Source organism: Marmoricola sp. URHB0036 (assembly GCF_000426045.1).
Taxonomy (GTDB): domain Bacteria; phylum Actinomycetota; class Actinomycetes; order Propionibacteriales; family Nocardioidaceae; genus Marmoricola.
Window position 1 is genome coordinate 114,057 of sequence record NZ_AUEP01000007.1, and the last position, 53,811, is coordinate 167,867.

At 70.2% G+C, this 53,811-nt stretch carries 63 protein-coding genes and 1 riboswitch (1 of these 64 cut by a window edge); of the genes, 17 read left to right on the plus strand and 46 right to left on the minus strand.

Annotated elements, in window-relative coordinates; genetic code table 11:
* Positions 1-447, minus strand: partial view of a MarR family winged helix-turn-helix transcriptional regulator gene (locus tag H976_RS28655; RefSeq protein ID WP_051276528.1) — the 5' portion only. Its footprint begins 42 nt before the window's first position; only the first 447 of its 489 coding nucleotides appear in the window; its start codon is at positions 445-447; the stop codon falls past the left edge of the window.
* 215 nt (positions 448-662) lie between these two features.
* Entirely contained in the window at positions 663-1,358 is a 696-nt protein-coding gene (locus H976_RS0108785; RefSeq protein ID WP_027861229.1) for a ferritin-like fold-containing protein, read from the minus strand.
* A 258-nt stretch (positions 1,359-1,616) separates the two neighbouring features.
* Between H976_RS0108785 and H976_RS0108790 the strand changes: the two genes are divergently transcribed.
* Complete coding sequence (locus H976_RS0108790) at positions 1,617-2,972, plus strand: DEAD/DEAH box helicase (protein WP_369759013.1); 1,356 nt, start codon at positions 1,617-1,619, stop codon at positions 2,970-2,972.
* Between the two features lie 18 nt (positions 2,973-2,990).
* Here the strand turns inward: H976_RS0108790 and H976_RS28660 are convergent, their stop codons facing one another.
* The 5 genes from H976_RS28660 to H976_RS0108815 form a co-directional block, all read right to left on the minus strand.
* A complete protein-coding gene (locus H976_RS28660) occupies positions 2,991-3,629 on the minus strand; it encodes a L,D-transpeptidase (protein WP_155918105.1) in 639 nt (212 codons plus the stop codon).
* A 2-nt stretch (positions 3,630-3,631) separates the two neighbouring features.
* Positions 3,632-4,393 (minus strand): ParA family protein, encoded by a 762-nt coding sequence (locus tag H976_RS0108800; RefSeq protein WP_027861231.1) that lies wholly within the window; start codon positions 4,391-4,393, stop codon positions 3,632-3,634.
* A 103-nt stretch (positions 4,394-4,496) separates the two neighbouring features.
* The gene (locus H976_RS0108805; protein WP_027861232.1) at positions 4,497-5,168 is read right to left on the minus strand and encodes a DUF6758 family protein; all 672 of its coding nucleotides are present in this window, start codon (positions 5,166-5,168) and stop codon (positions 4,497-4,499) included.
* Positions 5,169-5,185: 17 nt separating this feature from the next.
* Complete coding sequence (locus H976_RS0108810) at positions 5,186-5,746, minus strand: histidine phosphatase family protein (protein ID WP_027861233.1); 561 nt, start codon at positions 5,744-5,746, stop codon at positions 5,186-5,188.
* A gap of 4 nt (positions 5,747-5,750) precedes the next feature.
* Positions 5,751-6,290, minus strand: coding sequence for a MaoC family dehydratase (locus tag H976_RS0108815; protein WP_027861234.1), 540 nt, complete (start codon positions 6,288-6,290; stop codon positions 5,751-5,753).
* A 141-nt stretch (positions 6,291-6,431) separates the two neighbouring features.
* Here H976_RS0108815 and H976_RS0108820 point away from each other — a divergent pair, with 141 nt between their 5' ends.
* Positions 6,432-8,387: an LTA synthase family protein gene (locus tag H976_RS0108820; RefSeq protein WP_196804021.1), complete on the plus strand. Its 1,956-nt coding sequence runs from the start codon at positions 6,432-6,434 to the stop codon at positions 8,385-8,387.
* Positions 8,388-8,396: 9 nt separating this feature from the next.
* Here the strand turns inward: H976_RS0108820 and H976_RS0108825 are convergent, their stop codons facing one another.
* The 4 genes from H976_RS0108825 to H976_RS25370 all read right to left on the minus strand — a co-directional run bounded on the left by H976_RS0108825 (position 8,397) and on the right by H976_RS25370 (position 11,743).
* Positions 8,397-9,365 carry a glycosyltransferase family 2 protein gene (locus tag H976_RS0108825; RefSeq protein ID WP_027861236.1) on the minus strand — a complete coding sequence of 323 codons (969 nt, stop codon included), beginning with the start codon at positions 9,363-9,365 and terminating at the stop codon, positions 8,397-8,399.
* Entirely contained in the window at positions 9,362-10,423 is a 1,062-nt protein-coding gene (locus tag H976_RS0108830; RefSeq protein ID WP_155918107.1) for a hypothetical protein, read from the minus strand. The genes H976_RS0108825 and H976_RS0108830 overlap by 4 nt, the downstream gene beginning before the upstream one ends.
* 33 nt (positions 10,424-10,456) lie before the next feature.
* Positions 10,457-10,651 carry a DUF5302 domain-containing protein gene (locus H976_RS0108835; RefSeq protein ID WP_027861238.1) on the minus strand — a complete coding sequence of 65 codons (195 nt, stop codon included), beginning with the start codon at positions 10,649-10,651 and terminating at the stop codon, positions 10,457-10,459.
* A 126-nt stretch (positions 10,652-10,777) separates the two neighbouring features.
* Positions 10,778-11,743 (minus strand): DUF2332 domain-containing protein, encoded by a 966-nt coding sequence (locus tag H976_RS25370; protein WP_196804022.1) that lies wholly within the window; start codon positions 11,741-11,743, stop codon positions 10,778-10,780.
* Positions 11,744-12,078: 335 nt separating this feature from the next.
* Here H976_RS25370 and H976_RS0108845 point away from each other — a divergent pair, with 335 nt between their 5' ends.
* Complete coding sequence (locus H976_RS0108845) at positions 12,079-13,371, plus strand: HNH endonuclease signature motif containing protein (RefSeq protein ID WP_027861239.1); 1,293 nt, start codon at positions 12,079-12,081, stop codon at positions 13,369-13,371.
* Between the two features lie 648 nt (positions 13,372-14,019).
* Positions 14,020-14,484, plus strand: a complete 465-nt coding sequence (locus H976_RS0108850) for a group II truncated hemoglobin (RefSeq protein ID WP_027861240.1) — start codon at positions 14,020-14,022, stop codon at positions 14,482-14,484.
* Between the two features lie 4 nt (positions 14,485-14,488).
* Here the strand turns inward: H976_RS0108850 and H976_RS0108855 are convergent, their stop codons facing one another.
* The 5 genes from H976_RS0108855 to H976_RS0108875 all read right to left on the minus strand — a co-directional run bounded on the left by H976_RS0108855 (position 14,489) and on the right by H976_RS0108875 (position 19,452).
* On the minus strand, positions 14,489-15,694 hold the full coding sequence (locus H976_RS0108855; protein ID WP_027861241.1) for an acyl-CoA dehydrogenase family protein: 1,206 nt from the start codon (positions 15,692-15,694) through the stop codon (positions 14,489-14,491).
* Positions 15,695-15,777: 83 nt separating this feature from the next.
* Entirely contained in the window at positions 15,778-16,911 is a 1,134-nt protein-coding gene (locus tag H976_RS28665; RefSeq protein WP_051276533.1) for a hypothetical protein, read from the minus strand.
* 5 nt (positions 16,912-16,916) lie between these two features.
* The gene (locus H976_RS0108865; protein WP_231388838.1) at positions 16,917-17,180 is read right to left on the minus strand and encodes a DUF6752 domain-containing protein; all 264 of its coding nucleotides are present in this window, start codon (positions 17,178-17,180) and stop codon (positions 16,917-16,919) included.
* The gene (locus tag H976_RS25380) at positions 17,168-18,748 is read right to left on the minus strand and encodes a LicD family protein (RefSeq protein ID WP_036225458.1); all 1,581 of its coding nucleotides are present in this window, start codon (positions 18,746-18,748) and stop codon (positions 17,168-17,170) included. The genes H976_RS0108865 and H976_RS25380 overlap by 13 nt, the downstream gene beginning before the upstream one ends.
* A gap of 5 nt (positions 18,749-18,753) precedes the next feature.
* The gene (locus H976_RS0108875; protein ID WP_027861243.1) at positions 18,754-19,452 is read right to left on the minus strand and encodes an NTP transferase domain-containing protein; all 699 of its coding nucleotides are present in this window, start codon (positions 19,450-19,452) and stop codon (positions 18,754-18,756) included.
* 254 nt (positions 19,453-19,706) lie between these two features.
* Between H976_RS0108875 and H976_RS0108880 the strand changes: the two genes are divergently transcribed.
* The 5 genes from H976_RS0108880 (at position 19,707) to H976_RS0108900 (ending at position 24,275) form a co-directional block, all read left to right on the plus strand.
* Positions 19,707-20,954, plus strand: a complete 1,248-nt coding sequence (locus tag H976_RS0108880) for a magnesium transporter MgtE N-terminal domain-containing protein (protein ID WP_027861244.1) — start codon at positions 19,707-19,709, stop codon at positions 20,952-20,954.
* Positions 20,955-20,960: 6 nt separating this feature from the next.
* Positions 20,961-21,572 (plus strand): DUF1003 domain-containing protein, encoded by a 612-nt coding sequence (locus tag H976_RS25385; protein ID WP_081682780.1) that lies wholly within the window; start codon positions 20,961-20,963, stop codon positions 21,570-21,572.
* 23 nt (positions 21,573-21,595) lie between these two features.
* Positions 21,596-22,759 carry an Mrp/NBP35 family ATP-binding protein gene (locus H976_RS0108890; protein ID WP_027861245.1) on the plus strand — a complete coding sequence of 388 codons (1,164 nt, stop codon included), beginning with the start codon at positions 21,596-21,598 and terminating at the stop codon, positions 22,757-22,759.
* Between the two features lie 4 nt (positions 22,760-22,763).
* A complete protein-coding gene (locus H976_RS0108895; RefSeq protein WP_027861246.1) occupies positions 22,764-23,093 on the plus strand; it encodes a sec-independent translocase in 330 nt (109 codons plus the stop codon).
* A gap of 87 nt (positions 23,094-23,180) precedes the next feature.
* Positions 23,181-24,275, plus strand: a complete 1,095-nt coding sequence (locus tag H976_RS0108900; protein ID WP_027861247.1) for a TrkA family potassium uptake protein — start codon at positions 23,181-23,183, stop codon at positions 24,273-24,275.
* A gap of 5 nt (positions 24,276-24,280) precedes the next feature.
* Here H976_RS0108900 and H976_RS25390 read toward each other — a convergent pair whose 3' ends face one another.
* From H976_RS25390 to sigE, 3 genes are read right to left on the minus strand one after another with little or no spacing between them, the layout of a single operon-like run.
* Complete coding sequence (locus tag H976_RS25390) at positions 24,281-25,498, minus strand: S1C family serine protease (RefSeq protein ID WP_155918109.1); 1,218 nt, start codon at positions 25,496-25,498, stop codon at positions 24,281-24,283.
* A gap of 5 nt (positions 25,499-25,503) precedes the next feature.
* Positions 25,504-25,983: an anti-sigma factor gene (locus tag H976_RS0108910; protein WP_027861248.1), complete on the minus strand. Its 480-nt coding sequence runs from the start codon at positions 25,981-25,983 to the stop codon at positions 25,504-25,506.
* The gene (sigE, locus tag H976_RS0108915; protein ID WP_051276535.1) at positions 25,983-26,570 is read right to left on the minus strand and encodes an RNA polymerase sigma factor SigE; all 588 of its coding nucleotides are present in this window, start codon (positions 26,568-26,570) and stop codon (positions 25,983-25,985) included. The genes H976_RS0108910 and sigE overlap by 1 nt, the downstream gene beginning before the upstream one ends.
* Before the next feature lie 186 nt (positions 26,571-26,756).
* On the opposite strand from sigE, the gene H976_RS0108920 reads away from it, so the two are divergent.
* A complete protein-coding gene (locus tag H976_RS0108920; protein WP_036225467.1) occupies positions 26,757-27,395 on the plus strand; it encodes an O-methyltransferase in 639 nt (212 codons plus the stop codon).
* 4 nt (positions 27,396-27,399) lie between these two features.
* On the opposite strand, the gene H976_RS0108925 is transcribed toward H976_RS0108920, so the two are convergent.
* Together H976_RS0108925 and H976_RS29465 are read right to left on the minus strand one after the other, a co-directional pair.
* The gene (locus tag H976_RS0108925; RefSeq protein WP_231388839.1) at positions 27,400-28,941 is read right to left on the minus strand and encodes a leucyl aminopeptidase; all 1,542 of its coding nucleotides are present in this window, start codon (positions 28,939-28,941) and stop codon (positions 27,400-27,402) included.
* Between the two features lie 96 nt (positions 28,942-29,037).
* Positions 29,038-29,205: a DUF3117 domain-containing protein gene (locus H976_RS29465; protein ID WP_090967556.1), complete on the minus strand. Its 168-nt coding sequence runs from the start codon at positions 29,203-29,205 to the stop codon at positions 29,038-29,040.
* A 134-nt stretch (positions 29,206-29,339) separates the two neighbouring features.
* Here H976_RS29465 and H976_RS0108935 point away from each other — a divergent pair, with 134 nt between their 5' ends.
* Positions 29,340-30,143 (plus strand): enoyl-CoA hydratase/isomerase family protein, encoded by an 804-nt coding sequence (locus H976_RS0108935; RefSeq protein ID WP_027861252.1) that lies wholly within the window; start codon positions 29,340-29,342, stop codon positions 30,141-30,143.
* 12 nt (positions 30,144-30,155) lie between these two features.
* Here the strand turns inward: H976_RS0108935 and H976_RS28670 are convergent, their stop codons facing one another.
* The 6 genes from H976_RS28670 to H976_RS0108965 are packed head-to-tail and all read right to left on the minus strand — an operon-like array spanning position 30,156 to position 34,728.
* On the minus strand, positions 30,156-30,902 hold the full coding sequence (locus tag H976_RS28670; protein WP_051276537.1) for a DUF2817 domain-containing protein: 747 nt from the start codon (positions 30,900-30,902) through the stop codon (positions 30,156-30,158).
* Positions 30,899-31,315 carry a hypothetical protein gene (locus H976_RS0108945; RefSeq protein WP_027861253.1) on the minus strand — a complete coding sequence of 139 codons (417 nt, stop codon included), beginning with the start codon at positions 31,313-31,315 and terminating at the stop codon, positions 30,899-30,901. Before H976_RS0108945 ends, H976_RS28670 begins: the two co-directional genes overlap by 4 nt.
* 4 nt (positions 31,316-31,319) lie before the next feature.
* The gene (locus tag H976_RS0108950; RefSeq protein ID WP_027861254.1) at positions 31,320-31,613 is read right to left on the minus strand and encodes a DivIVA domain-containing protein; all 294 of its coding nucleotides are present in this window, start codon (positions 31,611-31,613) and stop codon (positions 31,320-31,322) included.
* Positions 31,614-31,620: 7 nt separating this feature from the next.
* Complete coding sequence (locus H976_RS0108955; protein ID WP_036225471.1) at positions 31,621-32,379, minus strand: TIGR00730 family Rossman fold protein; 759 nt, start codon at positions 32,377-32,379, stop codon at positions 31,621-31,623.
* Positions 32,376-33,440, minus strand: coding sequence for a succinyl-diaminopimelate desuccinylase (dapE, locus tag H976_RS0108960; protein ID WP_155918111.1), 1,065 nt, complete (start codon positions 33,438-33,440; stop codon positions 32,376-32,378). Before dapE ends, H976_RS0108955 begins: the two co-directional genes overlap by 4 nt.
* 43 nt (positions 33,441-33,483) lie before the next feature.
* Positions 33,484-34,728 carry a histidine kinase gene (locus H976_RS0108965; protein ID WP_027861257.1) on the minus strand — a complete coding sequence of 415 codons (1,245 nt, stop codon included), beginning with the start codon at positions 34,726-34,728 and terminating at the stop codon, positions 33,484-33,486.
* A gap of 104 nt (positions 34,729-34,832) precedes the next feature.
* Between H976_RS0108965 and H976_RS0108970 the strand changes: the two genes are divergently transcribed.
* Positions 34,833-35,171, plus strand: a complete 339-nt coding sequence (locus H976_RS0108970) for a helix-turn-helix transcriptional regulator (protein ID WP_051276539.1) — start codon at positions 34,833-34,835, stop codon at positions 35,169-35,171.
* A 24-nt stretch (positions 35,172-35,195) separates the two neighbouring features.
* Entirely contained in the window at positions 35,196-36,116 is a 921-nt protein-coding gene (locus tag H976_RS28675; protein WP_051276541.1) for an SRPBCC family protein, read from the plus strand.
* A gap of 4 nt (positions 36,117-36,120) precedes the next feature.
* Here the strand turns inward: H976_RS28675 and H976_RS0108980 are convergent, their stop codons facing one another.
* Both H976_RS0108980 and H976_RS0108985 read right to left on the minus strand, forming a co-directional pair.
* On the minus strand, positions 36,121-36,459 hold the full coding sequence (locus H976_RS0108980) for a hypothetical protein (RefSeq protein ID WP_027861259.1): 339 nt from the start codon (positions 36,457-36,459) through the stop codon (positions 36,121-36,123).
* A gap of 5 nt (positions 36,460-36,464) precedes the next feature.
* Positions 36,465-36,848, minus strand: coding sequence for a pyridoxamine 5'-phosphate oxidase family protein (locus tag H976_RS0108985; protein WP_027861260.1), 384 nt, complete (start codon positions 36,846-36,848; stop codon positions 36,465-36,467).
* Positions 36,849-36,936: 88 nt separating this feature from the next.
* On the opposite strand from H976_RS0108985, the gene H976_RS0108990 reads away from it, so the two are divergent.
* Positions 36,937-37,389: a helix-turn-helix domain-containing protein gene (locus H976_RS0108990; RefSeq protein WP_027861261.1), complete on the plus strand. Its 453-nt coding sequence runs from the start codon at positions 36,937-36,939 to the stop codon at positions 37,387-37,389.
* 9 nt (positions 37,390-37,398) lie between these two features.
* Here the strand turns inward: H976_RS0108990 and H976_RS0108995 are convergent, their stop codons facing one another.
* From H976_RS0108995 to H976_RS0109010, 4 genes are read right to left on the minus strand one after another with little or no spacing between them, the layout of a single operon-like run.
* The gene (locus tag H976_RS0108995; RefSeq protein ID WP_036225473.1) at positions 37,399-38,538 is read right to left on the minus strand and encodes an XdhC/CoxI family protein; all 1,140 of its coding nucleotides are present in this window, start codon (positions 38,536-38,538) and stop codon (positions 37,399-37,401) included.
* On the minus strand, positions 38,531-39,649 hold the full coding sequence (locus H976_RS0109000) for a VWA domain-containing protein (protein WP_027861263.1): 1,119 nt from the start codon (positions 39,647-39,649) through the stop codon (positions 38,531-38,533). The genes H976_RS0108995 and H976_RS0109000 overlap by 8 nt, the downstream gene beginning before the upstream one ends.
* Positions 39,649-40,527, minus strand: coding sequence for a MoxR family ATPase (locus tag H976_RS0109005; RefSeq protein ID WP_027861264.1), 879 nt, complete (start codon positions 40,525-40,527; stop codon positions 39,649-39,651). Before H976_RS0109005 ends, H976_RS0109000 begins: the two co-directional genes overlap by 1 nt.
* Positions 40,528-40,577: 50 nt before the next feature.
* Entirely contained in the window at positions 40,578-41,111 is a 534-nt protein-coding gene (locus H976_RS0109010) for an NTP transferase domain-containing protein (RefSeq protein WP_027861265.1), read from the minus strand.
* A 73-nt stretch (positions 41,112-41,184) separates the two neighbouring features.
* On the opposite strand from H976_RS0109010, the gene H976_RS0109015 reads away from it, so the two are divergent.
* Positions 41,185-41,811 carry an alpha-ketoglutarate-dependent dioxygenase AlkB gene (locus H976_RS0109015; RefSeq protein ID WP_027861266.1) on the plus strand — a complete coding sequence of 209 codons (627 nt, stop codon included), beginning with the start codon at positions 41,185-41,187 and terminating at the stop codon, positions 41,809-41,811.
* Positions 41,812-41,818: 7 nt separating this feature from the next.
* Here H976_RS0109015 and H976_RS0109020 read toward each other — a convergent pair whose 3' ends face one another.
* Both H976_RS0109020 and H976_RS0109025 read right to left on the minus strand, forming a co-directional pair.
* Positions 41,819-42,679: a DMT family transporter gene (locus H976_RS0109020; protein WP_027861267.1), complete on the minus strand. Its 861-nt coding sequence runs from the start codon at positions 42,677-42,679 to the stop codon at positions 41,819-41,821.
* Between the two features lie 35 nt (positions 42,680-42,714).
* Entirely contained in the window at positions 42,715-43,059 is a 345-nt protein-coding gene (locus H976_RS0109025; RefSeq protein WP_036225476.1) for a helix-turn-helix domain-containing protein, read from the minus strand.
* Between the two features lie 95 nt (positions 43,060-43,154).
* Here H976_RS0109025 and H976_RS0109030 point away from each other — a divergent pair, with 95 nt between their 5' ends.
* Entirely contained in the window at positions 43,155-43,811 is a 657-nt protein-coding gene (locus H976_RS0109030) for an FMN-dependent NADH-azoreductase (protein ID WP_027861269.1), read from the plus strand.
* Here H976_RS0109030 and H976_RS0109035 read toward each other — a convergent pair.
* The 8 genes from H976_RS0109035 to thrC all read right to left on the minus strand — a co-directional run bounded on the left by H976_RS0109035 (position 43,799) and on the right by thrC (position 51,333).
* Positions 43,799-44,053 carry a DUF3253 domain-containing protein gene (locus H976_RS0109035; protein WP_027861270.1) on the minus strand — a complete coding sequence of 85 codons (255 nt, stop codon included), beginning with the start codon at positions 44,051-44,053 and terminating at the stop codon, positions 43,799-43,801. The two genes, H976_RS0109030 and H976_RS0109035, sit on opposite strands and share 13 nt — an antisense overlap.
* Before the next feature lie 103 nt (positions 44,054-44,156).
* Positions 44,157-45,785 carry a chaperonin GroEL gene (groL, locus tag H976_RS0109040; protein WP_027861271.1) on the minus strand — a complete coding sequence of 543 codons (1,629 nt, stop codon included), beginning with the start codon at positions 45,783-45,785 and terminating at the stop codon, positions 44,157-44,159.
* Between the two features lie 215 nt (positions 45,786-46,000).
* The gene (locus tag H976_RS25405) at positions 46,001-47,533 is read right to left on the minus strand and encodes an APC family permease (RefSeq protein WP_051276596.1); all 1,533 of its coding nucleotides are present in this window, start codon (positions 47,531-47,533) and stop codon (positions 46,001-46,003) included.
* A 60-nt stretch (positions 47,534-47,593) separates the two neighbouring features.
* Positions 47,594-48,376 carry an SGNH/GDSL hydrolase family protein gene (locus H976_RS0109050; RefSeq protein WP_027861272.1) on the minus strand — a complete coding sequence of 261 codons (783 nt, stop codon included), beginning with the start codon at positions 48,374-48,376 and terminating at the stop codon, positions 47,594-47,596.
* A gap of 65 nt (positions 48,377-48,441) precedes the next feature.
* On the minus strand, positions 48,442-49,287 hold the full coding sequence (locus H976_RS25410) for a RimK family alpha-L-glutamate ligase (RefSeq protein ID WP_051276543.1): 846 nt from the start codon (positions 49,285-49,287) through the stop codon (positions 48,442-48,444).
* On the minus strand, positions 49,284-49,754 hold the full coding sequence (locus H976_RS0109060; RefSeq protein WP_027861273.1) for a PPOX class F420-dependent oxidoreductase: 471 nt from the start codon (positions 49,752-49,754) through the stop codon (positions 49,284-49,286). Before H976_RS0109060 ends, H976_RS25410 begins: the two co-directional genes overlap by 4 nt.
* 31 nt (positions 49,755-49,785) lie before the next feature.
* Complete coding sequence (locus H976_RS0109065) at positions 49,786-50,061, minus strand: MoaD/ThiS family protein (RefSeq protein ID WP_027861274.1); 276 nt, start codon at positions 50,059-50,061, stop codon at positions 49,786-49,788.
* Between the two features lie 36 nt (positions 50,062-50,097).
* Positions 50,098-51,333, minus strand: coding sequence for a threonine synthase (thrC, locus tag H976_RS0109070; RefSeq protein ID WP_051276598.1), 1,236 nt, complete (start codon positions 51,331-51,333; stop codon positions 50,098-50,100).
* Between the two features lie 64 nt (positions 51,334-51,397).
* Positions 51,398-51,535: riboswitch (SAM riboswitch) on the minus strand.
* A gap of 109 nt (positions 51,536-51,644) precedes the next feature.
* Between thrC and H976_RS0109075 the strand changes: the two genes are divergently transcribed.
* Complete coding sequence (locus H976_RS0109075; RefSeq protein ID WP_027861276.1) at positions 51,645-51,950, plus strand: YciI family protein; 306 nt, start codon at positions 51,645-51,647, stop codon at positions 51,948-51,950.
* Here H976_RS0109075 and otsB read toward each other — a convergent pair.
* The 3 genes from otsB to H976_RS0109090 all read right to left on the minus strand — a co-directional run bounded on the left by otsB (position 51,947) and on the right by H976_RS0109090 (position 53,689).
* Positions 51,947-52,792, minus strand: a complete 846-nt coding sequence (gene otsB / locus H976_RS0109080) for a trehalose-phosphatase (protein ID WP_027861277.1) — start codon at positions 52,790-52,792, stop codon at positions 51,947-51,949. The two genes, H976_RS0109075 and otsB, sit on opposite strands and share 4 nt — an antisense overlap.
* 82 nt (positions 52,793-52,874) lie before the next feature.
* Entirely contained in the window at positions 52,875-53,390 is a 516-nt protein-coding gene (locus tag H976_RS0109085; RefSeq protein WP_027861278.1) for a LytR C-terminal domain-containing protein, read from the minus strand.
* Positions 53,387-53,689, minus strand: a complete 303-nt coding sequence (locus H976_RS0109090) for a DUF3263 domain-containing protein (protein WP_027861279.1) — start codon at positions 53,687-53,689, stop codon at positions 53,387-53,389. Before H976_RS0109090 ends, H976_RS0109085 begins: the two co-directional genes overlap by 4 nt.
* Positions 53,690-53,811: the final 122 nt, after the last annotated feature.

The window sequence follows — 53,811 nt, forward strand, 5'->3', positions numbered from 1 at the left end:
CAGGTGGATGGAGAGGTCCTCGACCACGGCCGTGGCACGGCCGATCTCGTCGAGGTCCCAGTGGCCGAGCCGCTCGGCCAGGGCGAGGCAGATGGCCTCGCGGGCCTGGACGAGCCGCTCACGGCCTTGCGGGGTGATCGTGATGAGCTCGGCGCGACCGTCCTCGGGGTCGGTGCCCCGGGTGACGAGGTCGAGCCGGGCCAGGGTGACCAGCTGACGGCTGATCACGGACGGGTCGACGTTGAGGGCGGCGGCCATCTGGCCGGGCCGGGTGCTCCCGCGCGCCTCGAGCACACCGAGGGCGACGATGTCGCCCCGGGTCAGGTCGCGCGCGGCGTGTCCCCAGTCCCCGGAGCGCGCCTTCAGGGCGCGGCTGAAGCGCACCAGACCATCGAAGAGAGCCTCGACGGCCTCGATCCGGTCGCGCTCGACGGGGCTGCTGGTCATGGACCAAGTGTAGGACAATTTGGTTGACTCAAACAACTATATAGCGTGTGAGGTGCGGCACCATCGCGGGCTGCAGTTTGGCCGGGCGGCAGTCCAAACTGTGAGTGGTTGGCTGAAACTTCACGCCTCCACTGGAGGTTTGGCCGGGCGCCCGGCCAAACCGCGGCACGCCAAGCTGCGGCACGCCAAGCTCTGCCCAGCAGCCCGCGACACCCTCAGGAGGCCAGGCCGAGCTCCGCCATCCGCTTGGCGTGGTTCTCGGTCAGCCGGCTGAACATCCGGCTCAGGGCGGCGAGGTCCATGCCGGGACGGTCCACGCCGCCGGCGAGCAGGGCCGCCAGGGAGTCACGCTCGGCGGCCACCCGCTGGGCCTGCGAGAGCGCCTCCCCCATCAGCCGGCGACCCCACAGGGCGAGCCGGCCCGCGACCCGGTGGTCGGCCTCGATGGCTCGCCGGACGCGGTCGACGACGAACTCGGAGTGGCCGGCGTCGGCGAGGCTGTCGACGATCAGCTGACGGGTGCCTCCGTCGAGGTAGGAGGCGATCTCCACGTAGAAGTCCGCAGCCAGGCCGTCCCCGACGTACGCCTTGATCAGGCCCTCGAGCCAGTCACTGGGCGCGGTGGCGGTGTGGAAGACGTCGAAGGGCATCACGAACGGCGCCATCGCCTCCATCGGGTCGGCGCCGAGGGCGGAGATGCGCTCCATCAGCGGCTCGATGTGGCCGAACTGGACGACCGCCATCTTGCCCAGCGCCAGCTTGTCCGGCAGCTCGGTGGCGAGCTTGGCGTCGTCGGTCAGGCGCTGGAAGGCCGAGATCTCTCCGTAGGTGATCGCGCCGAGCAGGTCGACCACTGCGGCGCGGTACGCGGGGTCCTCGAAGGCGACGGAATCCTGCTCGGGTTCGGCCATGGCGGCAGCCTACCGATAGACTGACGAGTGGCCGCGGGCTGGATGCCCCCGGGACGACCCCCAGGTTGTACCACTGCGGGCGGCTCGCCTACGGCGTACGAACAGTCTTCACACCACGGAATCCACCGACCAGGACACGCCTGGTCACACACGAGAACAGGCAGCATCCTGACAACCTTCAGAGAGCTCGGGGTCCTTCCCGAGATTGCGGACGCCCTCGAGCGCGTCAACATCATCAACCCGTTCCCGATCCAGGAGATGACCCTCTCGGTCGCCCTGATGGGCACCGACCTCATCGGTCAGGCCCGCACCGGGACCGGCAAGACCCTCGCGTTCGGCATCCCGGTGATCCAGCGCAGCGTCGCCCCCCACGACCCCGACTACGACGAGCTGGTCGCACCCGGCAAGCCGCAGGCGTTGATCGTGGCCCCGACCCGCGAGCTGGCGCTCCAGGTCAGCAGGGACCTGTCCGTGGCCAGTGAGGACCGCGGCCTGCGCGTGCTCACCGTCTACGGCGGCGTGCCATACGAGCCGCAGCTGGAGGCCCTGGCGACGGGCGTCGAGGTGGTGGTCGGTACGCCGGGCCGCCTCATCGACCTGATGAACCGCCGCGCACTCGACATCTCGCACGTGAAGTCTCTCGTCCTCGACGAGGCCGACGAGATGCTGGACCTCGGCTTCCTCCCGGACGTCGAGCGGCTGCTCAAGCAGACCCCCGAGACCCGCCAGACGATGCTGTTCTCGGCCACGATGCCGGCCGCGATCGTCTCGCTCGCGCGCACCCACATGCGCCACCCGATGAACATCCGCGCGGAGTCCTCGGCCGACACCCAGATGGTGCCGGCGACGGCGCAGTTCATCTACCAGGCCCACGACCTCGACAAGCCGGAGATGCTCGGTCGGCTGCTGCAGGCCGAGGGCGCCGACCTGATGATCGTGTTCACGCGCACCAAGCGCCAGGCCCAGCGGATCGCCGACGACCTCGAGGAGCGCGGGTTCAGCTCCGCGCCGCTCCACGGCGACATGGCGCAGACCGCACGCGAGCGGGCCCTGAAGCGGTTCCGCGACGGCAAGCTCCAGGTGCTCGTCGCCACTGACGTCGCTGCCCGCGGCATCGACGTCACCGGCGTCACCCACGTCGTGAACTACAGCTGTCCGGAGGACGAGAAGACCTACGTGCACCGGATCGGCCGCACCGGCCGGGCCGGGGCTACCGGTATCGCGATCACCTTCGTCGACTGGGCCGACCTGCACCGCTGGAAGATGATCAACAAGGCGCTGGACCTGCCCTTCGACGACCCGCAGGAGACCTACTCCAGCTCGGAGAACTTCCTGCACGACCAGGGCATCGCTCCCGGCACCAAGGGACGTCTGGTGCCCGAGGGCACCATCGAGCGCAAGCCCCGTCCGGAGCGCACGGACCGCGGCGGCAAGGGCGCTGGCGGCCGGGGTCGTGACACCCGGAGCCGTGGCGACAGCGGCGGGCAGAGGGCCGCCCAGGGCGGCGAGCCGAAGGCGTCCGACGAGAAGTCCGGCGACCGTCCGCCGCGCAAGCGCAACCGGAGCCGTCGCCGTACCCGGGGTGGCAAGCCGGCTGCTGCCGGCGAGAGCTGAGCAACCGCGCAGGAGCGATCAGGCGGTGACGACGACCTTCGTGCCCACCGGTGCGAAGTTCCACAGCCTGATCGCGTCCGGCAGCGCCTGACGGATGCAGCCGTGCGACTGCGGGGTCCCGAGCTGCGCCGCGGTCTGCAGCAGGTGGCCGTTCTTGGTCGGGATGCTGTGGAACCCGATCGCGGCGTGGTCGCCACGCGTGAAACGGACGAAGTACTGCATCACCCCGGAGTCGTCGACGCCCACCGCCCAGCGCGAGCGCGAGTAGACGGCGTAGGTGCCGGGATCGAGGTTGTCGGTGAGGCTGCCCGAGACCAGGTAGGTACGACGGACCTCGTCGTCGGCGTCCACCAGCCAGACCCGCTGGGCGCTCATGTCGAAGACGATGCGCTTGCCCCAGCCGGTGTCGGCCGGGACGTCGGTGTCGTCCTGGGTGTTGCTCCGTGGAGCCGGCGATCCCGTGGCCAGCGAGCGGGCCGCGTCGGGCAGGGTCTGGGTGACCAGGCTGGCCTGCTCACCCGACGTCGACCGGTCGGTCGCTGCAGCGGCGGTGGTCCCGCTGGTCGGGATGATGCCGACACCGCCCAGCACCGCGACGAGGGTCACGAGCACGGCGGCCGCGAGGGCGACCACCCGGCCCCGGCGTACTCCGCTCACGCTCAGCCTCGCTTCAGCAGTGCGGTCGCGACCTCGCGGTAGGCCTGGGCCCCCTTGTTGCTCCGCGACGTCTTGAGGATCGAGCGGCCGGCGGCGGGTGCCTCGGCGAAGCGGATCGACTTCGGGATCGGCGGCTCGATCACCTCGAGGTCGTAGGTCTCGGAGATGGTCTCGAGCACCGTGCGGGCGTGGTTGGTGCGTCCGTCGTAGAGCGTCGGCAGCACGCCCCACACCTCGAGGTCACGGTTGGTGAACCGGCGTACGTCGTGGACGGTGTCGAGCAGCTGGCCGACACCGCGGTGGGACAGCGTCTCGCACTGCAGCGGGATGAGTACGCCGGTGGCGGCCGTCAGCGCGGCGACCGTGAGCACTCCCAACGAGGGCGGGCAGTCGAGCAGCACCCAGTCGTAGCCGTCGGCGTCCTCGACCGCGGTCCGGATGACGTACTCGCGACCGGTGCGGGTCAGCAGGTCGGCCTCCGCGCGCGCCAGCTCGATCGTGGCCGGCAGCAGGTCGACACCGTCGTCGGTCTCGATGATCGCCTCGGACGGGTCCATGCCCTTGGTCAGCACGTGGTGGATGGAGGCGTCGAGGTCCTCGGGGTCGATACCGAGGCTGAAGGTGAGGCAGGCCTGGGGGTCGAGGTCGACGAGGAGGACCCGCTGGCCCTGCTCGGCGAGCGCGGCGCCCAGCGAGGCGACGGTGGTCGTCTTGGCGACGCCGCCCTTCTGGTTGGCGACCGCGACGACGTGGGTGGCTGACATCAGGCCACATTGTGCCGCACGGGTGGGGGTTGTCCCGTCAGGTGGCACGGGTCGAAACGCGCCTGTCTCAATCGATGGTCTCAACCGATGGGCTCACCCGTGGCTACCAGGCGGGTCGAGGACCGCCGAACGGCATCTCGAGTGCCTCCGGCCCGAAGCCGGTGACGTCGGCCAGCAGCCAGTCGTCGTGGAGCAGCAGGGCAGCCGAGGCGGGACGCATCACCAGCCACAGCCAGCGACCGTCGGCCTCTCCGACGAACACGGCACGGGCGAGCACCTCGCCGTCGGTCAGCTGCGCGACGGTCAGCTCGCGCTCAGGCCCGTCGCCGTGGTCGTCGACCAGCCACATCGGGACGGTCCGGCCGCCGGCGCGCACGTGGATCGAGGGCGGTCCGTTGCTGATCTGCGGGCCCGGGTCGTCGTACGACGTGCCGGCGCAGCGCGAGCCGAGCCCGATGCCGGGGTCCTCCGAGACGATGGTGACCTCGACCTCCCCGTCGAGGTCACTGGTGCCGACCGTCGTGGTGACCGTGGCCCGGACCCTGCCGACGGCACCGACGCAGCCGAAGTCGGCGATCGACCACCCGGGGCTCATCGGCCAGGGCAGGTAGGTCGGGATGTCGTCGATGCGCCCGACCAGCTCGGCGAAGGTGTCGTAGTCGGCCACGTCGGGACGCCACAACGGGTCGATCGGACCGTGCAGCGTGCACGCGAAGGAGGCACCCTCACCCGTGACCGGTGAGGTGCATCGGGGGCACGATGCTGCGAGCGACACGTCCCGAAGATTAGTGGTCAGGAGTTCCAGCGCGCCACGACCGGCGACTCGCGTTCGTAGCCCAGCACCGAGATGGTCGCGGTGCCGAGCAGGAAGTGCCGGCCGTCCCGGATCGGCAGCTCCAGCCAGCGGGCGGCCAGTGCCCGCGAGGCGTGCCCGTGGCTGAACACCAGCACCCGGCCGCCATGGGCACGGACCTTCGCCACCACTCGGTCCATCCGGCGCGAGACCTGCTCGGCGGTCTCACCGCCGGGGCACGGATGCGTCCAGACCGTCCAGCCCGGCACCCGCTCACGGATCTGGGCACTGGTGATGCCCTCGTAGTCGCCGTAGTCCCACTCGGCGAGGTCGTCCTCGACGTGGGCGTCCGTGAACCCCGCCAGCTCGGCCGTACGACGGGTCCGGAGCCGTGGGCTGGTCAGGACGAGGTCGAACTCCACCCCGTCCAGCCGGTCGGCGAGCCCGCGCGCAACGTCCTCGCCCTCGGGGGTCAGCTCGACCTCGGTGCGCGAGGTGTGCCTGCCGTCACGGCTCCACTCGGTCTCGCCGTGGCGGATCACCCAGAGCTCGGACGGCACGTCGTCAGCCCTGCGATCCCTCGGGACCCGGCCAGTTCTTGTCCGGCTGCGGGACCGGGCGGCCGGGCTGCTCGCCGCCGCGCTCGCTGAGGTAGCTGTCCTTCGGCACCATCACCTTGCGACGGAAGATGCACACGACCTTGCCGTCCTGGTTGTAGCCGATGGTCTCGACGTGCACGACGCCCCGGTCGTCCTTGCTCTTGCTCTCCCACTTGTCGAGCACCCGGGTCTCGCCGTACAGGGTGTCGCCGTGGAAGGTCGGCGCGACGTGGCGCAGCGACTCGATCTCGAGGTTGGCGATGGCCTTGCCGGAGATGTCGGGGACGCTCATGCCGAGCAGGATCGAGTAGACGTAGTTGCCGACCACGACGTTCTTGCCGAACTGGGTGGTCTCCTCGGCGTAGTGGCTGTCGAGGTGCAGCGGGTGGTGGTTCATGGTCAGCAGGCAGAACATGTGATCGTCGAACTCGGTGACCGTCTTGCCGGGCCAGTGCTTGTAGGTCGCACCGACCTCGAACTCCTCGTAGCTGCGGCCGAACTGCATCTCCACTGGCTCCTTCGATGACGAGGGGCGGACGACTCGATGTCGCGCCGAGTCTGCCACCCTGAGAAGTACCCGAGAACTGCGCCCCAGCATGTGGTTCGCGGCCCGGGGAGGGCCTCGCGCGGACGTATGCTGCCGCCCATGCCCGGCGTGACCACGACGGAGGTCGACGAGACCTCCGCACCCCATCCGGACGCCCCCTTCGGAGCCCGCCCCGCAGCTCGGCGACCCGCCCGCACGGTGCTGACGATCGTCCTGGGGCTGCTGTTGACCCTGGTGTTCTCGTGGTCGGTGATCGCGGTGCTCGACGCGTCCAGCTTCCCCTCGCCGCTGCACCACCTGCGCAACCGGCTGTTCGACTCCCCCGTGCTGGTGCCGAGCCTGATGGCCGTCTGGGTCTTCGTGCTCCTGTTCGTCGCGCTGATCGGTCGCCTCTGGCTCGCCTTCGGCGTACTCACCGCCATCACCGCACTGTTCGGCGCGGTCAACGCGACCAAGCTGGAGCTGCGCAACGACCCCCTCTACCCGAGCGACTACACGTTCCTGAGCCAGCCCTCGTTCCTGTTCTCGATGGTCTCGCCCTCGAAACTGGTCCTGGGTGCCATCGGGCTGGCCGCGCTCGTCGCCCTCGGCTGGGCCGCCGGCTGGCTGGTGGGCAAGGTGCTGCCCAACATCGCCAAGGGCGCCGGCCGTCGTGAGCTGATCGTCATCCGGGCCTCGCGGGCCGTCATCGTCGTCATCTGCCTGGTGCTGCTCTGGATGGCCGGCAACTTCAACGAGCCCGGCAATCCCTGGCGTGCGGCGTTCGACTCCACCGGCCTGCGCTGGCGTGACTGGGACCAGCGCGTGAACTACCAGCGCAACGGCTTCGTCGCCGGGCTGCTGTTCAACATGCACGTCCAGGCGATGAGCGAGCCCCAGGGCTACTCCAAGGCCGCAGTGATGAAGATCGCGGACAAGTACGCCGCCGAGGCCGCTGCGATGAACAAGGGGCGCACCGGCAGCCTGGAGAACACCAACGTCGTCACCGTCCTCTCCGAGAGCTTCTCCAACCCCGAGTGGCTGAAGTCCCTGAAGCTCAACTCGGACCCGATCCCGCGCACGACTGCCCTGATGGGCAACACGCTCTCCGGCAAGATGCTGGCGCCGGGCTACGGCAGCGGCACCGCCAACGTCGAGTTCGAGGTCCTGACCGGGATGTCCCTGAGCCAGCTCAAGCCGCAGATCTCGGTCGCCTACGAGCAGGTCGTGTCCAAGGACAAGACCTTCCCCTCCGCCGTCGACTGGTTCCTGGCGCATGGCCACACCCCGGTCGCGATCCACCCCTTCTCGCCGCGGATGTACGCCCGCACCGCGGTCTACAAGGCCTTCGGCTTCGACCGGTTCATCAGCAAGGACCAGCTCCAGGACAAGTCCCACGGCGGCGGACGCTTCATCGACGACAAGTCGGCCTTCGACGAGGTCCTGCACCAGATCCAGACCCACCAGAAGCCTGTGCTCACCCACCTGGTGACGATGCAGAACCACATGCCGTTCGGTGGCCAGTACGACGACCCGATGAACCCGCAGGGCCTCCCGCCGCAGTTCGCCAAGCTCGCCGGGCAGTACAACCGCGGCATCGCCCGCACCGACGTGGAGCTCGCCAACTTCCTGGCCGCGCTCAAGAAGCAGAAGGAGCCCACCACGGTCGTCTTCTGGGGCGACCACCTGCCGCCTCAGATCTACCCGCAGAGCCTGTTCAAGAAGGAGGGCGAGCGTGCCATGCACGAGACGCCCTTCCTGATCTGGTCCAGCGGCAAGCCGCTGAAGCACACCACCCTGCCGACCACGAGCCCGATCCAGTTCCTGCCGCACCTGTTCGACGCGATGAACGCGCCGATCCCGCCCTGGTACGCCCTGCTCGACAGCCTGGACAAGCAGATCCCGGCGATGGACGCCGGGATGTACGTCAACAGCCAGGACCAGCTGGTGAAGAAGGCCCAGCTCACGCCGGAGGCCAGGAAGGCGCTGTCGGACTACCGGATGATCATGTACGACCTGAGCATCGGCAAGCGCTACAGCGAGAAGACGATGTACGGCGACGCACCGGCGTCCTGACCCGAGCGGTCAGACGATCCCGTGGAACCGCTGGGGGATCCGGACCAACGGGCGGTTCTCCATCTGCTTCATCTGGCTGCCCTTGGGAGCCCGGAAGTTGCCGGGCGGGTCCTCGGTCACCAGCGCCGCGAGCCGCTCGCCGGACGGGGGCGTGAACTCGGGCACATCGGCCGCGACCACTCCTGAGGTGACCTGCTCGAGCAGCTGGACGAGGGTGTCTCCGCCCTGCCGCCACTGGGTGTCCGCCGATCGTCCGTCGGCCTCGACCATCCGCTGACGGTGGTCGGCCGCCTCCTGCAGGTGGTCGCGATCACCGAACTTCATGTGGAACATCCACAGGTCGGGGTCGACGGCGTACGGCGTGCGCACGCCGTGGGTGCCGGCACTCCAGTGGTCGGGCACCCACTTGATCGCCGGCTTGCACATCAGCGGCAGGAACTTGGCCAGCCGGCGTTGGCCGAGGAGGGGCTGCGAGAGGTCGAGCGGCGGCTCGACGCCGACGTGGTGGACGACGTTGAAGCCGAGCGAGCCGACGGCGTTGATCCCGTCCTCGGTGCGCGCCTCGATGTACTCCTTCAGGCCAGCCCAGCGGTCCGGGTCGGGGACGATGAACTCGTCGGTGTCGCAGAACAGCACGACGTCGTAGAGCTCGAGCAGCGAGCGACCAAGGTTGCCGACCATCGCCATCCGGGTGGTGTTGAACTTGCCGCCTCGGATCGGCGGGATGTGCAGCACGTCGCACGGCAGGTCGTCGGTGGACCCGTCCTCGGAGTTGTCGTCGACGACGTAGAGGTTCTCGACCCCGAACTGGCCGCCGTAGTAGCGGATCCAGAGCGGCAGCATCCGGCCCTCGTCGCGACAGAACGTGATGGCGGCGATGCGCAGCGGCTCACCGGGCTCGCGCGGTGGTGGCGTGTGTGCCGGCTGCGTCCGGCCCTCGCCGCCCTTGCGGCGCAGCAGGTCTCGTACGCCGCTCATGGCTGGTCCTTCTCCTTCGACTCCTGAGCGGCGCGACGCCTGGCCCAGTTCTGCATGTTGCGCTCGGCCATGAAGGTCAGTCCGTCGAGGGCCGCCTCCAGCTGCTGCTCGGCGCTGACCTTCTTCGTGTGCACGCCGGGCACCGGGACCGCCTCGAGCTCGTCGATGTCACCGACCACGCGGAGGTCGAGCTCGCGCAACCGCTCGAGCTCACGCTTCGAGCGCCGTCGTACCCAGCGCTCGTCGAGACCAAGCGGGACGGACTCGCGGCCGCGTCGTACGAAACCCTGCTTGGCCAGCACTCCCTTGACCACCCGCTCGTAGTCCTGGCGGTTGAAGCCGTCTGCGTGGAGGCGTTCGTTGAGGGCGCGCAGCACCATCGCCGAGGCCGCGTCGATCCCCGGGTTGCTGCGGACGTCGATGTCGCACAGGCCCTGGGGAATGCCGGCGACGGAGGCGAACCGGTCCCAGAGCAGCGAGGGCGGCGCACCCTTGGGCGGCACGGTGACCAGGGTGAAGTGGTCGCGGCCGACGGCTTCGGACCAGCGCTCGGCGATCGCGGAGATGTGCTGGTTGCGCCAGAACCAGTGACCGACCTTCTCGCCCTCCTCGGGGTGGTGGACCGCCTCGAGGAACTCCTCCCAGGTCCTCACGCCGCGGTTCTGCATCGTCTCGGTCCACATCGCCGGCAGCGAGCGGGCGAGGTCACGGGCGGTGAGGACGACCTGGATGTCGGCGTCGGCGAAGGCGTCCTTGATGAGGTCGATCTTGGGCCGCTGCCGGGGGGCAAGGAACTCCATCGAGACGACGGAGGTGCCGGGCCATCTCTCGATGTCCTCGACCAGCCGGCACCAGTAGCCGTCGGGCTCGAAGGGCGGCTGCTCGGGACCCCCGTGGTCCATCAGGTCGTGCACTGCGAGCACCTGGTGGCGCCAGCGATCGCACGCGAACCGGACGTCGTGCTCCTGGAGTCGCTCGCGGTTCCGGTTGAGCACGTTCTGGATGAAGCTGGTGCCGGATTTCATCGCTCCGATGTGGAGCACCACCCGCTTCGCCACACCGGGGAGCATAGGCCAGCGGCGGACCTCGCCTCAGGAGCCCCCGCCGCCGGCCTTCCGGCGGTGCATCTTGGGACCTGAGCCCCCGGAGACCTCGGAGCCGTGGGCCTTCTCCTTGACGGGTCCGTCCTTGGGCACGCCACGGTCGTTGGCCTGCTTGCGCTCGAGGGCCTCCCGCATCTTCGCCTTGAGGTCCTCGTTGCCCGACTCGCTCTCTGACTGCGCCATGCACCCACCCTCGCACGGCGTGGATGAGCGGTCGAGCGCTTTAGCCCTCGGGCTCCCAGGTCACCGGCACGCCGTGGGGTGCCGCCCGACCCAGGATGCGTCGCTCGCCTCCCGGCCAGGTGGTCATCACGCGAGGAACTCGTGGTGGCGCGTGCGCTTGCGGCGGGTCGGCTCCAGGACGAGGTGGACGAGTGGGGCAGTGTCGGTCGCGCGCTCACCGAGGGCCTCGATCACGCCGGCGGCCCGCTCCTGCTCCTCGGTGGGCAGGTACTGCCACATCACGCTGTGCCACAGCACGGTCGTTGCCCCGTCCTGCAGGTCGAGCTGCTCGAGGAAGTCCGCAGCCCCCTGTCGTCGTACGGCTGGGGGCGACGCACGGGACAGCTCCAGGGCACCCCGCAGTCGTTCGAGCCGGTTGCGCTGGTCGGGCCAGACGTACGCCGTCAGGGCGAGCCGTCCCTCCGTCGTAATCACCTCGATGGGGTTGAGGTCGCACCCGACCGCCTCCGCGAACGCCAGGCCGGGCCACGGCGTCAGGTGGTCGCCGCGCCAGGCCGGACGGAGGTGGACCGGCGAGTGGTCGGCGCCGAACCGGTTGCCGGTGGTGTCGACGTAGCTGAACCGGTCGGCCAGCAGGTTCAGCCCCGCCGAGCAGCCGATCTCGAAGAGCCGGACTGGCCCACGCAGCCTGGGCGGCAGGTGCAGCAACCCGCCCATCAGGGCGGTCGCCCGTCCGACCTCGTTGGTCTGCGGCGGCCGGTCGAGCCATTGCCTGACCGTCTCGCGGTCCCGGTCGAGGAGAGCGACGAACGCCGGCACTCCGTGCGGAGCGTTCCAGTGGCCGCCGACGCTCGGGTAGTACGCCGCCAGCCCACCCGCCCGGCGCTCCAGCACCAGCCGGTGCACGCTGCCGAGCAGCCGCAGTGCCAGGCCCGACGGTCCCGGGTCGTCCTCGTGCCCGCTCAACACCCTTCGCGTCGGTCCGTGGCGGTCGATGTCGTGGGCGAGCCCGTAGAGCAGTTCGGCGTACATCCGCGACCCCAACGCCGCGCATGCCTCCCCCTGCTGCCTGAACGCCTCGGCGGCCCTCACACCCCGAGTCTGGCACCGCCCGACGCAACCAACCGGGCGACCCGCGTTGGGTGGTCGAGCAGCGAGCGAAGCGAGCGGATAGTCGAGACCACTCGGGGCCGGTCGGTCGGTCAGAGTCAGCGAGAGTCGTGGTTTCCGTGGGCGTGGGGTTGCGGTGGCGTCCCGGCGCCTCTGTTCGGCTTCCGGCCGCGGGGTCCAGATCCTGTGGTTGCGGTCGCTGGGTTCTGGCAGTGGGTCCGTCACGGTTTGCTTGGCATTCGGTGGGGGTCAGAAGAGTTCTCCACAACTTCGAATCTCTGATCGAAACTGTTGGTGCCGACGTCTAGAGTTTCTTCATGGACACCGCCACCCTCACCGCCACTGCGGTGATCGACGGTGTCCGAGCCGCCCAGCGCAAAGAGCACGAGGGTGCAGTCGAGCAGCTGCAGTTCGCGGTCCGGTGGGCGCTGATCCACCCGTGCCGCGATGAGTTCCCGGCCGGCTGGGAGGACGACCACGGCATCTTCACCACCGCATCTCGCGCCCCGCTGGCAGGGCCGGGTGCGCCGTTGATCGATGAGTTCGCGCCCGCCTCGTTCGCCGCCGCCCTCGGCATCTCGCTGGAGACGGCCAAGCAGCGCATCGCCGATGCCCTCGAACTCGTCTACCGCCTTCCCCGGCTCTGGGAGCTGGTCGAGGCCGGAGTGGTCCCGGTGTGGCGAGCACGCGCGATCTCCCGGGAGACCCACGACCTCTCACCAGAAGCGGTCGCGTTCGCCGACCGGCTGATCAGCGCCACGCCCTCGAAGATCGGGCTGGTCGACGCCGCCCGACTGGTCCAGGAGGCACGGCTGTACTTCGACCCCGACCGCGCCGTGGCCGACGAGGAGGAAGAGCTCGCCCGACGCGGCGTGTGGCTACGCCACCGTGGCAACCCGGCCACCACCGACGTGGTGATGACCCTCGACACCCCCGACGCATTGTTGCTCGACCAGACCGTTACCCGGATCGCCGGCGAACTCAGGAATCTCGGTGACACCGACCAGCTAGACGTTCGCCGAGCCCGCGCGGTCGGGATCCTGGCCGACCCCCAGTACGCCCTCGACCTGCTGTCCGGACGCGACGCAGTACCCAGCGTTGGCAGCGGTCTCGGTGCGGTGAACCTGTACGTGCACCTCGACCCCGGCCAGCCCGGCGCAGTGTCGATCGAGAAGCTCGGGGCGGCCACCGACCAGCTCCTCACCGACTGGCTCGCCCGGTATGCCGCCGCCGGCGGGAAAGTGATTGTCCGACCCGTCCTCGACCTCTCCTCGACCCAAGCGGTCGACCAGCACGACCCACCCACTGCGATGCGGGAGCTCTGCACCCTGCGTGACGCCTACTGCGTCTTCCCCGGCTGCCTTCGCGACTCCAGGTCCTGCGACCTCGACCACATCACCGCCTACATCCCTATCGCCGACGGCGGACCACCCGGCCAGACCAACCCACTCAATCTCGCGCCGTTGTGCAGGACCCATCACCGGATGAAGACCTTCACCGCCTGGGACTACAAACGTCGAGACGACGGCACCTACATCTGGACCGCACCAACTGGCCACCAGTACGAAGTGCCGCGCATCAGCCGCCGCCCACCGCGAAGAACCAACTGATCCGTCACCCCGGCCAGCCCCAGCCGGGGACATCGGCACGCCCAGGCATCGATCCAGTGGTTTCGAGACGCTCGCTGGCGCTCGCTCCTCAACCACCGACCAACACTGACGGACTCATCTCTCCCGCACCGACCTCCGCAACCACAGGACCTGTTGCCAGGCGACCGCACGCCGACCGAATGCGCAGGGACGCCACCGCAACCCGAGCGGACGTCCACCGCGTACCCCGTCAACCCGGAGCCCCGACAAGACCGGAGCAGGCCCGGAAGCAACACCAACGAAAACCGCGCCCAGGCGACCGCACGCCGACCGAATGCGCAGGGACGCCACCGCAACCCGAGCGGACGTCAACCACGTACCCCGTCAACCCGGAGCCCGGACCAGACCGAGCAGGGCACGGAAGCACCACCAACGAAGACCGCGCCTAGGCGACCGCACGCCGACCGAATGCGCAGGGACGCCACGGCAACCCCAATGGACGTCGACCACGTACCCCGTCAACCCGCATCCCCGACCAGCCCGAGCAGACCCGGAAGCAACACCAACGAAGACCACGCCCAGGCGACCGCCCACCCCGCCACGACCGCAGCCGCACAGCAGAGTGGTTTCGAGGCCAGAGCCCGAACAAGCCGTGGCTAGCCTCGGGTCATGAGTGAGACGCCGAGCATCCATGACTGGATCGGGGGGACCGAGGCGATCGGGAGGTGGCTGAACTCGTTCTACGACGCGGTGGAGCGAGATGAGCTGTTGGCGCCGGTGTTCGGCGGGGTGGTGACGCGGGAGCATCGGGAGCACGTGACGGCGTGGTGGGCCGAGGTGATGGGCGGGCCGGCGACGTACACCGAGGTGCTGGGGGGCTACGAGCACATGCTGGCCAAGCACCGCGGGCTCGAGATCACTCCCGAGCAGCGGCTGCGGTTCGTGACCCTGCTGAGTGAGGCAGCGGATACGGTGGGACTGCCGGACGACCCGGAGGCGCGCTCCGCGCTGATGGGGTACGCCGAGTGGGGCAGTCGGCTCGCCGTGGAGAACAGCGCGGCCGACTCGAGCCCGGCCGAGCACGCCCCGGTCCCCCGCTGGGGATGGGGCGAGGCTCCGCCGTACCAGCCCTAGCCACTCAGCTCTTGAGCTTGTAGTCCTTGAGCAGCGAGCGCCCGATGATCATCTTCTGGATCTCGGCGGTGCCCTCGCCGATGAGCAGGAACGCAGCCTCGCGGTAGAGGCGCTCGATCTCGTACTCCTTGGAGTAGCCGTAGCCGCCGTGGATGCGGAAGGACTGCTGGACGACCTCGTTGCAGTACTCCGCGGCGAGGAACTTGCTCATGCCGGCCTCGACGTCGTTGCGCTCACCGCGGTCCTTGATCCGGGCGGCACGCACCATCATCGCGTGGGCGGCCTCGACCTTGGTGGCCATCTCGGCCAGCTGGAAGAGGATCGCCTGGTGCTGGGCGATCGGCTTGCCGAAGGTCTCGCGCTGCTGGGCGTAGGCGATGGCCAGCTCGAAGGCCCGGTTGGCGACCCCGACCGCACGCGCGGAGACGTTGACGCGACCCACCTCGACGCCGTCCATCATCTGGTAGAAGCCCTTGCCGGTCTCCCCACCCAGGACCTGGTCGGCCGAGACCTGGTGGTTCTCGAAGATCGCCTCGGTGGTGTCGACGCCCTTGTAGCCCATCTTCTCGATCTTGCCGGGGATGGTCAGGCCGGGAGCGACCTCACCGAAGCCCGGCTCCTTCTCGATCAGGAAGGTCGTCATGTTCTTGTAGACCGAGTCGGCAACATCGGGGCCCTCGTCGGTCTTGACCAGCAGCGCGATCAGCGTCGAGGAACCACCGTTGGTCAGCCACATCTTCTGCCCGGTGATCGCATAACCGTCATCGTTCGCGACGGCCTTGGTCTTGATCGCCGCCACGTCAGAACCCAGACCCGGCTCGGACATCGAGAACGAGCCACGGACCTCACCGGTGGCCATCTTCGGCAGGTACTTCTCCTTCTGCGCTGGCGTGCCGTGCTGCATCAGCATGTAGGCCACGATGAAGTGGGTGTTGATCACACCGGAGACGCTCATCCAGCCCCGGGCGATCTCCTCCACGGCCAGGGCATAGGTCAGCAGCGACTCCCCCAGACCGCCGTACTCCTCGGGGATCATCAGCCCGAAGATGCCCAGCTCCTTGAGGCCCTCGACGATCTCGGTCGGGTACTCATCGGCGTGCTCGAGCTCGGTGGCGACCGGGAGGATCTCCTTCTCCACGAACGAGCGCACCGCGCCCAGGATCTCGGTCTGGATGTCGGTGAGACCTTCGGTCTCGCAGAGGCGAGGCATGGACCGTCCTTCACGTGTTGGGGGGCGAGGAGAACGTTACTGGTGGGTAGCAGGTCGTCACCATGACCCACCTCACGTCGAGACTAGTCGCGCAGCAACAGCCGGCTCAGCCACGGCCACCGGTGCACCAGGGCGAGGCGGAGGCTGGGGTTGTCGGCGCGATGGCGCTCCCGTTCGACCTCGTGCCGCAGCGCCCGGCGCTCGTGTCGCAGGTCGCGTACGTCGTGCAGCATCCGCGCGGCGAGCTCGACCGCGACCTCGGCCACCTCGGCGTCCGTGACCGACTCCGGCGTACGACGCTCCGGCAGCTGGTCGGGGACGAGCAGGGTGTCGAGATCGCCGATGACGTCGAACCCCTGCTCGGCGATGTGGGCCACGGCCGACTTGCCGCGCTCGCGTGCCTCCTCGACGCGGTCGGACGAGGGCCAGTAGCGATCGCCCTGGCGCGGCACCAGCCGCTCGTCGGCGAGGAAGGTACGGATGTAGGTGCCGCGGTCGATGGCGCTGTTGAAGTCGCCGAGGTGGTGGTTCATCCGGCGCAGCGTCTCGGCCTCGGCCACCCCCATCGAGGTGTTCGGGAAGCTCTGGCTGAGGTCGACGGAGTCGGGATCGGCGCCCACGAGTGCGGCGAACCGGTCCCAGATCGTGCGCCGCGGCGCGTCCTGGGCCGGCAGCGGCAGCACGTGCACCTGCGCCGGAGGGAGATCGGGAGACCAGCGCTGCAGCACCCGGTGGACGTCGAGGGTGCGCCAGTTCCAGACACCGCCGGTGTCGTCGGTCTCGACGGTGCTGTAGTCCGCCATCGACCGGGTGTCGCGGTTCTTGATGCTCTCCTGCCAGCTCGCGGTGAACAGACCGAGGGGCTCACGCGCGGTGACGACCAGGTGCACCTCCGCCGGCGCCAGGTCGGCGATGACGCGGGCAGCCTGCGCCTGCGAGGCCGCGGCGAAGAACTCGTGGCTCACCACCGCACGACCGTCCCAGGCGGCGATGTCGTCGAGGATCCGCTGCCAGGCGCCCTGCCGGTGCTCGTTGGCCTTCCTGAACTGCGGGTCCTCGCGGACGATCCGGGTCGCCCACAGGTGGTCGTGCCGCTCCTCGCCCGGCAGCAGTAGTCCTTGGTCGGCCAGGGCCTCCCGGTTGCCCCAGAGGATGGTCTGGAGATAGGTCGTGGCGGTCTTGGGGAGACCGATGTGGAGGAAGACCTTCGACGCCATCGGTGTCAGAGGGTCCGCGTGTACTTCTCGACCGCCGCTGCGATCTTCTCCTGGTCCTGGGCAGCCATCGGGAGGAGCAGCTGCTCCACGAGGTCGGTGACCTCGGCCAGCCGGATGTTCAGCTGGCGACACTCCTGCACCTCGGCCGAGAGCTCCTCGAGGCGCGACTGCAGCTCGTCGAGACGGTCACCCGCGACGGCGCGCGCCACCCGCTCCACGGCGCGGTCCTTGAACCCGCGCCGCTCCCCGCCGGACGTCACTTCCGCCATTCCCCCACCAATCGCGCCACCGGACGATCCGCCACGGCGAACTCGCGCCGTGTGGTCGTCGCCTCGACCTGAGTGCTGTGCACGATATCCGCTCCGCTCCGCTCCAAGGCGTCCGCGACGTCCTCGGCTCGCTTGGGTCGGATCCAGTCCGTGCGGCCCTGCGGCACGTAGCGGTCCTCCCCGGCCTGCAGCGCGTAGAAGTCGGCGTAGACGCGGCCACCGCCCGACAACGACATCCGCGCGAACCGCACGAACGACTCCACGCCGAGCTGGTCGACGGCATCGAGGAGGTGGTTGGCCATCAGCACCGGCCGCTCCTCGAACCGGGCCACCCGCGCACCCCAGGCCATCACCGACCGTGGCTCGTTCAGGCTCATCCAGCCCAGCTCCAGCGGCACGCCCTCGGCGTCCACGGTGCGGCGTACGGCGTTGGCCGCCCCCCAGGCGAAGTCGAGCCCGAGCGTCGGCACCCCCTGGCGCGCGAACCACAGCGCATCCACGGCTCGACCGGCGCCGACATCGACCAACCGGGCGAGGTCAGGCTCCTGCTCGGCGACGTAGTGCGCCAGCGCGCTCGGCTTGCCGGTCGGCAGCTTCTCCCGCAGCATGCTGAAGCGTCGGTCCCACTCGTTGCGCATCGCCCGCCCACCGCGGAACCACCCGTTGAGCCGCCGGTACGTCGTCCGGGGCGTCTCGAAGTGGAAGGCCGGGTCGGGCACCTTCCAGCCGGGGCCGTAGGTCGCCTCGAGCAACTTCTCCGGCCTGGCCGGGGCCGGCAGCGTGCGGCCGGCCAGGGTGCAGGTGCCGAGCGGGAAGATCCAGTCCTCCTGGAAGGGCGTGCCGATCTCGCCCATCAGGTAGAGCCGCCCGTCGAGGAAGTAGCCACCGAAGACGTCGAGCCCGCGCACTCCCCCGTCGGCCTCGACCACGTCGACCTTGAAGGCCGCGGCGCTGTAGCGGTCGACGGCGTAGCCCTGCTCGCGCAGGGCGCGCTGCAGCCGGAAGGACTCACGGATCACGTCGAGCGGGTGCGTGTGCCGGCTGACGTAGCCGAGGTCGACGTCGTTGTCGTGGCCGATGAAGTTCTGCTCGCGGATGGCGCCGAGCAGGGTGCCGTACGCCGGGAAGGCCTCCACGCCGGCGTCATGGAGTGCCGCCAGCACCTGCTCGGTCGAGTCGAGCAGCGGCTTGACGTGCTCCTCGTCGCGGGTGTCGAACATCGTGGAGATCCGGTTCGACTTGTCGATGCTGAGCGGCCGCCCGGTGGCGTCGACGACGGCGATCCGCTCGTCCCTGTCGCCGAGGCGCACCTCCGCGTCGTAGGCCACCGCGCCGGTGACGTGCTCGACGACGGAGAGCCGGGTGGTGCCCTTCAGGAACCGCTTGAGCATGGACGGCCACTCGGCGAGCAGCACGCCACCGTCGAGCCGGGTGTCACGCACCGTCCAGAACGACCAGATCCGGCGGCCGTCGAACAGCACGTCCACGACGAGGTCCTCGCCCGCGGAGAGGTGGACGCCGACCTCGTCGACGCGGTCGACGGTGGTCCGCGGGGTCTGGTCTGGCAACCGGCTCAGCTCTCGACGAACTCGTTGGCCCGGGTGAGGTCCTCGTCGAAGTCCACCTCGACGATGTGGAACTGGGAGATGTCCAGCGCCTCGACCCGCAGGCCGTCGCGCTCGATGGCCAGCTCGATGCCGCGCTCGAAGTAGTCCTGGTCCTCGACCTCGGCCAGCCGCGCGAGCAGCGTCGCCTTGTCCTCGGCCGCGATGAAGTTGATGCCCACGGCCTCACCGAGCCCGCCGACGACCTGCTTGGACAGCTCCTTGATGTAGCCGTCGTCGTCGAGGGTGTACTTCACCTCTTCCTCGGCCACCGACTCGGTGTTCACGCAGACGAAGCTGCGGCCGGTCTCGATGTGCTCCTGGATCAGCGGCAGCACCTGCGGGTCGAAGACCACGTCGCCGTTGAGCCACAGCACGCCGCCGGGCTGGGAGAGCTGGAGCGCCTTGAGCAGGCTCTTGGAGGTGTTCGTCGAGTCGTAGACCTCGTTGTAGACGAAGGAGATGTCGGGCATCGCCTCGATGACGAGGTCGAGCTTGAAGCCGACCACCGCGGTGACGAAGACGTCCGCGCCGTACGCCGCCCGGAGCGAGTCGACGGCGCGGCGCATGATGCTCTCGCCGGAGCGCAGCTGGGTCAGCGGCTTCGGGTGCGGCCGGCCGAGGCGCGTTCCGAGCCCCGCCGCGAGAATCACGACCTGCTTGGCCACGACGAACTCCTTGGTTGATGTCGACGTCGGACGATTCCGCAGAGCCTACCGATGGTGCCGTGCGTGGGTGGGGGCAACGGCAGATGAGCAAGTCCGTGGAGGCGTGCAAGCGAGCGTCGCTCAGCGCGTGCGCTGGCAAGGCGGAGGATGGAGCCGTGGCGGAGCCACGGCGACTGACGACAACGACGTCCAGCGGGCGTGATGAGTGGCGCGTAGCGTGCGCCTTCGCGGGCTTGGTCATCTAGTGTTCCGACGTGAGCACCACACCACCGCGCGTCTTCGCGGCCCGGCTGGCCGGGCTGCCGGTGTTCGATCCCCAGGGCGACGCGGTCGGCAAGGTGCGCGACGTCGTGGTGGTGCTGCGGTCCGACGTACGCCAGCCGCGGGTGGTGGGCCTGGTCGTCGAGGTGTTCGGCCGGCGCCAGATCTTCGCCCCGATGACGCGGGTCACCAACATCGACGCCGGCCAGGTGATCACGACCGGGCTGCTCAACATGCGCCGCTTCGAGAAGCGGTCGACCGAGACGCTCGTGATCGGGCAGATGCTCGACCGCAAGGTGAAGGTGCGCAGCAGTGGCGTCGAGGGCGTGGTCTTCGACGTGGCCATGGAGCAGGCCCGCACCCGCGACTGGGTGCTGTCCCGCGTCGCGCTCACCGAAGGCGCGAAGGGCTTCCGCCGCCGACCGCAGACCCACGTCGTGGAGTGGGACGACGTCGAGGGACTCCAGGAGCGCCAGGACAACCAGGGAGCCGAGCACCTGGTCGCCTCGCTGGCCGACCTGCGCCCGGCCGACGCCGCCAACGTCATCCACGAGCTCACCCCCCAGCGCCGCAGCGAGGTGGTGGCCGCGCTGGACGACGAGCGGCTCGCCGACGTGCTGGAAGAGCTGCCCGAGGAGGACCAGGTCGAGATCCTCGAGCACCTCGACTCCGAGCGCGCCGCCGACATCCTCGAGGAGATGTCCGCCGACGACGCCGCCGACCTGATCGCCGACCTCCCGCCCGAGACCGCCCGCCAGCTGCTCGAGCTGATGGAGGCCGAGGACGCCGAGGAGGTCCGCCGGCTGATGGTGTACGGCGAGGAGACCGCCGGCGGCATGATGACGCCAGAGCCGGTGATCCTGCCGCCTGACGCCACCGTGGCCGAGGCGCTCGCCCATGTCCGGAGCGAGGACCTCACGCCGTCGCTGGCAGCCCTGGTGCACGTCTGCCGCCCCCCGCTCGAGACCCCGACCGGGAGACTGCTCGGCGTCGCCCACATCCAGCGGTTGCTGCGAGAGCCGCCGTCGACGCTGGTGGCCGGCGTGCTCGACACCGGTATCGACTACCTGCGCCCCGAGGCCACCCTCGAGGACGTCTCCATGTTCCTGGCGACCTACAACCTGGTGGCCGCTCCGGTCGTCGATGAGGACGGTCGCCTGCTGGGCACAGTCACGGTCGACGACCTGCTCGACCACCTGCTGCCCGAGGGGTGGCGCGACCGCAAGATCGGAGGGAGGTGACCGGGGATGGCAGAGAAGTCCGAGAAGAAGAGGCCCGTACGGCGGATCGCCGAGAAGCGCACCGAGGGACGCGACCGCCATCGGCAGAAGGACGCCGAGGAGCGTGCCCGCCTGGCCCGGCTGGACACCCCCCGCGAGGTACGCCGCACGCTGGTCCGCCGCCCGACCGTGAAGCAGGACGCGTTCGGCATCTTCGCCGAGCAGTTCGCACGCTTCATGGGCACCGCCCGCTTCCTGATCTACATGACCCTGTTCGTGGTCGTCTGGATCGGCTGGAACTGGCTGGCCCCGGCCGACCTGCGCTGGGACGACTACCCGTTCATCTTCCTGACGCTGATGCTCAGCCTGCAGGCGTCGTACGCCGCACCGCTGATCCTGCTCGCGCAGAACCGGCAGGAGGTCCGCGACCGGGTCATCAACGAGCAGGACCGTCAGGCCAACGCGCGCGCCCACGCCGACATGGAGTTCCTCGCCCGCGAGGTCGCCTCGCTGCGGATGGCCCTCGGGGAGGTCGCCACTCGCGACTTCCTGCGCTCGGAGCTGCGCAACCTCGTCGAGGAGATGCGCGAGGACGACGAGGGTGACGAGGATCCCCCGGACTCCGCATCCGGGACGTGACCGCGCCACGTACGCTGGGGGGCATGACTTCCCCTGCAATCGACCAGATTCAGGCTGCCCTCGGACGCGTCAACGACCCCGAGATCAAGCGACCCATCACCGACCTCGACATGGTCGAGAACATCGACGTCGACGACACCGGCAAGGTGGCCGTCACGGTGCTCCTGACGGTGGCCGGCTGCCCGATGAAGGACACCATCACCCGTGACGTCACGACCGAGGTGTCCAAGGTCGCCGGCGTGACCGGGGTCGAGGTGCGGCTCGGCGTGATGACCGCCGAGCAGCGCTCCGCCCTCCAGGAGACGCTGCGCGGCGGCCATGCGCAGAAGGAGATCCCCTTCGCCCAGCCCGGCTCTCTGACCAAGGTCATCGCGATCGCCTCCGGCAAGGGCGGCGTCGGCAAGTCCTCGGTCACCGTCAACCTCGCCGTCTCGATGGCCCAGCAGGGCCTCAAGGTGGGCATCGTGGACGCCGACATCTACGGCCACTCCGTGCCCGCCATGCTCGGCATCGCTGACACGCGCCCCACCCAGGTCGAGGACATGATCATGCCGGTGCCGACCCCGAGCGGAGTCTCGGTGATCAGCATCGGGATGCTCAAGCCGCGCCGCGACCAGGTGGTCGCGTGGCGTGGCCCGATGCTCGACCGGGCCCTGGTGCAGATGCTCGCCGACGTCTACTGGGGTGACCTCGACGTGCTCCTGCTCGACCTCCCGCCCGGCACCGGCGACGTGGCCATCTCGCTCGGCCAGCACCTCCCGAACGCCGAGGTGCTGGTCGTGACGACGCCCCAGGAGGCCGCGACCGAGGTGGCCGAGCGCGCCGGCACGATGGCCTCGATGATGCATCAGCGTGTGGTCGGCGTCATCGAGAACATGTCCTACCTGCCGTGCCCGCACTGCACGGCCGAGGGCAAGGAGCACCGGCTGGAGATCTTCGGCGTCGGCGGTGGCGCCCGGGTGGCGTCCACCCTCGGCAGCCGCTTCGGCTACGACGTGCCGGTGCTGGGTGAGATCCCGATCGACGTGAGCCTGCGCGAGGGAGGCGACGTCGGCAAGCCGATCGTCGAGTCCGACCCGACCGCTCCCGGCGCCCGGGTGCTCGAGACGATCGCCCGCAACCTCGCCGGTCGTGGCCGCGGGCTGGCCGGCATGCAACTCGGTCTGAGTCCGACCGCGAAGGGCTGACGCGGTGTTCGGGATCGGTCTGCCGGAGCTGGCCGTCATCGCCTTCGTGGCAGTGATCGTGTTCGGTCCCGAGCGCCTTCCCGAGTTCGCCCGCCAGGCCGGTCGCTTCGTCCGGCAGATGCGCAACCTCGCCAACACCGCACAGTCGCAGCTGCGCGAGGAGCTCGGTCCGGAGTACGCCGACCTCAAGCTCACCGACCTCGACCCCCGGCAGGCGATCCGCAAGCACATCCTCGAGGCGATGGAGGACGACTTCGACGAGCCGGCACCGTTGCCGTCGTACGAAGTGCTCAGCCAGGACGAGCGCCCGCCGTACGACGACCAGGCCACCTAGGATCCCGGGCTGGCCCGTCGGGGCTATGGCGGCCCCCTGAGGGCTGTGCCATCCTCCCCTTCCATGGGGCGACGGATCTCCCGTGTCGTGAGTGTCGCGTTCGCCGCGCCGCTCCTCCGCCGCCTCGGCTTCCACATCTCGCGCCTGACGCGCAACGTCGACCGTGGCTTCTTCCTGCGGCTGTTCCTCGGCCTGTTCGGGATCGTGCTGGTGGCGGCGCTGCTGGTGACCCTCATCGAGGGGCCCCGCAAGGGCGTCGGGGAGTTCTTCTCGACCCTGGGTGACAGCTTCTACTGGGGCGTCACGACCGTGATGGGGTCCGGCCAGGCGAACTACGTCAGCTCGCCGGCTGGCTACGTCATCTCGTGGCTGCTGGTGCTGTTCGGGGTGGCCATCGTCGCCTCGATCACCGGTGCCCTCGTGGGCTTCGTGATCGACTTCATCCTCAAGGAGGGACAAGGCATGGGCGCCTCTGGATATCGCGACCACATCGTGGTGTGCGGCTGGAACTCGACCGCGCGCGACCTGATCGCCGAGCTGAGCGGCGACGAGTACGAGCACCGGATCGTGGTCATCCACGACAGCGACAAGAACCCCGCGGGGTCGGAGGCCTACTTCGTCAGCGGCGACGTCACCAACGCCGACGACCTGCGCCGCGCTGGCATCGAGGAGGCGATGGCGGCCGTGGTGTGCCCTGCCGACTCCAGCAACGAGGCCGACATGCGCTCGATCCTGACGGTGATGGCCATCGAGTCGATCGCCCCGCAGGTGCGCACGGTCGTCGAGGTCAACAACCCCCAGCACGTCGACCACTTCAAGCGCGCGAACGCCGACGAGATCATGGTGACCTCGCGGATCTCCTCACGCCTGCTGGCGCGCTCGTCCCTCTACCCCGGCCTGGCCCAGATCGTCACCGACATCGTGTCCGGGGGCGAGGGCTCGGAGCTCTACCGCATCGCGCTGCCCGACGAGTTCGTCGGGCTGACCGTCGACGAGCTGTCGGCGCGGCTGCGCGGCGAACACTCGGCCACCCTGCTGGCGATCGGCCGCGACGGGCGCTCCCACGTCAACCCGGCGACGGACTTCCGGCTGGCGCACGGGGACGACGCCGTGGTGGTGGCGGAGTCGCTCGGCACCCTCGCGCCGCTGAAGGTGCAGAACGACCTGGACCCGACGACCTGAACCGGTCAGCCGGTCTTGGCGTCGAGGCCGACCTTGACGTCGAAGGTCTTGCCCTTGCGCTCGACGGTCAGCGTGACCTTCTCGCCGGGCACGTGGGTACGGATCGCGACGACGACGTCGATCGAGCTGGTGACCGGCTTGCCGTCCACCTTGCGGATCACGTCCCCGACCTTCAGGTGTGCGTCGGCGGCCGGCATGCCGGGCGTGACGGAGTCCACGGTGGCGCCGTCGAGCTTCGCCGTACCTCGGACGTTGGCCCCGATGATCGGGTACTGCGCCTTGCCGGTGCGCAGGATCTGCGCGGTGGTGACCTCGACCTGCTCGATCGGGATGGCGAAGCCGACCCCGATGTTGCCGCCCTGGTCGGAGCTGACCTGCGAGCCGAGCGAGGCGATCGCGGAGTTCACGCCGACCACCTGGCCCTGGAGGTTCACCAGTGGTCCACCGGAGTTGCCGGGGTTGATCGCGGCGTCGGTCTGCACGGCGTTGATGTAGGAGTCGTCGTTGCCGTTCTCGCCGGTCGTGACCGGCCGGTTGACGGCGCTGATGATGCCGGAGGTCACGGTGGCCGACAGCCCGAGCGGTGAACCGATGGCCACCACGGTCTCGCCGACGCGCATCTGGTCGGCCGAGCCGACGGCGGCCGGGGTGAGGCCCTTGGCCTTCGGGACGTCGAGGACCGCGATGTCGTAGACGGTGCTCCGCCCGACGACGGTGGCCTTCATGTGGTTGCCGTCCTGGTCGATGACGTCGATCGGCCCGTTGTCGTCGTCGGCCTCGGCCACCACGTGGTTGTTGGTGATGATGTGGCCCTTGTCGTCGAGCACGAAGCCGGAGCCGGTCGCTCCCTGGGCCTTGCCGGCGTACTCCGCGACGATCTGGACGGTGCTCGGCAGCACCTTGCTGGCCACCGAGGCGATGCTGCCGTTGTCGGCGGGAAGCGGGGCAGCCGTGCGGCGCTCGACCGAGAGCACGCTGCCGGGCGAGGTGCCGTTGTCGTCGTTCATCACCGACGCCGCGAGGACACCGCCGGTGAGGCCGAGGACGGTGGCGAGGACAGCGACCGCCGGCAGCATCCAGGCCGGCACCTTCGCCGTCTGGCGCGCTTCAGGAGCGGGAGACGTCGGGTAGGGCTGGGTCGGCGGGGGGTACGACGAGTACGGCGGCGGGTAGGGACTGGGGTGCTGTTGTCCCACGGGCTCGTCCGGGTCGTACTCGGTCACAACCCCTATCTTGACCTACGCACCCGAATCGGGCTCGCGTTGGTCTCAGCACCCGTCGACGACCCGGCCGGGCCGTGGGTGGTGACCTCTCCGCGGATGGTCGCGGGCGAAGGCCGCGCCGGGACGTCCCGGCTGGTGGGTCCGCCGGCCACCGTGACCAGGCCGAGCACACAGGCGCCGACCGCTCCACCGCCCACGATGACGGCAGTGGTACGCCGGCGACGGGAGCGCTTCTCGATCTCGTCGACGGCCGACCAGGCGTCCACGGCGTACAGCGACCCGAGCAGCTGCGGCGGCGGGTCCATCACCGAAGACCCGCACAGAGCACCCAGCTGGCGCTTGGTCCAGCCCTCGTGCTCGACGAGGCGGCGGCAGCCCGGGCAGGTCAGGACGTGCGACCAGGCCCGCTCCTCCTCACTCGGGGGGAGCTGGCCGTCGACCAGGGCAGAGACCTTGCTGCCGATGTGACCACTCAGGGACAGCATCACCGCACCTGTCCGGCCAGGCCGACGAGGGGACCGGCGAACCGGGTGCGCCCGGCCTTGGGGGCGCGGTGGGCGAGGGCGGCGCGCAGCTGGGCGCGTCCACGGTGGATGCGCGAGCGCACCGTGCCGAGCTTGAGGTCGAGGACGTCGGCGATCTCCTCGTAGGTCAGGCCTTCGACGTCGCAGAGCACGACGGCCGCGCGGAAGTCGGGCGCCAGGGATGCGAGCGCGGCCTCGATGTCGGCGTCGAACATGCGGTCCAGCTGGGCCACGTCGGGAGTCGGCAGGGCGCTCGGCAGCCGTCCGGCGGCCTCGTCGCTGAGCGCGTCGAAGCGGATCCGCTGCTTGCGGCGGGCGGAGTCGAGGAAGAGGTTGGTGGTGATCCGGTGCAGCCAGCCCTCCATCGTGCCGGGCGTGTAGGTGTGCAGCGATCGGAAGACCCGCACGAACACTTCCTGCGTCAGGTCCTCGGCGTCCTGGCGGTTGCCAGTCAGCCGGTAGGCGAGCCGGTAGACGCGAGCCGAGTGGTCGGTGACGATCTGCTCCCAGCTCAGCTCGGCTGAGACGTCGTCGGTCGGGTTCACCATGGCAACACGCTAGGGAGGTTCCCTGAGACTGGGCTGAGGGGAAGCCAGCAGCCCACCCAACGTTTGCCCACACCCTTGATCACGCACGGAGAACGAGCGGTGGCGCGCCGGTGTTCCCGACTCCGTGCGCGGTAGGGTCCGGTTTGATCGCAGAACGCACGTCAGGAGATCGTCATCGTCACGCCAATGAAGCCCGCGAGCTGGACCTATGCCGAGGAGTTCGTCGCCGAGGACGAGATCCTGGCCGCCGCACGCGCGCGTGCCGAGGAGGTCGGCGTCGTCGCGATCGGCTCGGGCGGTGGCGCCACGCTGCGCTTCCTCGCCTCGGTCCTCGAGGCGCGAGCCGTCGTCGAGATCGGCACCGGCACCGGCGTCTCCGGGCTGTGGCTGCTGCGCGGGATGCGTCCCGACGGGGTGCTCACCACCGTCGACACCGAGGCCGAGCACCAGCGGCTGGCCAAGGAAGGGTTCACCGAGGCCGGCATCGCCTCCCAGCGGGTCCGCCTGATCCCCGGCGCGGCGCTCGAGGTGATCCCGCGGCTGACCGACGGCCACTACGACCTGGTCTTCTGCGACGGCGACAAGCGTGAGTACGTCGACTACCTCACCGAGGCGCTCCGCTTGCTGCGACCCGGCGGCGTGGTGTGCTTCGACAACGCGTTGTGGCACGACCGGGTGGCCGACCCGTCCCAGCGCGACGCCGAGACGGTGGCGATCCGCGAGCTGGGCAAGGCCGTCACCGACAACGAGTCCCTGGTCCCGGTGCTGCTGCCGGTCGGCGACGGTCTGCTGGTCGCCAAGAAGGTCTGGCTGCCCGAGGCCTGAGCCTTCAGTCGGCGCGGCCCACGCCGGCCAGCGGCTCGGCCTGGCCGAGCCAGTCGAGGAGCAACCGGGCGCCGAACCCGGTGGGGCCCTCGGTCCACTCGAAGTAGTCCTGGGGCGCGTCCCCCACGGAGGCGATGTCGAGGTGCGCCCACGGCAGTCCACCGTTGAAGTGCTGGAGGAACAGGGCCGCCGTGATGGCACCGGGTCCACCGGGAGCGTTGTCGGAGTCGGCCACCTTGGAGGCGAGCTTGCCTTCGTACTCCTCGCTCAGCGGCATCCGCCACACCCTCTCGCCGGCGCGGGCGCCGGACTCGTCGAGGTGCGCCGCGAGGGCGTCGTCGTTGGCGAACAGGCCGCCGGTGTGCTGGCCCAGGGCCACCTTCATCGCTCCGGTGAGGGTGGCGATGTCGACGAGGACGTCGGGGTCGAGCTTGTCCACGGCGTACGCCAGACCGTCGGCGAGCACGAGCCTGCCCTCGGCGTCGGTGTTGGTCACCTCGGTGGTGCGGCCGCCGTACTGCGTGATCACGTCGCCCGGCCGCATCGAGGTGCCGCTGACGGAGTTCTCGGCGATCGGCAGCAGGCCGGTGACCCGCAGCGGGCAGTCGACGTCCGGCAACGCCGCCATCACCGCGGCCACCACGGCAGCACCGGTCATGTCGCGCTTCATGGTCACCATCGACTGGCCGGGCTTGATGGACAGGCCGCCGCTGTCGAAGGTGATGCCCTTGCCGACCAGCACCACGTGCTTGGCCTTGCGGGCGCCCTTCTCGGGCTTGTAGTCGATCTGCACGAACCGCGGCGGCGCTGCCGCACCCTGGCCGACGCCGACGACGCCGCCGAAGCCGCGCTCGGCCAGCTGCTTCTCGTCGAGGACCGTGGTCTTCAGGCCGGCGGCCTCGGCCGCCGTGACGGCCTGCTCGGCCAGCCAGGCCGGTGTCTTGATGTTGGAGGGGACGCTGGCGAGCAGCCGGGACTGCCAGCTGGCACCGGACGTCGCCACGGCCCTCCTGAGCCACGCGGCACGTTCCTCGTCGTTGGCGGTCAGGGCGATCGCGATGCGACCGACCGGGCGGTCGCGCGGACCGTCCTTGCGCATCGAGAAGCCGAAGGAGCCCAGGGTGGCGCCTTCGACGAAGGCCGCCAGCACGTCGTCGTCGCCGACAGCGGAGAGCGAGGAGGCGACCGCGTCCGCGTTCGTCGTACGACGGGCCAGGGTGGCTCCGGCTCTCCGGAGGTCGGTGGGAGTGCCCGCACCGACGCCGATCATCAGCACGCGCGAGAGAGCGGAGTTGGCCAGGTCGGAGGTGCCCACGACGGGCAGCTCGGTCACCTCACCGGTCTCACCGGTCGCCTCGGCAGCCTCCAAGACCTGGGTCAGGTCGATGCCGAGGTCCTCAGCGAGCTCGGCGGCGCCGGGACCGAGCAGCGGGCCGTCCTCGCCGGTGAGGACGGGGACCGCGACGATGCCCACCCCGACGAGGCGCGACGGCGCAACGTCACTGAGGGCGAACTCGGGCGGCGAGACCTGCTGCTGGAGCGACACGCCCCAGACGATAACCGAAGGCCCCCGCGCTCCACTCGGGAGTGCGGGGGCCTCGATTCGGTATCGAAACGCTCTGGGAAGGTCGGGGGATCGGCCTCAGCCGACCACGTCCTTGAGGGCGTCGCCGAGGGCGGTTGCCTCGTCGGCGTTGAGCTCGACCACCAGTCGGCCACCGCCTTCGAGGGGGACCCTCATCACGATGCCGCGACCCTCCTTGGTGACCTCGAGCGGGCCGTCGCCCGTCCGCGGCTTCATGGCCGCCATGTGCACACCTCTTCCCATGTAATTCGTGCGCAGGACGCGCCCAACTTCGTCCATTATTCCTCATCGCCGAAGGTCGCCTGACCAGCCGTCCGCCCGCGTGCGACAGACTCGGGCCAAACCGAGGAGGAGACCTGATGACCGAACCCACGCCCGGGACCGTCCGCTACGACGTGAACGAAGGCGTCGCGACGATCACGCTGAACCGTCCCGACGCGATGAACGGCCTCGACGTCGCGACCAAGGAGGCCCTGCTGGACGCCGTACGCCGGGCCGCGGAGGACGACGACGTGCGGTGCCTGGTGCTGACCGGCAGCGGACGCGCGTTCTGCGTGGGACAGGACCTCAAGGAACACATCACGATCCTGGAGAGCTCCGATGCGGAGTCGTTGTTCCGCACCGTCGAGGAGCACTACAACCCGATCGTGACCGCGCTCGCCACCATGCCCAAGCCGGTGGTGGCTGCCGTCAACGGCGTCGCTGCCGGCGCCGGCGCGAGCCTCGCCTTCGCCTGCGACTTCCGCGTGCTCGCCGAGACGGCCGGGTTCAACCTCGCCTTCACCGGCGTCGCCCTCTCCTGCGACACCGGCTCGTCGTGGACCCTGCCCCGCATCGTCGGCCGAGCCAAGGCCCTGGAGCTGCTGTACTTCCCGCGCACGCTCGGCTCGGCGGAGTCGCTCGAGCTCGGGCTGGCCACCACCGTGGTCCCGGCCGAGGAGCTCGAGGGCGAGGTCGCGACGCTTGCCCGCCGACTGGCGGACGGCCCGACGGTGTCCTACGGCGCCATCCGCCGCTCGGTGGAGTTCTCCGCCTCGCACGACTTCGCGGAGTCACTGGCCTTCGAGGGATCGATGATGACGCTGACCGGCAGCACCGAGGACCACCGCAACGCGGTCGACGCGTTCGTGAAGAAGGAGAAGCCGGTCTACCGGGGGCGCTGACTCGGCACGAGCTCAGCGACGGGCGCCGACGGCACGCAGCAGGCCGGTCGGACCGGTCTGGCGCGCCTGCTTCGCGCTCACTCCGCGGCCGTACTCGACGGTGACGGCCACGCCACCGAAGTGCGCGTTGTACCACTCCGTCATGGTGCCGTGGCAGACCCCGTCGCAGTTGAACGACTTCACCGGCAGGTGCAGCCCGCGGTGCAGCCGGCGTACGAACGCCGCTCCGCGGTGGACGGTGCGACCGACGCCGCGAAGCGGCTGGTGGAAGCTGACGACGTAGGCCGGACGGACCTGACGCAGGAACGCCATGATCGCCCTGGTCTCGGGCTCGGAGGCCGGTCGCGGCCCGGAGCTGGTGGCACCGGTCAGCCGCTTCCAGTGGTAGGGGTAGTTGCGGTTGAGGTCGACGCCGTGCGCGTTCTGGCGGCTGTGCCGGGCCGTGCCGTCGGGGTTGTAGTGCGGCACCACCCAGACGTCGGCGCCCGTGATCGCCCTGCCGTCACGCAGGTTGTAGAGGATCCGGGAGGGTCCGTTCTCGTCGCCGTGCATCCCCGCGAAGACGACCACCTTGCGCTTCGAGGTCGGCTGCCCGAGGCGCCACGCGTAGATCGGCCGGTTCTGCACCGTGTGGCCGATGGTGCGCACCTCGACGACCGCGGGCCGCGCACTGGCTGCCTGAGCTGGCTGGGTGGCGACCGGGGCGGCCGCTGCCAGGAGGAGGCACGGCAGCAGCAGGGCCAGGAGGCGCCGGCTCACGTGAGCTTGTCCATGCTGAAGTACGCCGTCCAGACGATCGCTCCGACGAGCGCGCCCAGGTGTCCGACCATCGAGAGCCACGGCCCCTCCGTCCAGGCGTCGCTGGCACCCTCCGACGCGTGCTTGCCCTTCGCCGGCAACCAGCGCAGCAGGATGAGCAGCCCGACCACCGTGACACCCCACCACAGCAGCAGGCCCAGGAAGCCGACCACCCAGTCGGTCTCGAAGACCAGGTAGGAACCCCACAGCAGGATGGCCAGCGTGCCGAGCGCCGTGTGGGCGTTCACCAGGCCCACGGGGATGTCCAGCCGGCCGGCGCCGGGCTCGTCGGACCGGGCCAGTCGCAGCCGGGTCAGGACGACCAGCACGACCGCCAGGACCAGCAGAATGGCGGAGACGACGTTCGCAGACACCGGGTCATTGTGGCGTATCGGGCACCGTTCCGCCGGGGCCGTCCATTTCGTCACCTTCGTCGTCCAGCTGGGCGGCCAGCAGGTCGATCAAGGCATCCACCTCGCTGGCCCGGTAGCCCCGGACGGCGGTGTTGAACCGCAGCCCGCGCAGGTCGTTGCCAGTGATCGGCCGGTCCACGGGCAGGCGGACGTCGGCGCGGTCGTCGTACGCCGTGCCGAGGGACGCGCCCCGGCCGGAGGCGACCACCGCCACCGCCCCCATGGCGAGCACGATCAGCACCGCGAAGAACCACGTCATGGACGGCTCACCGCTCCTTGACCCCCTCGACCACCATGGCGACGGCCTGCTCGACGTCGTCGGTGACCACCAGCATGTCGAGGTCGGCCTCAGAGAGCTTGCCGTCAGCGAGCACGGTGTCGCGCAGCCAGCCGAGCAGCCCGGACCAGTACTCCGTGCCGATCAGCACCACCGGGAACGAGGTGACCTTCTGGGTCTGCACGAGGGTGAGCGCCTCGAACAGCTCGTCGAGCGTGCCGAGACCGCCGGGCAGCACGACGAACCCGCGGGAGTACTTCACGAACATCGTCTTGCGGGCGAAGAAGTAGCGGAAGTTGACCCCGACGTCGACCCACTCGTTCAGGCCGATCTCGAACGGCAGCTCGATGCCGAGGCCCACGCTGACGCCGCCGGCCTCCGAGGCACCCTTGTTGGCTGCCTCCATCGCGCCCGGACCCCCACCGGTGATGACGGCGAAGCCGGCCTCGACGATGCGCCGGCCGAGCTCCTCACCCTTGGCGTAGTAGGGGTCGTCCTGGTGGGTGCGGGCCGAGCCGAAGACACCGATCGCCGGGCCGAGCTCGGCCAGCGCACCGAATCCCTCGACGAACTCGGACTGGATCCTGAGCACGCGCCACGGATCGGCGTGCACCCAGTCGGTGGGGCCGCGCGAGTCCAGCAGCCGTTGGTCGGTGGTGGAGAGGTCGACCTGCGCGCCGCGGAGGATGGTCGGGCCCTTGTGCTTCTCGCGGCGTCCGGCCTTCGGCGTACGGCCGTCCTCCCTCATACCTCAGCCCCCAGCCAGCGGCGCAGCGTCTGCTCGCAGGTGTGCAGCTGGTCGATGGGCACGAGCTCCTCCTGCTTGTGCGCGAGCATCGGGTCGCCGGGCCCGTAGTTCACGGCCGGGATGCCCAGGGCGGTGAAGCGGGCGACGTCGGTCCAGCCGAACTTCGGGTTGACCGTGCCGCCGACGGCCTCGACGAACGCCTGGGCGGCGGGTACGCCGAGACCCGGCAGCGCCCCGGGAGCGGAGTCGGTGACCACGAGGTCGTAGCCGTCGAAGAACTCCTTGACGAAGGCGAGCGCCTCGCTCTCCGAGCGGTCGGGCGCGTAGCGGTAGTTCACCGTCACGACGCACTCGTCGGGGAGCACGTTGGTGGCGACACCGCCGGTGATCCAGACGGCGTTGAGTCCCTCGTGGTACTCCAGCCCGTCGATGACCGGCTTGCGGGCGTCGTAGGCCTCGAGGCGGCGGAGCACCTCGCCGGCGTGGTGGATGGCGTTGGACCCCCGCCACGAACGAGCCGAGTGTGCGCGCTCGCCGCGGGTGGTGACCTCGACGCGCAGCGTGCCCTGGCAGCCGGCCTCGACGACCGCGTCGCTGGGCTCCATCAGGATCGCGAAGTCGCCCTCGATCAGCTCCGGACGCTGCGCAGCGATGATGCCGAGGCCGTTGAAGACGTCGTCGATCTCCTCGGCCTCGTAGAAGACGAAGGTGAGGTCCCGGTTGGGCTCGGCGACCTCCCGGGCCAGGCGGAGCGCGACGGCGACACCGCCCTTCATGTCGCAGGTGCCGAGGCCGTGCAGGTGGGTGCCGTCGTTGCGGACCGGGAGGTTGCGGGCCAGCGGCACGGTGTCGATGTGCCCGGCGATCACCACGCGCTCGTCGCGCCCGAGGTCGGTGCGGGCGACCAGCGAGTGACCGATGCGGGTCACCTCGAGGTGGGGTACGCCCCTCAGAGCCTCCTCGATCGCGTCGGCCAGCTCCTGCTCGTTGCGGCTCACCGACTCGATGTCCACGACGGCCTCGGTCAGCGCGACCACGTCGGTGCTGAGGTCCAGTGACATGCCGGCAATCTTGTCACCCTGTCGCCCGCTGCCCGACCGCGCGTCAGCGGCGGGCGGCGGCGAGGCGGCCCTTGAGCAGCGCCTTGGTCGGGTGCGGGCTGTTGCCCATCACGGCGAGGCAGACCTCGATCACCTCGGTGTCGTAGGGCGCCAGCTCGGTGTAGCGAGCCACCGCCGGCGGCTGCGGGTCGGCCAGCAGGGCTTCGCGAACGGCGACCGCCACGAAGTCGGCCAGCTCGCTCAACGCGGGAGACTCGGTGCCGGGCATCAGGTCGCCGCCGTAGGCCGCGACGGCCGCACGCACCTGGCCGCTGCGGAGCAGCCGGAGCACCAGGTTGACGTCGGTCGTCACCGGCATCATCAGCCGGTAGGGCCGCGAGGCGAGCTGCCCGTCGAGCGCGCTGCGGAGGTGGGAGACCTCGGCCTTGAGGGTGGAGAAGGTGACGGCCTGGTCGCCGTAGAGCAACGCGTGCAGCTGCTCGAGCGAGAGTCCGGTCGGGTTCATCGCCAGCAGCGCGAGGATCTCGGTCTGGCGACGGTTGAGCAGCAGCCGCTTGCCGTCGAGCCGGGCCTCGGCCGCGCCGAGGAGGCTCAGGTCGAGGCCGGGGACCACGTCCTCCTCGTCGTCGCCGCTCAGGCCGGGATGCTGGCGCGAGGCCGGCATCGCGGTCTCGATCAGCCGGGCCATCACCCGCGCGGTGGCCAGGCCGATCGGGTGGGTGCGGTCCCAGGTGGTGGAGAGGTCGATGACGCCGAGCTGCTCGCCACTGACCGGGTCGTGCACGGGCGCCGCCCAGCAGACCCAGTTGTGCACGATCTCGGCGTAGTGCTCGGCACTGAACACCATCGAGGGCGCGTCGTTGCGGGTGGCCAGGTCGAGGGCGTTGGTGCCGACGCTGGTGTCGTCCCATCGCCCACCGGCCACGAAGTTCACGGTCTCGGCCTTGCGGCGCATCACGCGTCCGCCGTACGTCCAGAGGATGCGGGTCTGCGCGTCGGTCACGGCCACGACCAGGTCGCCGTCCTCCGCCGTACGACGCAGCTCCTGCTCGACCCGCTCGACCGCCACCTGGAGGGGCGACCCCTGCCAGAACGACTGGGTGTCGGACTCGTCGGCCAGCGGCGCCTCGCGCACGTCGATGCCGACGGCAGGGGCCGAGCGCTCCCACGACCGCAGGATCTCGGGACGCACCAGCCCCTCGGCCAGGTCGCCGTGCTCGACGAAGTTCATCCACGCGCGCACCGCCTCGAGCCGCTTGCTCTGCAGCTGGTTGTGCGAAGTGGTCATCGGGTCTCCTGGTGTGACTGCCGCCACGGTAGCCCCGCACTGGGCAGTGCGTCAGCGGTCTCGGCTCTGGACATGTGACCAGATGGTCACCTATTCTGCAGAACATGGCAGCCAGCGAGACCGACGAGATGGGCGCGGTCTTCCGCGCCCTGGCTGACCCGACCCGTCGGCGGCTCCTCGACGCCCTGTTCGCCGAGGACGGCCGGAGCGCCGGCCAGCTGTGTGCCGAGGTCCCCGAGATGACCAGGTTCGGGGTGATGAAGCACGTCGGAGTGCTCGAACAGGCCGGGCTGGTCACCTCACGACGCGAGGGCCGCACCAAGCTGCACTACCTCAACCCGGTGCCGATCGGGCTGGTCGCCGACCGCTGGATCAGCAAGTACGCCGCCCCCTTCACCCGCGCGATGGTCGGGCTCCGCACCGGCCTCGAGTCGGGTGCCTGACCCACGCCATCGAGAGGACCCGCCATGCCCGCGGCCCGCCACCAGTACGAGATCTACATCCGCGCCACCCCCGAACAGGTCTGGGAGGCACTCCTCGACCCGGCCTTCACCCGGCAGTACTTCCACGGCACCGCCTTCGACCGCCCGCCGGTCCAGGGCGAGCCGTTCCGGACCTCGCTGCCCGACGGCTCACCCGCTGTTGACGGCACCGTCGAGGTCCTCGACCCGCCGCATCGGCTGGTGCACACCTGGCACACGTTGTACGACGCCGGGCTGACCGCCGAGCCGGTCAGCCGGGTCGAGTGGCACGTGGAGCCTGCCGGCGAGGGACTGACCAGGCTGCGGCTGGTCCACGGTGACCTCGCACAGAGTCCCAAGACCTGGGCCAACGTCGAGCACGGCTGGGTGTGGGTCCTGGACAGCCTGAAGAGCCTGCTCGAGACCGGGCGGCCGTTGCCGGCGGCCGACGAGGACGCCGAGCCGGTGTCCTGGCGCGATCGGGAACCGGACGCCGAGTGGCACCGGTTCCAGGCCGTCGAGGCCAACAACTCGACGTGGGAGCTGATCGGGAGGTCCGAGCGCAGTCCCGACGAGGCCGAGGACATGCTGCGTCGCGCCTACGCCGCGGCGTACCACTGGGACCGCGCCGCCGGCCGCAGGCCCGGCAACTCGGCCCGTGCGGACTGGCTGCTGGCCAAGGTGCACCTGCTCGCCGGCCACCCGGACACCGCCCTGCACCACGCGGGTCGCTGCCTGGCCACCTGTGAGGAGCACGACCTGGCGGACTTCGACCTCGCCTACGCCCACGAGGCGACCGCCCGCGCCCTCAAGGCCCTCGGCCGCGACGAGGAGGCCGCCCGCTCGTGGGCCGCGGCCAAGGCGGTGCCGATCGCCGACGACGAGGACCGCGAGCACGTCGCGGAGGACCTCGCCGTCGGCCCCTAGCGGCTCACCCCGGCAGGGAGTCACCCGGGAAGCCGAGGCACGGCAGCACCTCGCAGGTCATCATCCCGGCCCGCACGCAGGGGTCGGCGGCCATCGTCTGCTCGGCCTGCTCGGGAGGCTCGGTCAGGATGGCCACCCCAGCCAGGTTCTCGGAGACGACGGGGCAGAGGATCGCGATCACCCCGTCGGCCCGCAGGGACACCATCCGGCGCTGGTGCTCGAGCTCGATCGCATCGGCCCCGTCCTGGTGGCGCTTCGGCCCCCAGCGGAGCTGCGCCAGGCTGTAGGGCCTGGCGGTCGCAGCCAGGGCCTGGATCTGCTCGTCCGTCACCTCCGCACTCATCTCGTTCACATCCCGATCTGGTGGTGGTCGACCTCGATCAGGGCCACCACGCGGTCCAGCTCGCGGCTGTAGGGGGCGCCGATGTACTTGTGCGCGAGCTCGTCGACGGCCCGCCAGCCCTCGTCGCCGTCGAGCCACTCGACGACCCGGCCGCGGAGGATGACGGGAGCGAAGGGGTTGTCCGGTGGCGTCAGCGAGATCGCCAGTCGGGCGTCACCACGCAGGTTGCGTGCCTTCTGCGAACCGAGGCCGGTCATGATCACGACGTGCTCGCCGCGGGTCCCGACCCAGACGGGCACGGAGTGCGGCCCGCCGTCCGGGAGGACGGTGGCGACGTGGGCGATGGCGGTGCCGTCGAGATGGCTCCACAGGTCGGGGTCGAGGGACATCGGCGTTCCTTTCGGAGTTCCTTGAAGAGACTCAGGAACCGTAGCACTCAAAGTTCCCTGAGGGAACCCCAAGTGCTAGTCTCTCGCCATGCAACGCACGAACTTCGGTGACATGGCGTGCTCGATCGCCCGCACCCTCGACGTGGTCGGCGAACCCTGGTCACCGCTGGTCATCCGCGACGTGTACGTCGGGATGAACCGCTTCGAGCAGATCCAGCAGGACCTCGGCATCTCGCGCAAGGTGCTCACCGAGCGGCTGAACCATCTCGTCGAGCACGGCGTGCTCGAACGACGCCCCTACGACAACCGGCCCCGCTTCGAGTACCACCTCACCCCCCGAGGCCTCGAGCTGTTCGACGTGCTGATGGTGATGGTCGGGTGGGGCGACAAGTGGCTGGCCGGCGACGCCGGTCCCCCGGTGCTCTACCGCCACCACGCCTGCGGCGAGGTCAGCCGGGTCGAGCCGACCTGCGCCAACTGCGGCGAGCCCATGCACGCCACGGACATCGACGTGCTTCCCGGGCCGGGCGCAGCCGCCTGAGCCCGTCGCTCAGAGACCGTCCAGGGCGGCCGTGTGCTCGTGGATGCGGCCGTCGGTGGCGGACAGTCGGTCGCCGGTGCCGCCCCAGCGGCCGGCGATGATCTCGGCCGCGATGCTGACCGCGGTCTCCTCGGGGGTGCGGGCACCGAGGTCCAGTCCGATCGGGCTGGACAGGCGCGCGACCTCGTCGTCGGTGAGGCCGGCGTCGAGCAGCCGCTTCAGGCGGTCCTCGTGGGTGCGTCGCGAGCCCATGGCGCCGATGTAGGCGACCTCGGGCAGCCGCAGCGCCACCTCGAGCACGGGTACGTCGAACTTGGGGTCGTGGGTGAGCACGCAGATCACCGTGCGCCGGTCGATGCGGCCGGCCTCGACCTCGGCCTTGAGGTACTTGTGCGGCCAGCTGACCACGACCTCGTCGGCGTGGGGGAACCGCGTGTTGGTGGCGAAGACCGGACGGGCGTCGCACACCGTCACGTGGTAGCCGAGGAAGTCACCGACCCGGGCGACCGCCGCCGCGAAGTCGATGGCGCCGAAGACCAGCATCCGCGGCGCCGGCGCGAACGCCCACACGAAGACCCGCATCCCCTCCCCGCGACGTTCGCCGTCGGGGCCGTAGGTGAGCGTGGCGTTGTGGCCCGATGCGAGCAGCCCCAGCGCGTCGTCGGTCACGGCGGCGGTGGCGCGCTCGCTGCCGAGCGACCCACTCACCGCCTCGGGGCGTACGACGAGCCGGCGACCCAACCACTCCGGGTCGGGATGCTCGATCACCGTGGCCAGCGCGACCGGGCGACCGGCCTCGAGGTCGGCCGCGACCTGACCGAGCTCGGGGAAGGTCTCCTGGCTCACCTTCTCCACGAACACGTCCAGGATCCCGCCGCAGGTGAGGCCGACCGCGAACGCGTCGTCGTCGGAGACGCCGTAGCGCTGCAGCACCGGCTCCCCCGACTCCACCACCGACTGGCTGAGCTCGTAGACAGCGCCCTCGACGCAGCCGCCCGACACCGATCCGACGGCCTCGCCGGTCGGTCCCACGAGCATCGAGGCCCCCGCCGGGCGGGGCGCGGACTGGAAGGTGGCGACGACGGTGCCGACGCCGATGGTCTCGCCGGCCTCCCACCACTGCATCAGCTCCTCGATGACCTCACGCACGACCGACCACCTCCAGGACCTCGGCGAACGAGCGCAGCGAGTGCCCGGCGATGAGCTCGTCGCAGTGCGGCAGCGCGGCGGCGATCCCTCGCTGGACGGGCTCGTAGCCCGCCTTCCCGCGGTGCGGGTTCACCCACACCACGCGATGCGCGAGTCGCTGCATCCGCTCCATCTGCTCTCCCAGCTCCGCGGCGTCGCCGCGCTCCCAACCGTCACTGAAGACAACGACCACGGCGCCGCGAGCCATTCCCCGGGCACCCCACCGGTCCAGGAACGCCTTCAGCGTCTCCCCGAGCCGGGTGCCGCCGGACCAGTCGGGCACCTGCTCCCCGGCCCGGACCAGGGCCCGGTCGGCGTCGCTGGTGCGCAACGGCAGCGTGATCCGGGTGAGTCGGGTGCCGAGCGTGAAGGCCTCGACCCGGCCGCGTGCGCCGGCCGACGAGACCATGAGGTGCGCGAGGCGCAGCAGGGCGTCGGCATAGGGCCGCATCGAGGCCGACACGTCGACCAGGAGCACGACCCGCCGGTCCGTCGTACCGCGCCGACGGTGCTCGACCCGGGCCGGCTCACCCATCTGGCGCAGCGTCGTACGCAGGGTGCGGTGGACGTCGATCTCGCCCCGGCGCCAGGCCGTACGCCGGTGCGCGCGGCGCCTCGGCAGCCGGGGCCGCAGTCCGCGGATCATCGCGTCGAGCAGGGCCTTCTCGTCGGGACGCAGGGCGGCGACGTCGCGGTGCTGGAGCACCTCGCGGTCACTGGCCGCCACCTGCAGGACGTCGGGGCTGGCCTCGCCACCGGTCTCGCCAGGGTCCCCGAGCGGCAGCAGCGCGTTGACCTGGCGCGGCTGCTCGCGCGGCACGGTGCGCGGCAGCTGCTCGCGCGCCCCGAACCACGCCTCGAAGACGTGCTCGAAGCGGACCAGGTCGTCCGGACCGGAGCACAGCGTCGCCCGGCCGGCGCGGTAGGTGCTGCGCGCGTCCCCCACGCCCACCAGGGCGGCCGCCTCGAGGAAGCTCGTGGCCCGGTCGTGGGTGACGTTCATCCCGGCCGAGCGGAGGGCGCGGGTGAACCCGAGCAGGATCTCGTCGGGCGCACGCGCGACGGTGTCCATCAGCCGGCCATCATCCGGTCGAGCGCCTGCTTCACGCGGTCGGTGTCCTCGCGGTACTTCACCACCGCACCCAGCGTGCGCGCGGCGGTCTCCAGGTCGAGCTCCTCGACGCCGAGCCGGTGCAGGGCGCGCGCCCAGTCGAGCGTCTCGGCGACGCCCGGCGGCTTGAGCAGCTCCTCGCTGCGCAGCTGCTGCACCACCCCGACCACCTGCTCGGCCAGCCGCTGGCTCACCTCGGGCAGGCGGCTGCGCACGATCGCAACCTCGCGCTCCAGGCCCGGGTGGTCGATCCAGTGGTAGAGGCACCGGCGCTTGAGCGCGTCGTGCAGCTCGCGCGTGCGGTTGGAGGTGAGTACGACGGTCGGTGGTGTGCCGGCCGTGACCGTGCCCAGCTCGGGGATGCTCACCGACCAGCCGGACAGCACCTCGAGCAGAAACGCCTCGAACTCGTCGTCGGCCCGGTCGACCTCGTCCACGAGCAGCACGGCAGGCGACTCCCGCAGTGCCCGGAGCACCGGCCGCGCCAGCAGGAAGCGCTCGTCGAACAGCGACTTCTCGGCCTCGTTGGGGTCGAGCTCGCCGGCCTTGGTGGCCGCCTCCAGCGTGCGCAGGTGCAGGATCTGGCGCGGGAAGTCCCAGTCGTAGAGGGCCTGGCTGGCGTCGATGCCCTCATAGCACTGCAGCCGGATCAGTGGGACGTCCGCGACGGCTGCGAGGGCCTCGGCCAGCGCCGTCTTGCCGGTGCCGGGCTCGCCCTCGAGCAACAGGGGTCGCTGCATGCCGTGCGCGAGGTAGACGACCGTGGCGAGGTCGTCGTCGGCGAGGTAGCCGGTGCTCCCGAGGGCAGCCACCACCGCGTCCGGCGAAGTGAGCTCCATGCACCGAGGCTACTCAGCAGCGGGTTGGTCCACGGTTGCCTGCGCGGACGCTAGGAGTCGACGTCGACCCCGGTCGCCAGGTCACCGCACTCGACGCCGGCCACCTCGTGGGCCGACAGGTAGGTGCGTGCTCCCTGGTCACCGACGGCCGAGGTGATCACGCCCGGCCAGTGCGAGCGTCCGAGCAGCACCGGATGGCCGGGGTGTCCGTCGTAGGTGGCCCGGGCGAGCACGTCCTCGTTGTCGGGACACTCCAGCAGTCGGCGTACGACGTGAGCGGTGACGTCGGGCAGGTCGACCAGGGTCACCACGCACCGGCTGGCGTCGCCGTGCTGGAGGTGCATCAGGCCGGCCCGGAGCGAGGCGCCCATGCCCTCCTCCCAGTCGGGCGCGACCACGATCGTCACGTCGTGGGCGTCGAGCAGCGGCCGGGCCTCATCGGCAGCGGCCCCGAGGACGATCACCACCTGGTCGCAGTCGGCGAGGGACTCGACCGCCCGCACCAGCCAACCCTCGACCAACGCCTTGGGCCTCCCCATCCGGCGCCCCGCTCCGGCAGCGAGCAGGAGTCCGGTCGTGGTCACGCCTCCATCCTGCCCGAGACAGGTGTCGAACAGGCACTCGCACATGTGTTCGAACAGGCGTAGCGTGGGAGCCATGACCATCGATTTCCAGGCGTCCCTGTTCGACGGCGCCACCGTCGGCGTCGGGCCGCTCGAGGGACGGGTCCAGCGCACGGTCCTCTCGCGCGGCGCATGGATCGACGTGCTCCCGGGTTGGTTCGAAGGGGCCGACGAGGTGTTCGCGGAGCTGCTCGAGGTGGTGCCGTGGCGAGCCGAGCGGCGGCCGATGTACGACAACGTCGTCGACGTCCCGCGGCTGCTGCACACCTACGGCGTCGGCGAGACGCTCCCCCATCCCGCACTGACCGAGGCGCGTGACGCCCTCTCGCGGCACTACCGACCCGAGCTGGGCGAACCCTTCGTCACGGCGGGCTGCTGCTACTACCGGGACGGCCACGACTCGGTCGCGTTCCACGGCGACCGCCTCGGGCGCGCGCGCTCGCAGGACACCATGGTCGCGATCGTCTCCTTCGGCTCGCCGCGCAAGCTGCAGCTGCGTCCGGTCGGTGGGCACGTCGAGGTCTGCCACGCCCTCGGCCACGGCGACCTGATCGTGATGGGCGGATCCTGCCAACGCACCTGGGAGCACGCCATCCCCAAGACCTCGCGACCCGTCGGGCCGAGGATCAGCGTGCAGTTCCGTCCGCTCAACGTCTTCTAGCGGGTTCCTAGCCGGCGACGATCCCGGCGATGCCGATCAGCACGACGACCGCACCGAGGAGGCGGCGTACGGCGCTCGGCTCCTTCAACAGCCACCAGCTGAGCAGCGCCCCCACCACGATGCTGCTCTCCCGGGCGGGGGCCACCAGCGAGACCGGGGCGAGCTGCATGGCGCGCAGCACCAGCACGTAGGCCATCGGCGAGAGCACCGCCACCGCCAGCACCGGACCTCGGGCCTCCCGCCACACGAGCGGCACCATGGCCCGTCGCCGACCGAGCAGCAGCGTCATCACCGGCAGCTGCAGCAACAGCCCGACGACGAAGTACGGCAGAGGCGGGACGGCGAGGGCGTTGACGGCGTGGTTGTCCCAGAGCGTGTACGCCGCGATGGCCACCCCGGTCGCGACGCCCCAGACGACCCCGGCGCGCCGCGACCCGTGGCCACGTGGACCGCCGAGCGAGATCAGCAGGATGCCGGCCACGACCGCGAACACGCCCGCGACCGCCACCGCATCCGGGCGCTCCCCCAGCACGGCGACCGCGAACACGAAGGTCAGCAGCGGACCGGTCCCGCGGGCGAGCGGATAGACCAGGTTGAGGTCGCCCTGCCCATATCCGTGCTGCAGCACGAGCTGGTAGACGATGTGGAAGACCGCGGTCAGCGCCCCGGCGTACACCCAGGACCAGCTCGGTCGTTGGCCCTGGACGACGACCCACACGACGGCCACCGGCCCCCAGAGGACGACCGAGCCGACCACGTAGAGCCACACGAAGGCGACGCCGTCGAGCTCGACCCGCTTGGCGGCGAGGTTCCACACGGCGTGCAGCACGGCGGCCGTCAGCACCAGCGCCAGCGCCTGCTCACTCATCGATCACGACGCTATCGCCCGTGGATCGGACGCGGTCAGAGGTTCTCGCGAGCCCAGTCCATCAGGTCCCGCAGCACGGGCACGAGCGCCACTCCCGACTCGGCCAGGTGGTAGCGAACGGCCACGGGAGGACCCTCGTCGACCTCACGCACGACCAGACCGGCGGCCGCGAGCTCGCTCAGCCGGTCGGAGAGCACGGAGTCGCTGATCGTCTCGAGCGCCCGACGGATCTCCGAGAACCCCGCGGGTCCGGTCATCAGGCTGCCCAGGATCATCCCGTTCCACCGCTTGCCCAGCAGCGCGAAGGCCTGGCTCAGCGCTGCGTCGCACTGAGGCACGGAGTGCTCAGTCAGTTGCGCAGCGGCTGCCTCGGAGGTCACCGTCGAAGTATAGGAACGCGCACCCGGGAACAAATGCTTCGTTGCCCGCTGTTACTTCGAAATAGAGAGCAACATTCCCTTTCGAAGGAGTCATCGTGTCCCTGTTCCGTCTGGATGCCAGCATCAAGGTCGAGGGCTCGGCCAGCCGTGAGATCGCCGACGTCGTCGAGCAGCACTGGCTCGCGACCCACCCGTCCGACCGCGTCGTACGACGCCACATCGGCACCGAGCCGCTTCCCTCCGACGCCTGGGCGCACGCCGTCGCGGCCTCGTGGACCCCGGCCGAGGACCGCGCCCCCGAGCAGCAGGCCGCGGCCGAGCTGGTCACCGGGCTCACCGACGAGCTGCTGGAGGCCGACGCCGTCCTGCTCGCCGTGCCGCTGTACAACTTCGGCGTCTCCCAGCACATCAAGACCTGGTTCGACCTCGTGATCACCGACCCGAGGGGCCAGAACGGTCCGCTGCTCGCGGGCAAGCCCGTGGTGCTCGCCACCGTGCGCGGCGGGGCGTACGGCGCCGGCACTCCTCGCGAGGGATGGGACCACTCGACGGCCTACCTGCGCCGGATCCTGGCCGACGTCTGGGGTGCCGACCTGACCGTCGTCGAGCGCGAGTTCACCCTGGTCGGCGTCAACCCGGCCCTCGACGAGTTCACCGACCTCGCCAAGCAGCTGCACCAGGAGGCCCTGGCCACCGCCGAGGAGGCCGGCAAGGCGCTGGCCGAGAAGGTGGAGCTGCCTCAGGCGTCCTGACGCCGGCGGATCCGGATCGGACCGCGCACCTTGTCGGGATCGACGGCCTCGCCGTGCTGGGTGATCTCGACCGCCCCGGTGCCGACCAGGCGCCGGGCGGCTGCCCGCACGGGCTCCATCAGCTCGCGCCAGCCGTCCGGCGTCCCGACCTCGCGGGCGACGTCGGAGGGACAGATGGACTTCCCGGCACCCCGTTCCTCCAACATCTGGAGGATGGCGTCCTCGAGGCGGTCACCGCTCATGCGGGCACTGTGCCCTTCTCGGCCCGACGCATGCCGAGACGCACGAAGGCCCCGGTCGTGCGACCGGGGCCTTCGTGCGTTGCTTGTCAGCGACGAGCGGCGATCAGAAGTCCATGCCACCCATGCCGCCGGTCGGGTCGCCACCCATGGGGGCGGCCTTCTCCGGCTTGTCGGCCACGACGGCCTCGGTGGTGAGGAACAGCGCGGCGATCGACGCGGCGTTCTGGAGCGCCGAGCGGGTCACCTTGGCCGGGTCGATGATGCCCTCGGCGATCATGTCGACGTACTCACCGTTGGCGGCGTTGAGGCCGTGGCCCGCCGTCAGGTTGCGCACCTTCTCGGCCACGACGCCACCCTCGAGACCGGCGTTGATCGCGATCTGCTTGAGCGGCGCCTCGGTCGCGACGCGGACGATGTTGGCGCCGGTGGCCTCGTCACCCTCGAGCTCGAGCTTCTCGAACGCGCGGTCGGAGGCCTGCACCAGGGCGACGCCGCCGCCGGCGACGATGCCCTCCTCGACGGCCGCCTTCGCGTTGCGAACGGCGTCCTCGATGCGGTGCTTGCGCTCCTTGAGCTCCACCTCGGTGGCCGCCCCGACCTTGATGACGGCAACACCGCCGGCCAGCTTGGCCAGGCGCTCCTGCAGCTTCTCGCGGTCGTAGTCGGAGTCGCTCTTCTCGATCTCGTTGCGGATCTGGTTGACGCGACCGCCGATCTGGTCGGCGTCGCCGGAGCCCTCGACGATGGTGGTCTCGTCCTTGGTGATGACGACCTTGCGGGCCTGGCCGAGCAGCTCGATGCCGGTCGACTCCAGCTTGAGGCCGACGTCCTCGGAGATGACCTGGCCACCGGTGAGGATCGCGATGTCCTGCATCATCGCCTTGCGACGGTCACCGAAGCCCGGCGCCTTGACCGCGACGGACTTGAAGGTGCCGCGGATCTTGTTGACGACCAGCGTCGACAGGGCCTCGCCCTCGATGTCCTCGGCGATGATCAGCAGCGGCTTGCCGCTCTGCATGACCTTCTCGAGCAGGGGCAGCAGGTCCTTGACCGTGGAGACCTTCTGGTTGGCGATCAGGATGTAGGGGTCGTCGAGGACGGCCTCCATGCGCTCCGGGTCGGTCATGAAGTACTGCGAGATGTAGCCCTTGTCGAAGCGCATCCCCTCGGTCAGCTCGAGGTCCAGCCCGAAGGTGTTGGACTCCTCGACCGTGATGACGCCTTCCTTGCCGACCTTGTCCATCGCCTCGGCGATGGCCTCACCGACGGTGACGTCAGCGGCGGAGATCGACGCGGTCGCGGCGATCTGCTCCTTGGTCTCGACGTCCTTGGCCATGCCGAGCAGCTGCTCGGAGACGGCCTCGACGGCCTTCTCGATGCCGCGCTTGAGCGCCATCGGGTTGGCACCGGCGGCGACGTTGCGCAGTCCCTCGCGCACCATCGCCTGGGCGAGCACGGTGGCGGTCGTCGTACCGTCACCGGCGACGTCGTCGGTCTTCTTGGCAACTTCCTTGACGAGCTCGGCCCCGATCTTCTCGTAGGGGTCCTCGAGCTCGATCTCCTTGGCGATGCTCACACCATCGTTGGTGATGGTGGGCGCACCCCACTTCTTCTCGAGTACGACGTTGCGGCCCTTGGGGCCGAGGGTGACCTTGACCGCGTCGGCGAGGGTGTTCATGCCCCGCTCGAGCCCGCGGCGGGCCTCCTCGTTGAAAGCAATCAGCTTCGACATCTCTTGGGAGTCCTCTTTGGATCTAAGAGTTGGTGGCCGCTTCGTCGCCCGCGACGGACGGCCCGGGCTGACCTGGCGGACCCTTCCCGCCAGCGCCTTCGGGCCTCGACTCCGACGGCCAAGGTGGTGGTGCTGTTCTTGTCACTCTCACACGGAGAGTGCCAACTGCATTTTTAGCACTCGCCCCAAGGGAGTGCAAACGTCGGTCCGGCCGGTCAGACGACGGCTTCGTCCTCGAGATCGCCGGCGGCGGCGTTCTTCGGGGACAGCCGCGAGTGGGTGCGGCCGTAGCCGAAGTAGATCACCATGCCCACGAGCAACCACACCAGGAAGCGCAGCCAGGTCTCGACGGCGAGGTTGGCCATCAGGCCGACGCAGGCCACGGCGGTGATGATGGGCAGCAACGGGACCTGAGGGGTCTTGAACGGCCGCTCCATCTTCGGCTCGGTCCGCCGCAGCACGGCGACCGCGATCGCGACGACCACGAAGGCGAAGAGGGTGCCGATGCTGACCATCTCGGCCAGGGCATCGATCGGCACGACGGCCGCGATCACCGCCACGACGATGGTGGTGCCGACGGTGATCCTGAAGGGCGTGTTGTAGCGCGGGTGCACCTTCCCGATCCCGGCCGGCAGCAGTCCGTCGCGGCACAGCGCGAAGCCGATCCGACCCATGCACACGATGTCCACCAGGATCACGGAGGTGAGGCCGGCGACGGCCGCCACCGAGACCAGGGTCGCCGCCCAGTCGAGTCCCACCTGCTTGAAGGCCTCGGAGATGGGCGCGCTCTTGTCGATGGTGCGGTAGTCGACCATGGCGGTGAGCACGAGACAGACCAGGATGTAGAGGATCGTGCAGATCGCCAGCGTGCCGATCAGCCCCCGGGGCATGTCCTTGCCGGGGTTCTCGGTCTCCTCGCCGAGGTTGGCGACCGCCTCGAACCCGCTGTAGGCGAAGAACACGACGGCTGCTGCCGTGAGCACGCCGGCGACGCCGTACGCCGTCGGCGAGGCGCCCGTGACGAACTGCCACAGGGGCTGCGCCACGCCGCCCTTGGCCTCGGGGTCCGGCTTGCTGGCCGGGAAGAAGGGGCTGAGGTTCGAGGCCTTGAAGTAGAAGAGGCCGGCGATGATCACGAACACGGTGATGCTGACCTTGATCAGCACGAGCCCGTTGGTCACCCACTTGGACTCGCGGATGCCGACCGCCGCCACTGTGCCGAGGACGACGACGATGAGGATCGCCCCGACGTTGATGGGCGCGTCCTCACCGAAGAGAGACTTCGGCAGGTCCAGCGCGCTCTGGAGGTAGCCCGACCACCCGCGGGCCACCGTGGCCGACCCGAGGGCGAACTCGAGGATCAGGTCCCAGCCGATGATCCACGCGAAGACCTCGCCGATGGTGGTGTAGGCGTAGGTGTAGGAGCTGCCCGCGGTCGGCACCGCGGCGGCCAGCTCGGCGTAGCAGAGCGCGGCGAGCATGGCCACGATGCCGGCGATCACGAAGGAGATGGTGATGGCCGGCCCGGCGTGCGACCGGGCCTCGAGTCCGGTCAGCACGAAGATGCCGGTACCGATGACGATGCCGATCCCGAAGCCCATCAGGTCGCGCGCCTTCAGCCGCTTGGCGAGATGACCGCTGTCGCCACCCTCGCCCGGCTCGTCGTTCTGGTGGATGACGGTGTTGACGTCCTTGGTCCGCAGGACCCCGGTGCGTCCGCCTGCGGTGCCCTGCTTGGTCTCTGTCACGTGATCCAGCCCGTCGTTTGTCGGCAGCGACATGTCCAGGCCCGCCTGCTGGTCGGCCGCCTAGGCGTTGAGCGCCTCCAGGACATGGGGAAGCAACGCGCCGGCGGTGCGCTTGTACCCCAGCGAGGACGGATGGAAACGATCGAGGCTGAACATCTCCTCCGGCGCACTGACGAAGAACGGCCCCACGGCGTCGGCCAGTGACACGACGTGGGCGCCGAGCGGGCCGACGGCCCGCGCCTGGGCGGCCGCGAGCTGGCGCGACGCCCGCGAGCCGAGGACGCGCAGCGGCTGTGGCACCGGCCTCAGCGCGCCCAGGTCCGGACAGGTGCCCACCACGACCCGAGTGCCACGGGCCTGGAGTGCCCGCACGCACTCGGCGAGCTGGTCCACCGACTCGGCGACCGGGACGCGGTGGGTCACGTCGTTGCCGCCGACGATCACGACCGCCACGTCCGGGGCGTACGACGCCGGCAGGGTCCCCAGCTGGCCGGCCAGGGCGCTGCTCTCGGCGCCGACCGTGGCGGCGGTGTGCAGCCGGACGGCACGACCCGTCTGCTTGGCCAGCTTGCGCGCGAGCCGGGCTCCGAGGGTCTGGCGTGGCTCGTCGGCCCCGAGCCCGGCGGCGATCGAGTCCCCGAGGACGAGCAGGTCGATGCGGTCGCCGTACTTCTTCTTCCAGGTGCGGTCCGCCGCCAGCGCCTGCTCGCCCAGCGGCTTGCCGATCTGCTCGCGGGCGACGGCGGCCTGGCGCCTGAGCAGGTCACGGCCGCCGACCGCCGCCCCGGTGAGCAGGCCGGCGACGAGCAGGCCCGAGGTGACCGGGCGGCGTCTCACGTCCATCGGGACGAGTGCAGCCGAGCAGGGCGAACAGCCGGGCAACCTCGGGTGTCCCGCGCGCGAACGGGCTAGGAGGTGCGCAGCCGGTCCACGACGAGGTCGGCGAACGCGCCGGCGTTGTCCGGGAGCACCTCGAGGTAGAGGCCGGGCTCGGTGACCTCGAGCTCGCTGACAGCGAGGCTGCCGTCGGCGAGTCGCATCGAGTCGACCCGGGCGTAGTCGAGCCGCTCCCCGAGGATCTTCTCGGCCGCGGCGACCGCAGCACGGGCCAGGGCAGCCGCCTCGTCGGTGACCGGTGTCGCGACCGTCGTACCGCCGTACATCTCGTGCACGCGGAGCTCACCGGGGGCCGGACGCTTCTGGGCCTGCGAGACGACCTCGCCGTCGAGGACGAAGACCGAGGTCTCCCCCTCGGTGCGCACCGACTCGACCAGCGGCTGCACCACCCAGGGACCGCTGCCGAAGTCGGGCTCCTCCTGCGAGGACCCGTCCAGGACCACCACGCCGCGCCCTCCCGCGCCCACGGACGGCTTGACCACGGCGTGGCCGAAGCCGGCGACCGCGCCGAGGAGGTCCCCGCTGCGCTCGACCACCACCGTCGGGACCACCGAGACCCCCGCGTCGGCGAGCTGGGTCAGGTACGCCTTGTCGGTGTTCCACTCGAAAACGTCGGCGGAGTTGAGCAGCTGCGGCAGCGACCGTGCCCAGGCCAGGAACTCCTCACGCCGCTGCTCGTAGTCCCAGGTCGCACGGACCGCGACCAGGCTCTGCGACCAGTCGACCGCCGGGTCGTCCCAGACCACCCAGCGACCATCGATGCCGCGCTCGCCCAGGGCGGGCAGCAGGTGGTTGGTCCCGGCCCACTCCTCGCCGTCGGGCAGGTGCGCGCAGGTGGCCAGCAGCACGACGGTCATGACTCCTCGGCCAGTTCGGGCGGGAAGCCACCGGTCGCGATCGGACCCCACTGCTCGATGGTCACCCGGATCAGGGACTTGCCCTGGTCGCGCATGGCCTGGCGGTACTCGTCCCAGTCGGGGTGCTCCCCGGAGATGCTCCGGAAGTAGTCGACGAGCGGCTCGACCGAGTCGGGCAGGTCGATCACCTCGGCCGTCCCGTCGAGCTGCACGTAGGGCCCGTCCCACTCGTCGCTGTGGATCAGCACCGTGGCAGCAGGGTCGCGGCGAAGGTTGGCGGCCTTGGCGCGCGTGGGGTAGGTCGAGATGACGACCCGGCCCTCGTCGTCGAGCCCGCAGGTCACGGGTGAGATCTGGGGACGACCATTCCTGCGGGTGGTGACGAGCGTCCCGCGGTGGCGCGGACGCACGAAGTCGAGCAGCTCGTCGCGCTCGACGCGGTCCGTGGTGGCGAAGTTGCGTGGCATGGCGGCCAGTCTGCCGGACGCCTCAACCGGGTCAGCCCCCGGCGACCGCCGGGATGATGCTGATCTGGGTGCCCTCGGGGGTGGCGCTGCCGAGGCCGTCGAGGAAGCGCACGTCGTCGTTGCCGACGTAGACGTTCACGAAGCGCCGGATCTCGCCGCCGTCGTCGAGCACGCGGGCCTTGATGCCGCTGTGGTTCGACTCGAGGTCGTCGAGCACCTCACCGAGCGTGGTTCCCTCCGCGGTGACCTCGGAGGCGCCGTCGGTGTAGTTGCGCAGGATGGTGGGGATCCGGACGCTGACGCTCATGGGTTGCTCTCTCCTCGGTGAGTCGGGGACGGGTGACTAGACGATGCCGCTGCTGGTGAAGGCGGCGTACGACGGTTCGATGGTCGCCGCGGGACCGACCGTGCCGGACACCGAGTCGAGGGTCTTCAGACCGTGGCCGGTGTTGATCACGACCGTCTCGAGGGAGGTGTCGAGCTGGCCGGTCTCGACAAGCTTCTTCAGTACGCCGACCGTGGTGCCGCCCGCGGTCTCGGTGAAGATGCCCTCGGTGCGGGCCAGCAGGACGATCGCCTCGCGCACCTCGTCGTCGCTGATGTCCTCGACCGCTCCGCCGGTCTCCCGGCAGATGTCGAGGACGTAGATACCGTCGGCCGGGTTGCCGATGGCGAGGCTCTTGGCGATGGTGTCCGGCTTCACCGGGCGGATCGCGTCGACGCCGGCCTTGTAGGCGACCGAGACCGGCGAGCAGCCGGTCGCCTGGGCGCCGAACACCTTGTAGGGCTTGTCCTCGACGAGCCCGAGCTTGATCAGCTCCTGGAAGGCCTTGTGCACCTTGGTCAGCTGGGAACCGGACGCCACCGGGATGACGATCTGGTCGGGCAGCCGCCAGCCGAGCTGCTCGGCGATCTCGTAGCCCAGCGTCTTGGAGCCCTCGGCGTAGTAGGGGCGGACGTTGACGTTCACGAACGCCCAGCCGTCCTCCTCGCCCGCGATCTCCGAGGCCAGGCGGTTGACGTCGTCGTAGTTGCCGTTGACGGCGACCAGCGAGTCGGTGAACACCGCGGAGTTGACCTGCTTGGGCTGCTCGAGGTTCGACGGGATGAACACCACCGTCTTGATGCCGGCGCGCGCCCCGGCGGCCGCCACCGCGTTGGCGAGGTTGCCGGTCGACGGACAGGCGAACACCTTGCTGTGGAACTCACGGGCCGCGCTGAGGGCGCAGGCCACGACCCGGTCCTTGAAGGAGTTGGTCGGGTTGGTGGAGTCGTCCTTGACCCAGAGGTTGTCGATGCCGAGCTCGCGGCCGAGGTTGTGGGCCTTGAGCAGGCGGGTGAAGCCGGGCTCCATGTTGGGGCTCTGCTCGATGTCGTCGGGCACGGGCAGCAGCGCCTTGTAGCGCCAGATGTTCCGCGGGCCGGCCTCGATCTGCTCGCGGGTCACGTCCGGGAAGGCGTAGGCGATCTCCAGCGGACCGAAGCACTCGGTGCATGCGTAGTGGGGACCGAGGGGGACCTCGTGGCCGCACTCCCGACAGGACAGGGCGATGGCGTTGCCGAACGCACCTTCGCGCAGGCCGGTGTCGGTCGCGGGCGACTGGTCGGTCGCTCGGTCAGTTGCGATGCTCAAGGAGGCCTCCTTCTCATCTTCCCCGGGGGCCGACTCTCGGACCGGGACGGATTTGGCACCGCACCGCACGAATCCGAGTGGTCGGAGGCTCGCGTGGCGGTTGCCGGGACTTCAACGGGCCGTTTCCCTCAGTCCCTCTCGATGAGCTGTGAGCCAGCCTAGGTAGGCGTCTCAGAATGTGCACATCCATCTCGCGATTCGGGACGAGCCGTCTCGCTCCTCAGAAGGGTGTCGGCGGTTGCTGCCACGATCGCGGCATGAGCGTGTTCCTGGTGACGCTGCACCGCTCCGGTCCGTCGTACGATCCCGCGCTCCCGCTGGAGGAGCAGTCCGGGTGGAGCGAGCACGCCGCCTTCATGGACGACCTCGTCGACTCCGGGTTCGTCGTACTGGGCGGACCGCTGGCGGACGAGCACCGGGTGGTGCTGGCGGTCGAGGCCGAGTCCGACGACGCCGTACGCCGCACGCTGGCCGCGGACCCCTGGCACCCGAGCCACCTCGTGGTCGACACGGTCGAGCCCTGGACCGTCCGGCTCGACAGCAGACGCCGCGGCGGCGCCTAGGCCCTGGCCGAGCGGATGTCGGCGGTGAGCTCGCGGAGCAGGTCGAGGACGCCGGACGGTCCCCTGACGACGACGTCGGCGAGGTCGGCCAGCGCGTTCTCCTCGTCGGAGGCCGAGCAGACGAGCAGGCCCGGGTAGCCCTGGGCACGCAGCTCCTCGACGGCACGGAACGCCTCGACGTCACCGAGGTCGTCGCCGATGAACGCGACCGCCTTGGCGCCGACCTCCTCGACGAGCCGGTGCACGGCCGCGCCCTTGTGCATGCCGTGGGCGCGCACCTCGATGACGTTGCGGCCGGGCTCGACGTCGAGGTCGTGGGACTTGGCGGACTCCTCGAGCAGCGGCAGCAGCCGTTCGTAGGCCGCCTGCGGGTCCTCGAGGCGGCGGGTGTGCACGGCGACCGCGAGTCCTTTCTCCTCCACCCAGGCCTCCTCGGCGTCGCCGCGTCGCAGCAGGCGCGGCAGGCCGGCCGTGAAGGAGGCCAGCCCGCGCGGAGGCTTGGGCGAGATCACCCGGCGGTTGGTCGAGGTCCAGCGCTCGTTGCCGTACTGGCCCAGCACGAACAACTCCCGGCCGTGCTCGCCGATGGCGTTGCCCACGTCCTCCAGTCCCCCGAGGGCGAGGGCCTGGCGAGCCGGTCGACCGGTGATCACGGCGACGGCGCGCACCTGCTCGGCCAGGTCGACGAGGACGTCGGCGGCGTCGGGGTGGATGTGCGCCTGTTCGGGGTCCTCGACGATCGGGGCGAGGGTGCCGTCGAAGTCGAGGCCGATGACGAGGTCGTCGGCGGCGCGGACGAGGGCGGCGTACTCCTGCTCACCCGTGCTCGAGCCGAACTCCATGGGCCCAACCTTTCCAGCCCGACGAGAACGTGTCGAAGCAGGTCGGTCAGGAGAGGCAGGTCAGGCAGAGGCCAGGTAGGGGTCAGCCGTGGTAGTCGTCGGTGAGGATCACCGTGAGCCGGTCGAACTGCATCGGCTCCTGCGAGGGCTTGATGCGCTTGATGCCGAGGTCGTAGCCGAGCTCCTGCGCGGCCGCCTTCAGCTTCGGTGGGTAGTAGACCGCCGTGCCGTCGACGGTGCCGTACCAGTTGTCGGTGGCGACGACGTTCCAGCCGGCGCCCTTGGCCTTGCTGGCGACGCCGCCGGCCAGCCCCTTGACGCGGGTGTTGTTGAAGACGGTGACGTTGGTCTGTCCGCGCTTGACCGGCTTGGGCTTCGGCTTGGGGGTCGTGGACGGTGTCGTCGTGCTCGGCTCGGCGGTCTTCGTGGGTTCGGTGACGACCGGTGTCGCGGTCTCGTCGGGCGCCTTGTCGGGGTCGTTGGCGATGAAGACCAGGCCGGCCAGGGCGATGGCGGAGATGCACAGGGCCAGCAGCCGGGTCGGCAGGACCACGCCCTGCTCGTCGCGTAGGCGATGGTTGCGGATCACGCGCGTCACTCCGTCAGGTCGAAGCCGAGGCGACGGGCGGAGCGCTGGCGCTGGCGCGTGGCGCGCAGGCGGCGCAACCGGCGGACCAGCAGCGGGTCGTGGGCCAGGGCCTCGGGGCGGTCGATGAGGGCGTTGAGGACCTGGTAGTAGCGGGTGGCGGACATGTCGAAGTTCTCGCGGACGGCCTGCTCCTTGGCGCCGGCGTACTTCCACCACTGGCGCTCGAAGTCGAGCATCGCCGCATCCCGCGACGAGAGCTCACCGGAGCCCTCGGGCTGGGAGCTGTTGAGCGCGTGGCTGGCGACCATCGTGGCGACTCCTCGGAGGGGAAGGTGATGATGGGTCGCGCTCATCATAGCGATGAGAAATACAACGGTGTCATTTGCCACGCGGCGTGCCGCGAGGGGGGACGGGCCGAGCACCGGTGGCT

What these genes read in the sequence shown, in the direction of transcription:
- H976_RS0108800 (WP_027861231.1), bottom strand. Translation starts at nt 4,393, where the DNA reads ATGTCAGCCACCCACGTCGTCGCGGTCGCCAACCAGAAGGGCGGCGTC.
- H976_RS0108920 (WP_036225467.1), top strand. Translation starts at nt 26,757, where the DNA reads ATGAAGCCCGCGAGCTGGACCTATGCCGAGGAGTTCGTCGCCGAGGAC.
- H976_RS0109005 (WP_027861264.1), bottom strand. Translation starts at nt 40,527, where the DNA reads ATGGAGCTCACTTCGCCGGACGCGGTGGTGGCTGCCCTCGGGAGCACC.
- H976_RS0109020 (WP_027861267.1), bottom strand. Translation starts at nt 42,679, where the DNA reads ATGAGTGAGCAGGCGCTGGCGCTGGTGCTGACGGCCGCCGTGCTGCAC.
- H976_RS28665 (WP_051276533.1), bottom strand. Translation starts at nt 16,911, where the DNA reads ATGGCGTCGAAGGTCTTCCTCCACATCGGTCTCCCCAAGACCGCCACG.
- H976_RS0108855 (WP_027861241.1), bottom strand. Translation starts at nt 15,694, where the DNA reads ATGCCTCGCCTCTGCGAGACCGAAGGTCTCACCGACATCCAGACCGAG.
- H976_RS0108865 (WP_231388838.1), bottom strand. Translation starts at nt 17,180, where the DNA reads ATGGCGGAAGTGACGTCCGGCGGGGAGCGGCGCGGGTTCAAGGACCGC.
- H976_RS0108980 (WP_027861259.1), bottom strand. Translation starts at nt 36,459, where the DNA reads ATGAGTGCGGAGGTGACGGACGAGCAGATCCAGGCCCTGGCTGCGACC.
- otsB (WP_027861277.1), bottom strand. Translation starts at nt 52,792, where the DNA reads ATGGAGTTCGGCTCGAGCACGGGTGAGCAGGAGTACGCCGCCCTCGTC.
- H976_RS0108850 (WP_027861240.1), top strand. Translation starts at nt 14,020, where the DNA reads ATGAGTGAGACGCCGAGCATCCATGACTGGATCGGGGGGACCGAGGCG.
- H976_RS28675 (WP_051276541.1), top strand. Translation starts at nt 35,196, where the DNA reads ATGCCCGCGGCCCGCCACCAGTACGAGATCTACATCCGCGCCACCCCC.
- H976_RS0109060 (WP_027861273.1), bottom strand. Translation starts at nt 49,754, where the DNA reads ATGCCACGCAACTTCGCCACCACGGACCGCGTCGAGCGCGACGAGCTG.
- dapE (WP_155918111.1), bottom strand. Translation starts at nt 33,440, where the DNA reads ATGTCACTGGACCTCAGCACCGACGTGGTCGCGCTGACCGAGGCCGTC.
- H976_RS0108955 (WP_036225471.1), bottom strand. Translation starts at nt 32,379, where the DNA reads ATGAGGGAGGACGGCCGTACGCCGAAGGCCGGACGCCGCGAGAAGCAC.
- H976_RS29465 (WP_090967556.1), bottom strand. Translation starts at nt 29,205, where the DNA reads ATGGCGGCCATGAAGCCGCGGACGGGCGACGGCCCGCTCGAGGTCACC.
- H976_RS0109090 (WP_027861279.1), bottom strand. Translation starts at nt 53,689, where the DNA reads ATGGTCGCCAGCCACGCGCTCAACAGCTCCCAGCCCGAGGGCTCCGGT.
- sigE (WP_051276535.1), bottom strand. Translation starts at nt 26,570, where the DNA reads ATGGTGAACCCGACCGACGACGTCTCAGCCGAGCTGAGCTGGGAGCAG.
- H976_RS0108845 (WP_027861239.1), top strand. Translation starts at nt 12,079, where the DNA reads ATGGACACCGCCACCCTCACCGCCACTGCGGTGATCGACGGTGTCCGA.
- H976_RS0109035 (WP_027861270.1), bottom strand. Translation starts at nt 44,053, where the DNA reads ATGAGCGGTGACCGCCTCGAGGACGCCATCCTCCAGATGTTGGAGGAA.
- H976_RS0109000 (WP_027861263.1), bottom strand. Translation starts at nt 39,649, where the DNA reads ATGGACACCGTCGCGCGTGCGCCCGACGAGATCCTGCTCGGGTTCACC.
- H976_RS25385 (WP_081682780.1), top strand. Translation starts at nt 20,961, where the DNA reads ATGGCAGAGAAGTCCGAGAAGAAGAGGCCCGTACGGCGGATCGCCGAG.
- H976_RS0108910 (WP_027861248.1), bottom strand. Translation starts at nt 25,983, where the DNA reads ATGCTGTCCCTGAGTGGTCACATCGGCAGCAAGGTCTCTGCCCTGGTC.
- H976_RS0108785 (WP_027861229.1), bottom strand. Translation starts at nt 1,358, where the DNA reads ATGGCCGAACCCGAGCAGGATTCCGTCGCCTTCGAGGACCCCGCGTAC.
- H976_RS0108985 (WP_027861260.1), bottom strand. Translation starts at nt 36,848, where the DNA reads ATGTCCCTCGACCCCGACCTGTGGAGCCATCTCGACGGCACCGCCATC.
- H976_RS0108815 (WP_027861234.1), bottom strand. Translation starts at nt 6,290, where the DNA reads ATGCAGTTCGGCCGCAGCTACGAGGAGTTCGAGGTCGGTGCGACCTAC.
- H976_RS25410 (WP_051276543.1), bottom strand. Translation starts at nt 49,287, where the DNA reads ATGACCGTCGTGCTGCTGGCCACCTGCGCGCACCTGCCCGACGGCGAG.
- H976_RS0108935 (WP_027861252.1), top strand. Translation starts at nt 29,340, where the DNA reads ATGACCGAACCCACGCCCGGGACCGTCCGCTACGACGTGAACGAAGGC.
- H976_RS0109050 (WP_027861272.1), bottom strand. Translation starts at nt 48,376, where the DNA reads ATGGACGTGAGACGCCGCCCGGTCACCTCGGGCCTGCTCGTCGCCGGC.
- H976_RS0109015 (WP_027861266.1), top strand. Translation starts at nt 41,185, where the DNA reads ATGACCATCGATTTCCAGGCGTCCCTGTTCGACGGCGCCACCGTCGGC.
- H976_RS0109065 (WP_027861274.1), bottom strand. Translation starts at nt 50,061, where the DNA reads ATGAGCGTCAGCGTCCGGATCCCCACCATCCTGCGCAACTACACCGAC.
- groL (WP_027861271.1), bottom strand. Translation starts at nt 45,785, where the DNA reads ATGTCGAAGCTGATTGCTTTCAACGAGGAGGCCCGCCGCGGGCTCGAG.
- H976_RS0108970 (WP_051276539.1), top strand. Translation starts at nt 34,833, where the DNA reads ATGGCAGCCAGCGAGACCGACGAGATGGGCGCGGTCTTCCGCGCCCTG.
- H976_RS0108950 (WP_027861254.1), bottom strand. Translation starts at nt 31,613, where the DNA reads ATGACGTGGTTCTTCGCGGTGCTGATCGTGCTCGCCATGGGGGCGGTG.
- H976_RS0108990 (WP_027861261.1), top strand. Translation starts at nt 36,937, where the DNA reads ATGCAACGCACGAACTTCGGTGACATGGCGTGCTCGATCGCCCGCACC.
- H976_RS0108790 (WP_369759013.1), top strand. Translation starts at nt 1,617, where the DNA reads ATGACCCTCTCGGTCGCCCTGATGGGCACCGACCTCATCGGTCAGGCC.
- H976_RS0109075 (WP_027861276.1), top strand. Translation starts at nt 51,645, where the DNA reads ATGAGCGTGTTCCTGGTGACGCTGCACCGCTCCGGTCCGTCGTACGAT.
- H976_RS0108965 (WP_027861257.1), bottom strand. Translation starts at nt 34,728, where the DNA reads ATGACCACTTCGCACAACCAGCTGCAGAGCAAGCGGCTCGAGGCGGTG.
- H976_RS0108835 (WP_027861238.1), bottom strand. Translation starts at nt 10,651, where the DNA reads ATGGCGCAGTCAGAGAGCGAGTCGGGCAACGAGGACCTCAAGGCGAAG.
- H976_RS0108890 (WP_027861245.1), top strand. Translation starts at nt 21,596, where the DNA reads ATGACTTCCCCTGCAATCGACCAGATTCAGGCTGCCCTCGGACGCGTC.
- H976_RS0108825 (WP_027861236.1), bottom strand. Translation starts at nt 9,365, where the DNA reads ATGAGCGGCGTACGAGACCTGCTGCGCCGCAAGGGCGGCGAGGGCCGG.
- H976_RS0108820 (WP_196804021.1), top strand. Translation starts at nt 6,432, where the DNA reads ATGCCCGGCGTGACCACGACGGAGGTCGACGAGACCTCCGCACCCCAT.